The organism is Streptomyces sp. NBC_01546, from assembly GCF_045208355.1.
Classification (GTDB): Bacteria; Actinomycetota; Actinomycetes; order Streptomycetales; family Streptomycetaceae; genus Streptomyces.
In genome coordinates, this window is record NZ_CP109379.1 from 4696342 (window position 1) to 4752385 (window position 56044).

Here is a 56044-nt window from a genome sequence, read left to right on the forward strand (position 1 = left end):
TGAACGGCGCGTCCGCGAGGACCCCGAACAGCACGGTCGGGGCCAGCGTGCCCAGCCACTTGGCGACGGCGATGGTCAGGGACTGCCCGCGCGGCCCCTGCCGGGCGGCGAAGAGGCCGATGAACAGGCCGGACATCAGCAGGTTCTGCAGGAACGCCGAGTAGCGCGAGGCGTCGTGCGCCCCGAAGTGGGCGAGGAACAGCCCCTGCACGGCGAACCCGGTGGCGAACACCAGGACCGACCAGGCGGCGAACATCGGACGGGTGACGAACCGCGGCAGCTCGGCCCGCCCGAACCGCATATAGGTGAAGACGATCACCACGTCGGCCGCCGCCCAGACCACGTTCACCACGGCTTGGGCGGTCATCCCGGAGTCCGTGAACTCGCGGACCGCGTAGATCGACTCCCAGGCGAAGTTCAGCGCGAGCGCGGCGACGGGCATCGCGTACGTCCGGTCGCGCAGCCCGACGCGGATCGCCTCCAGGTACACGACGGTCCAGGCGATCCCGCTGACCAGCGTGAGTATGAGATCCATCCGCGCACCCTAGGCGGTGTCCCGGCGGGGGCACAGCCCCGGGTCCTGTCCGACCCCTTGCCTGACGGTCCGTCAGCTACGACGATGGCCCGGCACCGATATGACGAATCGGCAGACGAAGGCGAGGCGGGTCCGGCATGGCGCGCGTGTTTCCGGAGGGTCGGCTGGTCTACGGGATGCAGCTCCCGGTCCAGTCGCAGAGCACCATCTACGCCGAGCCCTGGGAGGCGTCGGCCACCGCCGCCGACCTCGCCGAGGTGGCGCGGGCCGCCGACCGGGCCGGCTTCGGGTACCTGGCCACCTGCGACCACGTGGCCATCCCGCGGCGGCTCGCCGGGCCCATGAGCACCGTCTGGTACGACCCGGTGGCCACCCTGTCCTTCCTCGCCGGCATCACCGAGCACGTGCGGCTGCTCAGCCACGTCGCGATCCTCGGCCTGCGCCACCCGCTGATCAGCGCCAAGCAGTACGCCACCCTCGACCACCTCTCGGGCGGCCGGCTGATCCTCGGCGTCGGCGCCGGGCACGTCCAGGAGGAGTTCGAGATCCTCGGGGTGGACTTCGCCCGCCGCGGGGCCGTCCTCGACGAGACCCTCGACGCGCTGCGGGCGGCGCTCGGCCCCGAGGAGTACCCGGAGTTCGAGGGCGAGCTGTTCTCCTTCAAGGATCTCGGCCAGCTGCCCCGGCCCGCCCAGGAGCGGATCCCCGTATGGGTCGGCGGCTCCTCGCCCGCCGCCGTCCGCCGGGCCGCGCTGCGCGGGGACGGCTGGCTCCCGCAGGGCGACCCGCGCGAGAAGCTCCCGGCGCAGATCGCCCGCATCAAGGAGCTGCGCGCCGCGGCCGGGGTGGCCGGCCCCGTCGAGTTCGGCGCGATCACCGAGGCCCTGTACGTCGGCGAGCCCGGCTGGGACACCGGCCGCCGCACCCTCACCGGCAAGGCGGAGGTGCTCGCCGCGTCCCTGCGGGAGTACAAGGCGCTCGGCGTGGACCAGATCCAGGTCCGCTTCCGCAATCGCGACCGCGCCGAGCTCGTGGACCAGATCACCGCTTTCGGGGCCGAGGTGGCCCCCCTCCTCAACGACTGGGAGTCGTGACCATGGGCAAGCTGGACGGGCGCGTCGTCATCATCACCGGCGCGGCACGGGGCCAGGGCGAGCAGGAGGCCCGCCTCTTCGCCGCCGAGGGCGCCAGGGTGCTCCTCGGCGACGTACTGGACGAGCAGGGCGCCGCGGTGGCCAAGGAGATCGGCGAGGACCGGGCCCGCTACGTGCGGCTGGACGTGAGCCGCGAGGAGGACTGGGCGGGCGCGGTCGCCGTCGCGAAGGAGGCCTTCGGTCCGGTCGACGGCCTGGTCAACAACGCGGGCATCCTGCGCTTCAACGAGCTGACCGCGACCCCGCTGGAGGAGTTCCAGCAGGTGGTCCAGGTCAACCAGGTGGGCGCCTTCCTCGGGATCAAGTCGGTGGCCCCCGAGATCGAGGCGGCCGGCGGCGGCACGATCGTCAACACCTCCTCGTACACCGGCCTGACGGGCATGGCGTACGTCGGCACGTACGCGGCCACCAAGGCGGCCATCCTCGGCCTGACCCGGGTGGCCGCGCTGGAGCTGGCGGGCAAGGGGATCCGGGTCAACGCGATGTGCCCGGGCGCCGTGGACACCCCGATGGCCAACCCGGGCCTGCTGGATCCGGCGGGGATGACGGACGAGGCGCGGGAGGCGATGGCGGATCTGTACAAGCGGGTCGTGCCGATGGGCCGGGTCGGGCAGCCGGAGGAGATAGCGAAGCTGGCCCTCTTCCTGACCAGCGAGGACTCCTCGTACATCACCGGCCAGCCGTTCGTCATCGACGGCGGCTGGATGGCCGGTGTGAGCATCCTCTAGTCGTATCTGATGGAGCGTCAGGTATTGACGCTCCCGCCCCAGCGGTGGAACAGTCGAGACATCAAATCTGACGCAACGTCAGAAATCAAAGGACGGTGAACCCCCTTGGAATTCGGGCTCTTTGTGCAGGGATACGTGGCCGAGTCACGGTCCAAGGTCGACCCCGAGGCAGAGCACAAGGCGCTGATCGAGGAGACCGAGTACGTCATCCAGGCAGACAAGTCGGGCTTCAAGTACGCCTGGGCCTCCGAACACCACTTCCTGGAGGAGTACTCGCACCTGTCGGCGAACGAGGTCTTCCTCGGGTACCTCGCGCACGCCACCGAGCGGATCCACCTCGGCTCCGGCATCTTCAACCCGCTCGCCCCGGTGAACCACCCGGTCAAGGTGGCCGAGAAGGTCGCCATGCTCGACCACCTCTCCAAGGGCCGCTTCGAGTTCGGCACCGGCCGCGGCGCGGGAAGCCACGAGATCCTCGGCTTCCTGCCCGGCATCGAGGACATGAACGGCACGAAGGAGATCTGGGAGGAGACCATCGCGGAGTTCCCCAAGATGTTCCTCCAGGAGGAGTACGAGGGGTTCCAGGGCAAGCACTGGTCGCTGCCCCCGCGGAAGATCTTCCCCAAGCCGTACGGCAAGGCGCACCCGGCCATGTGGTACGCCGCCGGCTCCCCCTCCTCGTACGCGATGGCGGCGAAGAAGGGCCTGGGCGTACTGGGCTTCAGCGTGCAGAAGGTCTCCGACATGGAGTGGGTCCTCGACCAGTACAAGACGGCCATCCAGGAGGCGAAGGCCATCGGCGCCTTCGTCAACGACAACGTCATGGTCACCTCGACCGCGATCTGCGCCGAGACCCACGACAAGGCGATCGAGATCGCCGTCAACGCCAACATGAACCGCTTCCAGTCGCTGGTGTTCCGCTACCACGACACGTTCCCGCGGCCGGAGGCCATCCCGCAGTGGCCCGAGCTGCTGCCGGAGTACAACGCGGAGATCATCGAGCTGCTGATCGCCGAGGAACTGATGATCTGCGGCGACCCGTCGGAGGTCCTCCAGCAGTGCAAGCGCTGGGAGCAGGCCGGCGCCGACCAGCTCTCCTTCGGCCTGCCGACCGGGGTGTCGTACGAGGACACGATGACCACCATCAAGCTCCTCGGCGAGCACGTGATCCCCGAGATCGACACGGACCCGGTCCACCGCACGACGCGCTTCCGCGAAGCGGCCTGATCCCGGGCCCCGAACGGGGACGGCGTCTTCCCGGACCGCCGTCCCGACCGGCCCCGGCCGGAGGTCGCCCCAGGGCCGCGGCCGGCCCAACGACCCCCGACCGGGGCCCGCCTCAAACGCCGCGCGGCTCGTTTTGCCTCCGGCGGCGCCTCAAACGCCGGCGGGTCTGGGTTGTGCCCGGCGGACGGCATCAGCCAAATCCAGCCCCGCCGGCGTTTGAGGCGCGGGGTCTGGGGCGGAGCCCCAGCACACGGCCCGCAACCCGAACACCGGCAGAAGGGACGTCATGCTCGACCACCTGATCAAGGGCGCCACCGTCGTGGACGGCACCGGCGCCCCCGCCCGCCCCGCAGACGTCGGCATACGCGACGGCCGGATCGTCGCCATCGCACCCCCCGGCACGGTCGAAGAAGACGCGCGGACCACCGAGGACGCCACCGGCCTCGTCCTGACCCCCGGCTTCATCGACCCCCACACGCACTACGACGCCCAGCTCTTCTGGGACCCGTACGCCACCCCCTCCATGAACCACGGCGTCACCACCGTCGCCGGCGGAAACTGCGGCTTCACCCTGGCCCCGCTCCACCCGGACCGCCCCGAAGACGCCGACTACACCCGCCGCATGATGAGCAAGGTCGAGGGCATGGCCCTCAAGGCCCTGGAGGACGGCGTCGACTGGACCTGGTCCACCTTCGGCGAGTACCTCGACGCCCTCGAGGGCCGGATCGCCGTCAACGCCGGCTTCATGGTCGGCCACTGCGCCCTGCGCCGCCATGTGATGGGCGAGGACGCCGTCGGCGGCCAGCCCACCCCCGAGCAGCTCCAGCAGATGCTCGACCTCTTCCACGACGCCATGAACGCGGGCGCCTGGGGGCTGTCCACCACGCAGTCCTCCACCCACTCCGACGGCGCCGGCGCCCCCGTCGCCTCCCGGCACGCCAAGCCCGCCGAACTCCTCGCCCTCTCCAAGGCCGTCGCCGAACACGAGGGCACCCAGCTCGAAGCCATCGTCGCGGGCTGCCTCGACCAGTTCTCCGACGCGGAGATCGACCTCTTCGTCGAGATGAGCGCCGCCGCCGGACGGCCCCTGAACTGGAACGTCCTCACCATCGACGCCTCCGTCCCGGAGCGCGTCCCGCGCCAGCTGATCCCGAGCGCGCGCGCCCGCGAGGCCGGCGGCCGCATCGTCGCGCTGACGATGCCGATCCTCACCCCCATGAACATGTCGCTCGGCACCTTCTGCGCGCTCAACCTCATCCCCGGCTGGGGCGAGGTCCTCGCCCTGCCCGTCGCCGAGCGGATCGAGAAGCTGCGCGACCCAGCCGTACGCGCCGAGATGCTGAAGCGGGCCGACTCCAAGGAGGCCGGGGTCTTCCGCCGCCTCGCCAACTTCGGCCGCTACGTCATCGGCGACACGTACAGCAAGGAGAACGAGGGCCTGTCGGGCCGCGTCGTGAACGACATCGCGGCCGAGCGCGGCCAGGACGCCTTCCAGTGCCTGGTGGAGATCTGCGCCAACGACGAACTGCGCACGGTGCTCTGGCCGATGCCCACCGACAACGACCCGGCGAGCTGGGCCCTGCGCGCCGAGACCTGGCAGCACGAGGACGTCATGCTGGGCGGCTCCGACGCGGGCGCGCACCTGGACCGCATGTGCGGGGCCCCGTACACGACCCGGTTCCTCGGCGACTGTCTGCGCGGCCGCAAGCTGGTCCCGCTGGAGCAGGCGGTACGGATGCTCACCGACGACCCGGCCCAACTGTTCGGGCTGCGCGAGCGCGGCCGGATCGCCGAGGGCTTCCACGCGGACCTGGTGCTCTTCGACCCGGAGCGCATCGAGGCCGGCCCGGCGACGCTGGTCCACGACCTGCCCGGGGACAGCCCGCGGCTGGACGCGCGGGCCGTCGGGATCGTCTCGGTACGGGTCAACGGCGTGGAGACCATCCGCGACGACGAAGTGACGGGCGCGATCCCGGGCATCGTGCTCCGGTCGGGCCGGGACACGAGGACGGTGAGCACGCGGTGACCAAGCTCTACATCGGCGGCGAGTGGGTGGAGCCGGAGGGCGGCCACTACGAGGTGGTCAACCCGGCGGACGAGTCGGTGGTCGGGCTCGCGCCCGAGGCCTCACCGGCGCAGGTCGCGGAGGCGGCGCGGGCCGCGGCCGAGGCCTTCGGCGCGTGGTCCCGTACGAGGCCGGAGGAGCGGGCCGCGATCCTGGACCGGGCCGCCGACATCATCCAGCGGGAGTACGAGCCGTGGACGGCCCTCGCCCAGGCCGAGACCGGCGCGCCGACCGGCATCGCCCGCGGCATGCAGGTGGGGGTGGGCGTGGCCCGGTTCCGCCGGTACGCGCGCGGAGCCCTCGAACCCGTGGAGAAGGGCCTCCCGCCGCAGGTCACGGAGGCCGGCCCGATGGGGAAGGCGGGCATCCTCGGTGCGCTGGAGGTGCGCCAGCCGGTCGGCGTGGTCACCTGCATCACCTCGTACAACAACCCGTGGGCGAACCCGGCCGGCAAGGTCGCCCCCGCCCTGGCGATGGGCAACACGGTGGTGGTCAAACCCGCCCCGCAGGACCCGCTGTCGGTGTTCAAGATGGCGGAGGCGCTCGCGGAGGCGGGAGTTCCGCCCGGTGTGGTGAACGTGGTCAACGGTCAGTCGGTGGCGGTCGGCGAGGCCGCCGTGGACTCCCCGGACGTGGACATGGTCTCCTTCACCGGCTCCACGGCGGTCGGGCAGCGCATCGCCGAGGTGTGCGGGCGGACCATGAAGCGGCAGCTGATGGAACTGGGCGGCAAGGGCGCGGCGATCGTCTTCGAGGACGCCGACCTGGACGCGGCGATGATGGGCATCGGCACCACCTTCTCCTTCTACTCCGGCCAGATCTGCACCGCCCCGACCCGGGTGATCGTGCACCGGTCCGTCCACGACGCGCTGGTGGAGAAGCTGACCGGCTACCTGGCCTTCATGGAGGTCGGCGAACCGGCGGCGCAGGGCACGGTGGTCGGCCCGGTCATCTCGGCGGCCCACCGCGACCGGGTGGAGTCCTACATCGAGCTGGGGAAGAAGGAAGGCGCCCGGATCGCGGTGGGCGGCGACCGCCCGGCGGTCCGGGCCGACGGCAAGGGCTTCTACGTGGCCCCGACCCTGCTGGTGGACTGCACCAACGACATGCGGGTGGTCCGCGAGGAGATCTTCGGCCCGGTCGTCGTGGTCGTCCCCTTCGACACGGAGGAGGAGGCCGTCGCCCTGGCCAACGACTCCGACTTCGGGCTGATCAGCTACGTCTGGTCGGGGGACCCGTCGCGCGCCTTCGGGGTGGCCCGCCGGCTCCGGTCGGGCGGGGTCGGCGTGAACACCATCGGCCGGAACATGGAGGCGCCGTTCGGCGGCTTCAAGCGGTCGGGCGTGGGGCGCGACGTCGGCTCGTACGCGCTCCATGCCTACAGCGAGATCCAGTCGATCGTCTGGACCACTTGACGATCCTCGCCCTCATGAATGAGGGCGATTCCCTTCAGCTCGCGTGAACGGGCGTCGGGGCTTCACGCATCCGCCTCCGGCCGACGGCCGGGACTCGCACCCTGGGGATGCTGCGCGTGCTGTTGATGTCCAAGCCGCCCGTCCGGCGGGCTCGGGCCTCGATCTCGACCGAGGCATTGTGGTCGGCGTCATCCTCGTGCCCGCAGTGGGCGCAGGCGAACAGCCGGCCGCATCCCTTACGGGATTCGGGATCCACCAGGCCGCAAGCGGCGCAGGTCTGGGAGGTGTGGAACGGCGGCACGGCGACGAGTACGGACCCGTATAGACGGGTCTTGTACTCGAGCTGTCGCCGCCGTTCGCCGGGAGTGTTGTCGAGAATGGACCGGTTAAGCCCGGCCTTCGCCCGGACGTTCCTTCCCGGTGCCTGGGCCGTGCCCTTCGCGGACTTGCTCATGTTCTTCACGCGCAGGTCCTCGATACCGATCAGGCCGTGGTTTTTGGCGAGGTCGGTGGTGAGTTTGTGTGTGAAGTCCCGGCGGCGGTTGGCGCGGCGGGTGGTGAGCTTTGCGATCTGGGCGATCGTCGTGAGCAGGCGGCGGCTGTACTTCCCGCCGTTGTGTTTCTTCGCGTAGGCGAGTTGGCGGGCCTTGCGCTGCTCCAGTGCCTTGAGACGCTTCTTCTCGTTGGCGGTGAGCGTCGGCGCCATGAGGCGCGGTGTGGTCTCGGTGGACGCAAACGCGGACGCGGCAACACCGAAGTCCACCCCACATGCAGGTTTCCCGTTCGGCGCGTCCGGTCGGCGGCCGGTGTGGACGCCGAAGGAGATGTGCCAGCCGTTGCCGTCCCGGGAGACGGTGGCGTTGCGGATCGTGCCGCCGATGGCGCGGGAGAGGCGGAACCGCAGCCAGCCGACTTTCGGCAGGCGCACCTCGGCCCACTTGCGGTTCAGCTTGCGGACCTCGACTGCCTGCCCGGGAAACGGGACCGACAGGCGATGCCCGCGCTTCTTCCGTGATGGAAACCGGGCCGGATGGTTAGGGTTCCAGAAGTTGTCGTACGCCTGGTCCAGCTGACGCAGAATCTGCTGCCCGGACTGCGCTGGCAGATCACCCATCCAGTCGAGTTCCGCACGAGCCGCCGTCAGGTGCTTGCACTGCTCGACCGACCGCAGCGTGTACCGGCGCTGCTCCCACAGATACACCCGCTGTTCCAGAGCCACATTCCACAGAGCGCGCGCCGTATGCCCCCACCCGGTCAAGACCCGGTCTTGGTCCTCGGTGGGGTACGCACGATAATTGCGCCCCGCGTCTGCCTTCACACCCTCATCGTGCCGACGTTTCATGGCCGACATGGTCTAGATCCAGAAATGCCAGGTATCACCCTTTTGTGATCCGCCCGCTTCCGGTTTCGTGACGGAGTGCTGGCGCAAAATGTTCAACGATGCGCGTCTCAAACGGATGGGGGGCACTCGCCGCGGGCCCGGTGACACCACCCCCGGATCATCAACAACAAGGGGGGAAGTCATGCCGGGCCCGAAGGTCGGAGGCCCCATTGCGGAGCCACGAAAACGGTAACGGGGGGAGAGAGCCCCTTTGCGGCCCCCGCCCCGCTAGCGGCCCTTCCCGAAGGTCTTCGGGTCGGCGGTCGCGAGGCGGTCCAGGGCGGCGGCCGCCTGGGCCTCGGGCGGACGGCCGTCGTCCCGCAGCGTCCAGTGGAAGTAGCGCCGCGATCCGCCCTCCGCTTCCGCTTCCGTTTCCGGCCGGATGCTGAAGCCCACGTCCACCGTGTCCGGCTCACGCCAACTGGTGCCGACCCAGCCCGGTTCGACGTCCCACCGGGTCAGCAGGTCCGGGCGCTCCCGAAGGCCTGCCTTGATCAGCCGGGCCGTGTTCCGGGCCGGCCAGCACCAGGAGCGGTCCCGCTCGGCGCGCCCGACCTCGGCGTCGTAGGCGGCCGCGGCGAAGCGGTACTCGGGCGGTGTCGGACCGACCGCCCCGCGCCAGTCGCCCCACACCACCTCGTCGCCGTCCCGGCGGATGGTCACGTACAGCGCCCCGCAACAGCCTTCGGTGCAGTACGCCTCGGCGAGCTGCACCTCCCGCGGCTCGGCCCCGGCGCGTAGTTCGCCGGTGTCGAGCAGCAACTCGGGGGAGCCGGCCGGGCCCTTCCCGAAGTGCTCGGTCACCAGGGGCCGGCCATCCACCAGGATCCGGGTCTCGACGGCGTTCGCTTCCGCCGGATCGCGTACGACCACCTCGAGGTGAAACCGCTTCGGCGCCGGCAGCCGGACGAACGGCTGCCGGCGCGTGCGCCTGATCCAGTCCGCCCGCCGGCGTGCCTCGGCATCCTGCTGTTCCCGTACGGAAACGGCGGTCCACACGTGCCCGGCCAGCAGCCGGTCCAAGGCGTCGAGGAGCGCCTCGCGCTGTCCCGGCCGCCAGTCCAGCAGCACGCCGGGGCCGGTGTGGAGGTCCAGGGCGAGGACGAGCAGGAGTACGTGGTGGTCGAGGGTCGGGGACAGCCGGTCCGCGTGCCCGACCAGCGCCTCGTACACGGCCACCGCCGGCCCGTAGTCGAGGATCTCGGCCCGGTAGTCGCGCTGGCTCGCCATCCGGTACAGCAGCCGGCCGGCCCGGTCGAGCAGCTCGCCGTCCTGCGGATACGCACGGAGCAGACCCTCGAGGTCCGCGGCCTCGGCGATCCGCCGGGCGAGCCAGAGCACCTCCGCGTCCGGCGGCAGCGCGACCAGAGCGGTTCGGGCGTCCTGCGCGTCGCGGGTGGAGAAGGCGGCGAGCAGCGGGGCCATTTCCGGGGCCCGGGAGCGGTGCGCCAGCAAGAGCTGCGCGGCCGCCTGCCGGTCGAGAGGGTCGAGCGCTGCGGCAGCCGCCTGGCCGAGGCCGCGCAGGAGTCCGAGGACCTTGAGGCAGGGCACGTCCTCGGGTTCGCCGAGGCGGATCAGCAGCGCCAGGCCGACGCTGACGGCCGCCGTGCTGGTGCCGGTACGGGTCAGCCGCCGGGCGGTGCGCCGGGCGGCGGCCTCGTCCGTCAGCGGCAGCCGTCCGACGTGCGCGCGGAGGGTGCGGTACGGCATCCGCAGCGCGTCGGCACGGAGGTGGACGGCTTCGGCGGCCCGTACGGGATCCGGGTCGGCCAGCAACGGGGCGAGGGCGGCAGCCACTTCGTCCCCCGCCTGGGCCCAGGACAGGCCGCTGCGTCGGCTGGGCTCCGGCGGCCCGTCGGGCAAGGGGTGGCCGCGGCGCGGGAACGGGCCGTCGGGGTCGATGCCCTGCCGGAACAGGGCGTAGTCGTACAGGGAGGTTCCGGGAGTGAGCGCCGTGCGCTCGTCGCGGGCGCTCACAGGGCGGGGTGGGACTCGATTCGGTAGGTCATGTGCGGAGCCTGCCAGGCCGGTTCAGGGCGCGTCCAACGAAAATACGGCTTCGCCCCGCACCCGGCCGTTGATCTGCAGCTGCACCAGGTGCTCGCCGGAGTGGTAGCGGCGGGTGGTGATCGGCTTGAAGGAGTGGCGTTTGGTGCCGGTGAGGGTTTCGCCCGGGGCCAGCGTGCGGGTGGTGAGTTTGAAGACCTTCGGGGTGCGGGAGCCGTTCGCCTTCGTGTGGTGGACGACGTAGTCCACGACCAGCTCGGCCGGGAGCCCGCCGGTGTTGGTGACCGCGTAGTCGAAGACGAGGTACTCGCCCACGGCGATCCGCGGGGCGGTGACCACCGGCCCCTTCACCGTGACCGGGACGTCGGGGGAGTGCCCGAGCAGGGTCAGCGCCTCGGGCCGGCCGGCCTTGATCAGGGTGCGCAGGCCGTGCCGTACGACGCGATCCGTCGTGCCCGCGGACGCGGCCGCGGTGAGCCAGCGGGCGGCGGTCTCCACCGCCAGTCCGGGGTGGTCCCGGCTGATGTCGTTGAGGTGGTTGGCGACGGACCGGCGCACGTACTCGGACTCGTCGCGGTACAGGGCGTCGAGCACGGGCAGCGCCGGTCGCGGGTCGGCCACGAAGGCGGGCAGCTGCGGAGCCCACGGCAGCCGCGGCCGGGTCCCCTCGCTGGCGAGGCGCCGTACGTGCGGGTCCGGGTCGTCCGTCCACTTCCGTACGACGGCCAGGGCGCGGGCGGGGTCGGCGCGCAGGAAGGGCCGTACGGCGGATTCGGCGGTCAGCCGGGGGGTGAGGTCGTGGAGCAGCGCGAGGCCGGGCTCGAACGCCTCCAGCCCGCGGACGGCGACGGCCTCGTTGACGGGGAAGGTCATCCAGCCCTCGAAGCCGGGGTCGGCGAGGGCGGTGCGTACGACGGCCTCGAAGGCGGCCCAGTCACCGGGGAGGTCGGCGAGGACGGCGTCGCGGACGGCGGCGACGCGTCCGCTGTAGGTCAGCCCGTCGAGGGCGTCGGCGCGGGCGCGCAGGGCGGGTGAGGTCCGGCGGCCGGCCGCGCGGGCGAGCAGTCGGGCCAGGTTTCTGACGGTTTCCGCGCTGAGGAGCTCGTCGGCCGTGGGCATGGGGTCAGTCTGGCGGATGCCGGGCCGGTCCGGGGGCTCCCGGGCGCGGCGGTCGCCGCCGCGCTCCGGGCCCGGTCATGCAGGTGCGCCCGCTCAGTCCACGTAGTAGTCGGTGAGGACGCAGCCCTTCACGAGGGCCGGTTCCTTCCGGTAGCCGCTCGGCGGGGTGAAGCCCTCGTGGCAGTTCAGCATCAGGAGCCCGGCCTGCGGGGTCAGCAGGGCGCTCATGGCGTCCGAGCTCTCGGATCCCATGGCGAAGTCCTGCCCGATGACGATGCCGCTGTTGGGGTTCCCGCCGCCCTCTGCGGCGATCTCGGCCTTGAAGGCGGTCTGGAAGGCCTTCGGGTCCTTGATCATGTAGATCGAGGTGCGGCCCCTGCTGCCGCAGGTTCCGCGCTCGATGACGGTGGCGGACTTGATGAACTGCTCGTCCGGGCCCGTGCTCGATCCGCTGCCGCCCAGGGGGACGGCCTTGATCGGGTCGCAGTCGGTGAATCCGTTGACGAAGCGGGCGGCCGCGGCCATGGTGGCCGCCTTGGGGAGCTTCTGGAACGCCGTCCCGTTCTTGGGGGCGTTGCCGTTGACGCCGCCGTTCTTCGTCGGGTTGTCCAGCGTGCCCTCGTTGGGGCCGCCGTCGCCGGTGCCGTTGTAGGCGTTGTCTCCGCCCGTCGCGACGGAATCCCCGCCGATGCCGCCGAGCGCCGGGTTGCCGCCGCCTCCGCAGCCGGTGAGGGAGAGGAGGGCCGCGGTGGCCGTGACGGTGATGATCAGTGGCTTGAAACGCATGCGCGCGGTGTCCCCCTGTAAATGACCTTGAACGGCGGCGACTCTAGGGCGGTGATCATGTCCGCGGCAAACCAGGTGGGGGAAAACTCGCACGGGAAAGTTTGGAAACGCCCAAAACGGACATGGCTGCGGTTTCCGCATGCCGAAAGCTTCTCTCGGGAGCCTGCTGAAGCATGGCCGGATGGCGAAGTGAACCTTGTATTAAGTGTTTGTGAACGGCCTCGGCCTCGGAATTCCAAGGCGTTCAGGGTGGTCGGATTCCGGACTTCGATCCTCCAGATGTGGAAAACGCACCATCTAACGTCCTGACTCATGACTCAGCTGGACGTTCGGCCTCGGGCCGGAGACACGGTAAGCGGCGTCGCCGAGGGCGACGTTCGCGGCAAGGGCCTCGGCAAGGGCTCCGTCGGCCTCGTGGGAAGCGCCGTCATCGGCATCTCCACCGTCGCCCCCGTCTACTGCCTGACCTCGACCCTCGGCTCCACGGCCGGTGAGGTCGGGATGCAGATGCCGGCGATCTTCCTCGCCGGGTTCCTCCCCATGCTCCTGGTCGCCTTCGCGTACCGCGAGCTCAACAAGGCCATGCCGGACTGCGGCACCTCCTTCACCTGGACGGTCAAGGCCTTCGGCCCGCGGATCGGCTGGATGTGCGGCTGGGGCCTGGTGATCGCCACGATCATCGTGCTCTCCAACCTGGCCGGCGTCGCCACCTCCTACTTCTGGCTGCTGGCCGGCGAGATCACGAGCAATCCGTCGATAGCCGCCCTGGACGACAACAAGCTCGTCCACATCGCCACCTGCCTCACCCTGATCGCCGTCGCGACCGCCATCAGCTACCGCGGCATGACGGCCACCAAGGGCGTCCAGTACGCACTGGTCGGCCTCCAGCTCCTCGTCCTCGCCGTCTTCGTCGCGATGGCCTTCCAGAAGGCCTCCGCCGGCACCTTCGACACCGGCCTGGACTTCTCCTGGTCCTGGATGAACCCCTTCGCGGTCGAGTCCATGGCGGCCTTCACCGCCGGACTCTCGCTCTCGATCTTCATGTACTGGGGCTGGGACGCCTGCCTGGCCACCAACGAGGAGACCACCGGCTCCACGAAGACCCCGGGCCGCGCCTCCCTCATCGCGATGGTCGTCCTGGTCGGCTCCTACCTGGCCACCGGCGTCGCCGCCCAGATGGCCGTCGGCGCCGGCGGTGAGGGTCTCGGCCTCGCCAACGAGGAGACCTCCGGCAACGTCTTCGCCGCCCTCGCCGGTCCGGTGATGGGCCCGGCGCTCGGCATCCTGCTCTTCGTCGCGGTCCTGGCCTCGGCCGCCGCCTCGCTGCAGACCACCTTCATCCCGGTGGCCCGTACGGTCCTGGCCATGTCGACGTACGAGGCCCTGCCGCCCGCGTACGCCAAGGTCCACGAGCGGTTCAAGACCCCGGGCCGCGCCACGGTCGTGGCGGGCATCGCCACCGGCGCCTTCTACACCGTGATGACCCTGGTCAGCGAGAACGTCCTGACCGACACGATCTTCGCGCTCGGCCTGATGATCTGCTTCTACTACTCGCTGACGGCCTTCGCCTGCGTCTGGTACTTCCGCGGCGACCTGCGCCGCTCCGCCCGCGACCTGTTCTTCAAGGGCGTCTTCCCGGTCCTGGGCGGGCTGCTGCTGGCCGCGGTCTTCTTCAAGACCCTGTACGACGCCTGGGACCCGTCCTACGGCTCCGGCTCCACCATCCCGGGCCTCGGCGTCGGCAACGTCTTCGTCATCGGCGTCGGCCTGCTGGCCCTCGGCCTGGTGATCATGTTCGTCACCGAGCGCCGCAGCCCGGCCTTCTTCCGCGGCGAGATCCTGACGAAGTCCACCCCGGCGCTGCTGGTCGAGGACTGACCCCGCCCCCCACCCCCTCCCGCTGAGTCAACCCCGGCCCCGGATCGATCCCCCGATCCGGGGCCGGGGTGCGTTCGGGCAAAGTGGTGGTGGGCGGTGACCCCGGGAGTGGCCGGGTCGTTGGGTGGGGCATGAATGCCATGAAGCGCACCCTTTCCGCCCTGGTCCTCTCCGGCGGGGCCGCCCTCGCACTCACCCCCGTCGCCGCCCAGGCCGCGGAGCCCGCACCCCAGGCGCCGCCGGTCGCCGGGCGCGTCCTCGACATCGTCGGCCACCCCGGTCAGGCCCTCGAGGACACGAAGACCGCGGTGGGCGTGACCGCCGCGGCCGCCGGAACCGCCACCCAGGCCACCGAGTCCTCCCTGGGGGGCGCGGGCAACGCCCTGTCCGGCGGTCTCCCCGACGCCCCGACGGTCAAGTGACCTCGGCCGGTGCGGTGACCAGGACCAGCGGGATCTCGCGGTCCGTCGCCTCCCGGTAGCCCGCGTACGCGCATCGCGGCCACCACGACCGGCCACAGGCGCTCCGCCTCGGCCGGGGTGGCCCGGCGGGCGGTCGCCGCGAAGGTCTCGGCGCCGACCTGGAGGGTGACGGCCGGTCGGCGGCAAGGTTGAGGTACCAGGCCGGGTGGCGGTCCGCACCGGCGTTGGACGCCGTCAGCACGTACGCCTCCCCGTCCGGGTCCCGCACTCCCCCAGCTACCGCTGGGAGGTGCCCCCAGCCAGTGCGGTGCGGCGCAGCACCCCCGAGCGGCGGCCCCGCGTGGTCAGCAGCAGGTCCGAGATCCCCGGGCGCGGCCGCCCGGCGGTCTCCTCGAAGCGGCGGATGTGGTCGGCGACCCAGGGGTTCGGGCTGTCGGCCACGGATTCGGCGGTCATGCCGGTCCCACCCCCGCGTGCACCGCGTGCCGGGTCGGGGCCGCGATCGCCTCGTCCACCACGGCCAGGGCGAAGGCCGCGTGGGTGATCCGGCTCGCGGCGTCCGCCGGGCCGAAGACGTACCCGCCGGCCTCCGGGCCGTCGCCGAAGTCACCGGCCGGGGACAGCACCGCCCAGTCCAGGGCCGCCGGCGCGGCAGCCCGCAGGGCTTCGGTCCCGGCCCCGTGGCCGACGTAGAACTCCCGCCACTCCTGCGGATACCCCGGCGTGTCCATCAGCGCCGCCCCCGACTCCGTCGGCAGTACGGAGGCCAGCCCGACCGACACCAGCCGCGGGACCCGGGCCGCGCGAGACCCGCCGCCATCGCCCGCGCCGTCGCCGGGAAGAACACACCGGGCGCCGCCTGCGCTTCGTACACCGTGACCACCGCCGCGTCGTGCCCGGCGGCCAGCCGCGCCACGTCGGCCGCCGAGGTCACGTCCCCGTCGGCCCGCCCCGCCTCCGTGACCGCGTACCCGCGCGCCCGCGCCTCGGCGACGACGGCCCGGCCGACACGGCCGCGGGCCGGATCGGCGACAAGTGGGCCACGCTGATCCTGCGCTGCCTGGAGGGCGGCCCGCGCCGGTTCTCGGAGCTCAAGGTGCCGCTGCGCGGCATCACCTCCAAGTCCCTGACGCAGTCGCTGCGCGGGCTGGAGCGCGACGGTTTCCTCACGCGCGTCGCGTACGAGACCCCCGACCGCCGGGTCGAGTACGCCCTCACCCCGCTCGGCCGCGGCCTCCTGGGGCCGCTGGACGCCGCCTGCGAGTGGACGCGGGAGCACTGGGACGAACTCATCGACGCCCAGGAGGCGGGGCTTTCGGGGGAGGGCGCTCGTTGAGCAGCGCATGATCCTCTGGTTGCTCAATCACCTCAGTACTTTCGTCATCGCCGTCCTCCTCGCCGGCGGTCTCACCGGCCTCGCCGTGGCCGGCAGCCTGGCCGCCCGCCGCCGCTTCCCGCACCTCGCGAAGGGCGACCACAACGAGATGGTCGGGGTCGCGCTCGGCATGTTCGGCGCGATCTACGGCATCATCCTCGCGTTCGTCGTCGTCACGCTCTGGACGCAGCTGGAGAACACCCAGAACATCGTCGCCACCGAGGCCACCGACCTGGCCCTGGTCGTGCGCAGCGCCGACACCTTCCCGCCGGCCGACCGTGCGCGGGTGCAGCAGGCGGTGGGCGCGTACGCGCACGCCGTCGTCGAGGTGCAGTGGCCGCTGATGCGCGAGGGACAGCCGAGTTACGAGGCGACCGCGCCGCAGACCCAGGCCCTGTACAAGGCCCTCCAGTCGTACGAGCCGGCCGGCACCCGTGCCGAGACCTTCTACGCCGAGGCGGTCACCCACCTCAACGACGTCGCCGCGCAGCGCCGGGCCCGCGTCTCGATGGCAGAAACCTCACTGCCGATCCTGCTGCAAGTGCTCGTGTACGGCGGCGCGCTGGTGATCCTGCCGCTCACGTTCCTGTTCGGACTGCGGAGCCTGAAGATGCAGCTGCTGTTCGTGTCGGCGGTCGCCGGGCTGATCGGCTTCAGCCTGCTGCTGGTCGTGGCCCTGGACCGGCCCTTCGCGGGAGACCTGAGCGTGAGCCCGCAGCCGTACAAGGAGGCGGCCCTGTCGCAGTTCTGGGCCGCGGGCTCCTGACGCCTCAGCCCCAGGTGCGGGAGCAGAGCACGAGGCGGTAGCCGTCCGGGTCCTGGACGGTGACGCCCCACTCGTCCCAGTACGGATTGTGGGCGGCGACCCGGGTCCCGCCGTGCTCGACGAGCCGCTGGACGAGGGCCTCGTCGGGGGCCTCGCCCAGGTAGACGACGAAGAGGTCGTCGACGGTGGGGGAGGGAGCGACCGGGTTCTCGTCGTCCCGCGTCAGCTCGAAGTGCCAGCCGCCCGCGGCGGGCCCGACCATCAGCAGATCATGCTCGCCGGGCGCGTGTTCGCCGGAGCTGCGCCACAGGACGTCGAGCCCGAGCCCGTCGACATAGAACCGCTCGGCGGCCTTCAGGTCGAGGGAGGGCCGGGCGACGCGGATGTGGGTCTGTGAAGTGATCATGTGCGGCAGGGTACGAGGCCCCACGCGGGCGGGGGCCGGAATATGCCTCGAGGCGGGGCAGTTGCACGCGAGGTACGCGCCGACCGAGACCGGAGTAGACAATGACGACCGACCTGGCCAGTGACACGGACCGCTCGTTCCTTTTCGTCCTCGGCAGTTCCCGGCCCGACGGCAACACCGAAACCCTGGCCCGAGCCGCCGCCGAGCAGCTGCCCGCCGGCATCCCGCAGCGCTGGGTGGATCTGGCGAAGCTGCCGCTGCCCGACTTCCAGGACGGCCGGCACGAGAGCGGGTCCTGGCCGGTCGGGGAGGCCGAGGAGGAGCTGCGGCGGGTCACGCTGGAGGCCACCGACATCGTCATCGCCTCACCCCTGTACTGGTACTCCCTCTCCGCGCACACCAAGCGCTACCTCGACTACTGGTCGGGCTGGCTGGGGGTGCCCGGAATGGACTTCAAGAAGCGGATGGCGGGCCGGACGCTGTGGGGGGTCACCGTCCTGGCCCACGAAGAGGAGGAGGTTGCCGACGGGCTGGTCACCAGCCTCAACCACTCGGCGGCCTACATGGGGATGCGCTTCGGCGGGGTGCTCCTCGGCAACGGCTCCCGCCCCGGCCAGGTGCGGAACGACGAGCGGGCGATGGTCCGCGCCAAGACCTTCTTCGAGCGCGAGACCCCGCTCGCCCGGTTCCCGTACGAGGCGTAGTTCAGCAGTCGGCGGTGACCCCGCCCAGGAAGACGCCCCAGGCGGCGGGGGCGACGGCCAGCTCGGGTCCGGCCGTCACCTTGGAGTCCCGGATATGCACGGCCTCCGTACAGGCGGCGACCTCGACGCAGTCGTCGCCCTGGCTGCTGCTGTACGTGGACTTGTGCCAGGAGAGGGCGACCTCGACGCAGCTGTCGCCCTGGCTGCTGCTGTAGCTGCTCTTGAACCACCGGAGCTGGGAGCTGTTCACAGGGATCCTCGCATTCGCATCAACAGGCCCATGCTCTCAGCAGGATTGAGGGCCTGGATGCGAAGTTTGGCATATTGCTGATGGAGATTGCTGACGGCTTTCGGGTCAGAAATGACCTGGCCCGTCTGCGGGCCCTCGGTGTAGCCCAGCCACTGGTGTTCTTGGGTTTCGAGGAGCTGGAAGGGGCCGTCGGTGCCCGCGTGTTCGGGACTGATCAACGGCATGATCTGAAGGTCCACATTGGGCAGCTTCCCCACCTCCAGCAGGTGGTCGATCAGCTCGCGCGTCACCTCTGGGCCGCCCGTCTGCCGCTCGATCACCGACTGGTCGATGATGAAGCTGAAGGCGACGTACGGCGTCTTCAGGAGCAGCGCCTGCCGGGCCATCCGGAAGGCGATGCGTGCCTCCGCCTCTTCCACTGTTGCCAGGGGCGGGACATCCCGGATCTGGGCCCGCGCGTAGGCCTCCGTCTGTAACAGCCCCGGTATCGACCGGCACTCGTACGTATTGAGGGCGATCGCGTCCTCTTCCAGCTCCGCCCACCGCCGGAACCACTTCGCCAGCCCCCGCCGCCGCGACAGCTTCTTCGCCGCGATGTGGATGACTCCGAAGCCGTCCAGCACCTCCTCCGCCTTGTCCACGAACTTCTTGGACGGGTGGCGGCGGCCCTGCTCGACCGAGGCCACGTACTGGACGGAGTACCCGACCAGCGGCCGGAGCTGCTCCTGGGTCAGGCCGGCCCGTTTGCGGAACGCCTTGATCGTCTCGCCGAAGTTCCGCAGGTCGTCGTCCGGCTCGACCTCGGCGTCGCCGCTCTCGTCGACACTCGTCACAGCGGTCACCTCCCCGAAGTCAGGTTCACGCACGGTGACTGCCACTGTCCAGAGAGTGGACTACTACAGTTGAAAAGTAGTAGTCGCCCTGCTGGGAACTTCCCTGGCCGCACGGGACGTTCGTTCCATGCACGCACCCTCCGGCCACGCCCGGGCCCTCGTACGCACGTTCACTCAGCGTTTCAGCTCCACCCGCCGCGGGGCCCGCCTCGCCCGGCAGCTCGCCCTCGTCGAGCTGCACGAGTGGGGCATCCCCGAGTCCACCGCGCTCTCCGCCGACGCGGGGCTCCTCGTCGCCGAGCTCGCCGCCAACGCCGTCACCCACGGGTGGGTCCCCGGGCGGGACTTCGAGCTCCGGATGACCCTGCTGGAGGGCGTGCTCCGGCTGGAGGTGTCCGACGCCCGCCGCGACCGGCGGCCCGCTGTGCAGCCGCACGCGTACCAGGCCGAAACGGGCTACGGCCTCCGCATCGTCGACGCGGTCGCCGCCGCCTGGGGAGCCACGGACCGCCTGGTCGGCAAGACCGTGTGGGCGGAGCTCCGTACCGGCAGCCTCAGCGGTCGCGGACGATGACGGCTGCCGGCCGGAAGGGATTCCCACTGGCCGGTCATCGGCCGCTCCGCCACGGCGGGCCGTGCTTGCGGAGGTGTTCCTCGTGGAGGTCCCGGTCCGAGCGGCGGCGCTGGCCGGCCGTGAACATCGTGCCGCCGATGAGGAGGAAGAGGCCGCCGGTGATGCCCAGGCCGAGCGGGTCGAGGGCGCGGCTGTCGGTGGTCTCCATCCAGGGGTCGAGGCTGCCGAGCCGGTCCTTGAAGAGGAAGACGCGCCCGCCCGGCTCCACGTCGGCGTAGCAGTTCTGTATCGCGTCGAGCTCGTGGGTCTCGCCCGAGGTGTCGACCACGCGGCAGTAGAACCGCGGGTCGCCCTTGGAGTTGGTGTGCTCGCGGGACTCCAGCACCACCGCGTCCACCCGCTCGCCGAGCAGTTTCAGGTACGACTCGTTCAGGTTGGACCCGGCGAAGAGGCCGAGCGCCATGGTGCCGAAGCCGACGATGGTCGCGGCCCCCGCCCGGTTCCAGTTCGAGCCGGCGACGCCCGCTCCGAGTCCGGCCGCCGCGAGGACGATGAGCACGCCGACGTACAACATGCCGTAGGGGAACTGTGAGATGAAGCCGCCCAGCGTGCCCGCCCCCGCGATGAGCGCGGCCCAGAACAGCGAGTTCCGGGCGCGCCGCGCCCCCGACGGGGCCGTCTTCCCCCTGGGGCCGGATTCCCGTGCCGTGTCCATGCCGATCTCCTCCGAGCCCCGCCGCGTACCGTCCGGCCGCCCACCCTATGCAGGGGCCGCGCGGGGCCTGTTCAGAGGTACTGGGCGAACTCGTCCAGGGTGCGCAGGATCTCCGCCTCCGGGGCCGAGGGGAGCTGGAGGACGACCTCCTCGATGCCGAGGTCGGCATAGTGGCCCATCTTCCCGGGCGTGGGCTGGACGGCGTACGGGACCACCTGGAGGGACTTCGGGTCGCGCCCGGCGGTCTCCCAGAACCGGCGCAGCACCGGCAGGGACTCGGTGAGGCCGCCGCCGCCGATCGGGAGCCAGCCGTCGGCGTGGTCGGCGATGGCGGTGAAGAGCTTCGGGCCGGCCTGGCCGCCGATCAGGGTGCGGGGGCCGTACAGCGGGACGCCCGGGCCGAGTTCGCGCGGGGTCTGGACCGGCTTCGGGTGGGCGTCGCTGGCCTGCACCGAGGAGAACTCGCCGACGTACGCGGTCGGTTCGGGGGCCCACAGGGCGCGCATCAGAGCCATCCGGTCGCGGACCAGTTCACGGCGGGTGCGCCACTCGACGCCGTGGTCGGCGGCCTCCTCGACGTTCCAGCCGTAGCCGATGCCGAGGGTGAAGCGGCCGCCGGAGAGGTGGTCGAGGGTGGCGATCTGCTTGGCGAGGTCGATCGGGTCGTGCTGCGCCACCAGGGTGATGCCGGTGCCGAGGTGGAGCCGCTCGGTCACGGCGGCGGCCTGGCCGAGGGCCACGAACGGGTCGAGGGTGCGCCCGTACATCTCGGGGAGGTCGCCGCCCATGGGGGCGGCGGTGTCGCGGCTGACCGGGATGTGGGTGTGCTCCGGGAGGTAGAGGCCGGAGAACCCCCGCTCCTCGAGGCTGCGCGCGAGGCGGACGGGCGAGACGGTGCGGTCGGTGAGGAAGATGGTCGTGGCGATCCGCATGGCTTCTGACACCTCCGAGACGTGGGACCCGCAACGGTACGGGCTGGGGGCACGAATGTTGAGGGGGCGTCAGGTAGGTGTCGGGCGGCGGTCAGCCGCGCGGGTAGCGGGCCAGCCAGCCCGGGGAGGCGGCCGTGGGGCCGTGAAGGGCCGGGCCCTGGGTCATCTCCAGGGCGAAGTCGTCGGCGAGCTCCAGCAGCGTGGCGCGGCCCTCGAGCTCGGCGAGCCAGGCGGCCGGGAGGGCGGTCTCGCCGTGGAGGGCGCCGAGGAGGGCCCCGCACAGGGCGCCGGAGGCGGCGGAGTCCCCGCCGTGGTTGACGGCGAGGCGCAGGCCGTGCGGGATGTCCTCGGCGACCAGGGCGCAGTAGACGGCGACGGCGAGGGCGGCTTCGGCGTCGCCGGTGGAGAGGGCTTCGACGGTCGCGGGGCCGGGTGCGCCCTGGGTGACGGCCGACAGGGCGTGCTGGAGGGCGTCGGTGACGGGCTGGTGGCCGGGCCGGGCGCCGAGCAGGCCGAGGGCGCGCTGGACGGCGGAGTCCAGGGATTCGCCGCGGGTCAGGCCGTGGACGACGAGCGCGAAGGCCCCGGCCGAGAGGTACGCGGCGGGGTGGCCGTGGCTCTGCGCGGCGCATTCGACGGACAGCTGGAGGACCAGGGCGGGCTCCCAGCCGACGAGCAGCCCGAAGGGGGCCGAGCGGGCGGCGGCGGCCGCGTTGCGGGCGGTGGGGTTCTTCGGCTGGGCGAGGGTGCCGAGGATCTCGTCGGCGAAGCCGGTCAGGCAGGCGCGGTCCGGGTCGCGGCGGACGTAGAGCCACTCCTGCCGTGCGAGCCAGCCGTTGTCCTTGCGGCGCTCGTCGGGGCCCCAGTCGTGCTGGGTGGCGGCCCAGCGGAGGTAGGCGCGGTGGACGTCGGTGGGCGGGTGCCAGGCGCCGGTGTCCCGGCGTACGTGGGCCCGTATGAGGCCGTCCACGGTGAAGAGGGTGAGCTGGGTGACGGCGGTGACAGGGGTGGCGGCGGGCGCGGTCAGCCCCTCCGGGCCGTGGGCCTCGCGGATGGCGTCGAGGGAGAGCCCGCCGCCCGGTGCGCCGAAGGCGTCGCCGATGGCGGAGCCGAGGAGGGTGCCGCGGACGCGGCTGCGGAAGTCCTGCTGCTCGAAGCGGCCCCACAGGCCGCCGGCCAGGGACGCGGTGCGCCCGGCAGCGGCGGCCGGGCCGCGGGGGTGCGTCAGGCCGTGCGTCAGGCCGCGGCCGTCCGTCGCGCCGCGGCCGTCCGTGGAAACGCCGCGACCGTCCGTCGAAACGGCGTGGCCGGAAGCCTCACCTGGTCCCTCCACCGTGCCCTGAATGATCACCGCGCCCGCGCCGTCCGTGGCGTCCACCGCCCTCACCGTCCCCCTGGCCGTGCCTGCCCGCCGCACCTGCGACAGCACTGGCGGGCACTGTAGTGGACAGCTTCGTTCGAATCCGGAAGCAGTCCGTCAAGCGGTCCGTAAGCATGCGGAGAACGGCCGGAAAGCGAACGCTTTCGGCCGCCACCCCGGCTGATGGCACGTTTTGCCACTCGCCGTCGAGACGGCCGGTTTCAGCCATGCCTCGTTCATCCGGCGTTCTCCGCGGCCGCCCAGCCTCACAGGCATGAAGAAGGCACTCCTCGCCGCGACCGTCGTCGCCTCCGCACTCACCGCTTCCCTGATCGCGGCCCCGCTCGCCTCCGCCACCGGCTGGGACCGCCACGACCGCTCCGTCATCCCGTTCACCGAGGCCACCGTCACCGCCGGAGCCGATGGTTCCTTCACCCTCAAGTGGAAGGCCCAGGGCACCAAGCGGGTCGAGATCAAGGCGAACGGCAAGGTCGTCGCGAAGGGCGGCGCCCAGGGCCAGGCCGTCGTCACGGGGCTGCCCGCCGCCGACCGCCAGTGGTTCGACTTCAAGGCGCAGCACGGCCAGGGCCTGCACCTCGCCGACCGCCTGATCAAGCTGGACGGCACCGTCAACTTCCGCGACGCCGGCGGCTACCGCACCACCACCGGCCAGTGGGTCAAGATGGGCGAGGTCTACCGCTCCGACGCCCTCAACAAGCTGACCGAGAACGACCTGGCCAAGCTCCAGCGCCTGCGCGTCAAGACGGTCTTCGACCTGCGCATGCAGGACGAGCGCACCAAGGACGCCGACAAGGTCCCCGCGGGCGCCACGTACGTCGTCGCCGACGTCTTCGCGGGCTCCGGCTCCTTCCAGACCATGCCCAGGACCCCCGACGAGGCCGTCAAGGCCATGGTCGACGCGGAGCGGGCCATGGTCTCCGGCGAGGGCGGCAAGAAGGCGTACACGCAGGTCTTTGAAGGCGTGGAGAGCGACCGCAGCCGCTCCGTCCTCTTTCACTGCACCGCCGGCAAGGACCGCACCGGCTGGGCCAACGCCTCCCTGCTGACCGCCCTCGGCGTCCCCCGCGAGACCGTCGAGGCCGACTACCTGGCCAGCAACGACTACCGCAAGGCCGCCAACGACGCGATCCTCTCCCACCTGCCGGCCCAGCAGGCCGCCGTCTACAAGCCGATGCTCGACGTGCGCTCCGAGTACCTCAACGCGGGCTACGACGAGGTCTCGGCGAAGTACGGCTCCTTCGACCGCTACCTCAAGGACGGGCTCGGCATCGACGCCCGCGAGCTGAAGCAGCTCAAGAAGGACCTCCTCGTCGGCTGACCGTTCCTATGCGAGTTGGCCAGCGTTGGCCGAATCGCCATGAACCGGGTCAGACGCTGGGCGTCTGGCCCGGGATGTCTCCCGAACGGTCTTGGAGACGGGGAACAGCACAAGCTGACCGCTTCGGCTCCCGCAGGTCTTGCCACCCTGGCGGGGTGCGCCTGTGGTCCTTGGCGGACTTGTGGTCCCGCGTGCCCTCGGGCGGGGGACGGTCTGGCCGGTAGCTCTCCGCGCCACGATCCTCTGGTCGTGTGCGGTCACACCTGGCCGACGCCGTAGCCCGTGTCCGAGGGCGCGCCTGCCGATCGCCACCGAGGCCGCGTGGTGGCCGGTGACGACGGTGGTCTTCGATTGTTGCTGGAGCAGGGTCTTCCAGTGCTGGCCGCCCCAGCGGGAGGTGTAGGCGGGGTCGACCGCGACGACGACAAGCCCGGCGTGGTGGGCCATGCCGCGCAGTCGTTCCCGGAACCTCGCGGTCGGCAGTCCGGCGACGGTGCGACGGAACGTCTTGCCGCGTTTGCCGCGTCCCATGGTTTCGCGGCCGCTGGCGCGGGCGTCGGCGAAGCCCAGGTTCTCGATCGCCAGACCGGCGCAGCCATTTGTCTGGGCGAGCTTGATCAGTTCGGTGATTGCGGCCCGCAGGAGGCCGTCGCGTTGCGATGTGGGTCCGGTGAGGTCGGTGGGGACGGTGACCGGCTCGCCTACCGGATTGCCGTGTGCGTCCACGACGCACGCGGCGAGGTGGTCGGCGTTGAGGTCGACGGCCAGCAGCCGGACCCCTGCGGCAGCCAGCTCCACGGGGGTAGGCAGCACGGATTTCGGGGCGGACCAGGAGGCATCGAGGTACCAGCGGCCGCGAACGGGGTCGCGTGTGATGTCGTAGCGGACGGCTTGGTTGGCGGTGATCCGGTCCAGCCACTCCTCCCGGCGGTGGGTGAACGCTACCTTCACGGCGAGCCGGTACCGGCCGCGTGGGGCGTTCGCAAGGTGCCGCAAAGGCTCGGGCAGGACGATCGTGATGGTGCCATCGGCCGGGTCCACGCTGATCGTGTAGTTCCCGTACGGCGCCCCCGACTCCCCATCGGCGGTCAGGAACATGCGGGCCGCTTCCCACCGCTCCCGCCACTCGCCTTCGGTGAGCTGGGCGTCAGCGAGGTTGTGTCGGGTCTTGGCCAGCCGCCTGCCGCCGACGACGATTGCCGGACGCCCGGCCTCGATACGCGCCTCCACCTCGGCCAGACGCGCCGTGATCACCCGCAACCGGTACTGCTTCTGCGCACGCTCAGCCCGGTCCCGGTATCCGCGAACACCACCCACGCGTTGCCCGCACGGCACCGCCACACGCTTACAGATCTTCGCGATGGCACGGCGCAGGAACGCCCGCTCATCGAACAGGCACCGCAGGCCGAGCTGGAACTGGTCCTCACTGGTCCGGGTGATCGCACCCGCCCAACGCGAAGACGACACCTTCGTCAGCGCCCGCTTACGTTCCGCCCGCCGATTGTTCTTGACCGCCACCCTGCCGATACGGATACGCTCGGCCAGATCCACACGGGCGTGATGACCAAGGTGCTCACCCAGGAGCCTCAGGACCCGCTCATCCGCCGAACTCAGACGCAGCCGATCACGGATACGCGCACCGGCAGGGGCCTCGACCGTGAACGAAGGTGCCAGTGTACGCAGTTCACGCCTCTTCCTTCGTGCGGCGCGTGCCACAAGCCGCCTCCCCCTACTTGCCGCAGCGGACATACCGACCTCCACAGGCAACCAGTCCAGCAGGGCCACGAGCCCAGCAACGCCATACCCGTTCACCCAAATGAGGGACCCGGCGGCCAGCAATGGCCGCAGCAAAATCAACAGTTGTCAACCCGGCCGCACAGTCCAGGAGTGCAGGAGCCCGGCCGGATCACTCCCCGGCCGGGCTCCACCCGTTCCTCAGGGCCTCAGTCCTCAGCCCTCAGCCCTCAGTCCAGTACGGGCAGCAGCTCCGGCAGGTGACCGTCCGAGGCGCGGGCCGCGTCCTGGCGCTCCCGCGGCACCTCCCCGTACAGCGTCGTGCGGGCCTTCGCGGGCCGCCCCGCGGCCTCGGCGACGGCGATCAGGTCCCGGACCGACTTGTACGAGCCGTAACTCGATCCCGCCATCCGCGAGATCGTCTCCTCCATCAGGGTCCCGCCGAGGTCGTTGGCCCCGGACCGCAGCATCTCGGCCGCGCCCTCGGTGCCCAGCTTCACCCAGCTGGTCTGGATGTTGGGGATGTACGGGTGGAGCAGGATCCGCGCCATCGCCGTCACCGCCCGGTTGTCGCGGACTGTGGGGCCGGGCCGGGCGATGCCCGCCAGGTACACGGGCGCGTTCGTGTGGATGAACGGGAGCGTCACGAACTCCGTGAAACCGGCGACGTTGTTCGACAGCGCGGTCCGCTGGATCCGGGCCAGCGTGCGGAAGTGCCCCAGCCAGTGCCGAGGCTGGTCCACGTGCCCGTACATCATCGTGGACGAGGACCGGATCCCGAGCTCGTGCGCGGTGCTGATGACCTCGATCCAGTCCGCCGTCGGGAGCTTGCCCTTGGTCAGGACCCACCGGACCTCGTCGTCCAGGATCTCCGCCGCCGTGCCCGGGATGGAGTCCAGCCCGGCCTCCTTGGCCGCCGTCAGCCAGTCCCGTACGGACATCCCCGTCCGCGTGGCCCCGTTGACGACCTCCATCGGCGAGAAGGCGTGCACGTGCATGCCGGGGACGCGCTGCTTCACCGCGCGCGCGATGTCGAAGTACGCCGTCCCCGGCAGGTCCGGGTGGATGCCGCCCTGCATGCAGACCTCGACCGCGCCCACGTCCCAGGCCTGGGCGGCCCGGTCGGCGACCTGGTCCAGGGACAGCGTGTACGCGTCGGCGTCCGTGCGGCGCTGCGCGAAGGCGCAGAAGCGGCAGCCCGTGTAACAGACGTTGGTGAAGTTGATGTTGCGCGTGACGATGTAGGTGACCTCGTCCCCGACCACCGACTTCCGCAGGTCGTCGGCGATCCGGCACAGCGCGTCCAGCGCCGGGCCGTCCGCGTGCAGCAGGGCGAGGGCCTGGTCGTCGGTGAGCCCGGTCGGGTCGTCGGCGGCCTGCGCGAGCGCGGCCCGTACGTCGGTGTCGATCCGCTCGGGCACCATGCCGGGCGCGGCCGCCTCGCGCAGCGACTCCCAGTCGCCGTAGACCTCGTCGAAATCGTCGCGGCGGTCGCCGGTGCGGCCCTCCGTGTCGATGGTGGTGTGCAGATCGGTGCGCCCGTACGCGGTGAAGCCCTCGTCCGGCTCCTGCCACGGCCGGCCCTCGACCCGCGCGGACTCGTCGGCCAGCCCGGTGTCCGGGTCGGCCAGCGCGCGGACGTGCGGCAGCAGCCGGGGGTCCAGCCAGGGCTCGCCGCGCTGCACGAACTCCGGGTAGACGCAGAGCCGTTCGCGCAGCTCGAAGCCGGCCGCCCGGGACTGCTCGGCCAGCAGGTCGATCTGGGGCCACGGGCGTTCGGGATTGACGTGGTCGGGGGTCAGCGGCGAGACGCCGCCCCAGTCGTCGATCCCGGCGCCGATCAGGCGGGCGTACTCCCCGTCGACCAGGTTGGGCGGCGCCTGCAGGCAGGCGGACGGGCCCATGATGTGCCGGGCGACGGCGATCGTGGCGACGAGGTCGTCGAGTTCGGCGTCCGGCATCCCGCGCATCGCCGTGTCCGGCTTGGCGCGGAAGTTCTGGATGATCAGCTCCTGGATGCCGTGGTAGGCGCGGGAGACACGGCGCAGCGCGAACAGGGACTCCGCGCGCTCCTCGTACGTCTCGCCGATGCCGATCAGCAGCCCGCTCGTGAAGGGGACGGAGGAACGCCCGGCGTCCTCCAGGACGCGCAGCCGGACCGCTGGCTCCTTGTCGGGGGAGCCGTGGTGCGGGCCGCCCGGCTCGGACCACAGGCGGGTGGCCGTGGTCTCCAGCATCATGCCCATGGACGGGGCGACGGGCTTGAGCCGCTGGAAGTCGGCCCAGGACATCACGCCCGGGTTGAGGTGGGGGAGGAGGCCGGTCTCCTCCAGGATCCGGATCGAGATGGCCCGTACGTAGGAGATGGTGTCGTTGTAACCCTCCGCCTCGAGCCACTCGCGCGCCTCGGGCCAGCGGTCCTCGGGCTTGTCGCCGAGGGTGATGAGCGCTTCCTTGCAGCCGAGCTCGGCGCCGCGGCGGGCGATGTCGAGGACCTCGTCCGGGGACATGTACATCCCGTGTCCGGCGCGGCGGAGTTTGCCGGGGACGGTGGCGAAGGTGCAGTAGTGGCACTTGTCGCGGCACAGGCGGGTGAGGGGGATGAACACGCTCTTCGAGTACGTGATGACACCGGGCCGCCCGGCGGCGGCGAGGCCGGAGTCCCTTACGCGTGCGGCGGAGGCGGCGAGGTCGTCGAGCGCCTCGCCGCGCGCCTGGAGGAGTACGGCCGCCTCGGTCGCGTCGAGCGCGACGCCGTCGCGGGCCCGCCGGAGCGCGCGGCGCATCGCGTTTTCGGTCGGAGCGTCACTCGGAGTGGTCATGGGCCGAGCATACGATCCGGTCGCACGGGCACGGGAAGGTCATCGGGATGCTCATCGGGATCGTCATCGCATCAGCTCACCGGCGTTGACCAGCAGCGACTGGCCGGTTATCGCCCGCGCCCGGTCGGAGGCGAGGAAGGCGGCGGCGTCGGCGACGTCCCCGTCGGTGGCGAGCTCGGGCAGCGCCATGCGCTCGGTGAGGCGGGCGTGGACCTCGGCCTCGGGTACGTTCTCGGTGTGGGCGGTGAAGGTGACGAAGGCCTGCACGGGCGGGCCCCACATCCAGCCCGGGAGCACGGTGTTGACCCGGATCCGGTGCGGGCCGAGCTCGCGGGCCATGGAGTACATGGCGGAGGTCAGGGCCCCTTTGGAGGCGGCGTAGGCGGCCTGCTGGACCTCGTTGGGCGCGGCGACGGCGGACTGCGTGCCGATGATGACGACGGAGCCGCCGTTCTCCTTGAGCGCGGGCAGGCAGGCCCGGGTCATCCTGAGCGTCCCCAGCAGGTTCACGTCGATGATCTGCTGCCAGGTCCCGAAGTCGGCGTCTTCCAGACCGCCGAAGTACGAGTCCCAGGCGGCGACGTGCACGACGGCGTCGATCCGGCCGAACCGCTCCCGCGCGAGCGCGGCGAGGGCCTCGCACTGGCGCTCGTCGCCGATGTCGGTGGGCAGGTAGGCGGTGTGCGCCCCGTCGGGGTCGATCTCGGCGGCGGACTTGGCCAGATTCGCCTCGGTCCGCGCCCCGAGCACGGCGTTCCCCCCGTCCCGCACCACGGTGGCGGCCACCTGATGCCCGAGCCCGGCCCCGACCCCGGAGACGATGACGGTCTTCCCTCGCAGCAGCATGACGCCCTCCAGACGCAGACTATCTGACGGCCCGTCAGGCTAGGCGAGCGCGCCGGGCTTGGGAAGGGGCGGGGCGGGAGCCGGGCGGGGTGCGAGGTGCTCGCCTCGCGGCGTGGGGGGTGCGGGCCTACCCTGGTGCTGCTGCCTTGATCCTTGTGCTCCTACGTGCATTCGTACCGCTCCCCCGTACGACAGGAGGCATGCCGTGAGGCCGACGTACATACGGTTGCGCCGGGCCTGCGTGGCCGCTGCCGCCGCAGGTCTGCTCGTCACCCCGGGCGTCGCGGGCCCCGCGTACGGGGCTCCCACCCCGGGGCCGTCCGTCTCCGCCGCCCCCTCCCCGGACGGTGACGCGTACTTCCCGGAGCTCACCCCGGCCGTCGCGGCGAAGCTGGACGCCGCCGTACAGCGGGTCCTGCGCGAGGCGCAGGTGCCGGGCGTGATCGTGGGCCTCTGGGCTCCCGGCAAGGGGAGCTACGTACGGACCTTCGGCGTGGCCGACAAGGCCACGGGCTCGCCCATGGAGACCGGCTTCAACATCCGGATCGGCAGCGAGACCAAGACGTTCACGGTCACCGCGCTCCTCGAACTCGTCGACCAGGGCAAGCTGGGCCTCGACGACACCATCGGCAAGTACATCAGCGGAGTCCCGAACGGGGACCGCATCACCCTGCGCGAACTGGCGGGCATGCGCAGCGGACTGTTCAACTACAGCCTGGACGAGGACTTCAACAAGGCGCTCGCCGCCGGTCCGACACGGCCCTTCACGCCACAGCAGCTGCTCGACTACTCCTTCAAGCATCCGGTGCAGTTCGAGCCGGACGCCGACTGGCAGTACAGCAACACCAACCTGATCCTGCTCGGCCTCGTGGTGGAGAAGGTCGGCGGCAAGCCCATCCAGGAGTTCATCCGCCAGGAGGTGCTGGAGCCGGCCGGGCTGCGGCAGACGGTCTTCCCCACCGACGCGCACTTCCCCGACCCGCACCCCCAGGGGTACACCAACGACACGACCGGGAAGGTCGTGATCGCGACCGACTGGAACCCGTCCTGGGCCTGGGCCGCGGGAGCGATGATCTCCGACCTCATGGACCTGCGCAGCTGGGCGCGCACCGTTGCCACCGGCACGCTGCTGACGCCAAAGACCCAGGCCGAGCGGCTGAAGACCACCTCGATCAACGGCATTCCGGGCGCCGGGTACGGGCTGGGCATCTTCAACGTCCAGGGCTGGATCGGCCACAACGGCTCGCTGCCCGGGTACGAAACCCTGACCGTCTACCTGCCGGAGGCCCAGGCGACGATGGTCGTGCTGCTCAACACCGACATCCTGCACGAAGGCCAGGAGCCCAGCACCCTCTTCGGCGAGGCCATCACCAGGATCGTGACCCCCGACCACGTGTACCCGGGCCACAAGCCGACCGCCCCCAAGCCGACTGCCTCCAAGCCGGCCGCCTCCCCGACCGGCTGACGCCCGGCTGCCGCTAACCCGCGGCCCGGGCCAGGCGCGCCAGCCCCTCCGTGATCTCCTCCGGGGTGTGCGTCGTGAAGGACAGGCGCAGCGTGCGGGGGTCCGGGGGGCCCGTGAAGAAGGGGGATCCAGGGACGAAGGCCACGTCGTGGCCGAGGGCCGCCTTGAAGAGGGCCGCCGCGTCGTGGGTCTCCGGGAGGCGGGCCCAGACGAACATGCCGCCCTCCGGGCGGTTCCAGACCGAGCCCGGCGGGAGGGTGTCGGCCAGGCCCGCCAGCAGGGCGTCTCGGCGGTCCCGGTAGGCCGCGCGGACCGTGGCCACGTGGGCGTCCAGGTCCACCGCGGACAGGTAGTGCGCGGCGGCCAGCTGGTCCACCGTCGACGTGTGGAGGTCCGCCGCCTGCTTCGTGACCACCGCGGCCCGGCGCAGCGACTCCGGCGCCCGCAGCCAGCCCAGCCGCAACCCCGGCGCCATGATCTTCGAGAAGCTGCCGAGCAGGGCGGTACGGTCCTCCGCTCCCGGGTGCGCCGCCAGCCACGGCACGTCCGTGCCCTCGTAGCGCAGGTCCCCGTACGGGTCGTCCTCGACCAGCCACAGCCCCAGCCGCGCTGCGATCTGTGCCACCGCCGCCCGGCGGGCGCCCGGCAGGGTGCGTCCCGTCGGGTTCTGGAAGGTGGGGATGGTGTAGAGCAGCTTGGGGCGCTCCCGGGCGACGATCTCCTCCAGGGCTTCGGGAATGATCCCCTCCGCGTCGCAGGGCACCGCCACCACCCGCGCCCCGGCGAGCCCGAAGCACTGGAGTGCCGCCAGGTAGGTGGGGTTCTCGACGAGCACCACGTCCCCGGGCTCGACCAGCACGGCGGTGATGAGCGTGAGGGCCTGCTGCGAGCCCGAGGTGACGAGGACGTCGTCGGCGCCGGTCGGCAGGCCCCGCGCCGCCGCCCGCCGCGCGACGGCCTCGCGCAGCTCCGGCGCGCCCTCGGTGGTCGAGTACTGGAGCGCCCGCCGCGCCGACACGGCGAAGGCGGCGTCGTAGGCGGCCCGCAGGCCCTCGGTGTCGAACAGTTCGGGCGCGGGGAGGCCGCCGGCGAAGGAGATCACCCCGGGGCGTTCGGTGAGCGCGAGTATCTCGCGTACGGGAGAACCCCCCACCGAGGCGGCGCGCGAGGCGAACGCGGGCGGCGACGTGAGAGCGGAGGCGGCGGCAGCAGGCACGGGTGGCTCCTCTGGGAGTGGGGTGCGGGCATCGTAGCCGTCGAAAGATGCAGGCACCACGTATGTGTCACATGCTGAACGGCCCCGGAGGGCTCGTGATCTGACGCCACATCAGCTAGACCGGTCCCATGACGACAGAAGAGCGGGACACCCGCGCCGAGGACTACGCCGAGCTCGCGGCCGTCGGCCCGTACGGCGTCCGCCCCGGCCATGCGCTGATCACCATGGTGGAGCCGCACCCGGGCCACGAGTACGCCTACAACCGCTGGTACGAGGACGACCACTACTACGCCGGCGCCATGGCCATGCCCTGGATGTACGCCGGCCGCCGCTGGGTGGCCACCCGCGAGCTCCAGGAGCTGCGCTACCCCGAGAAGTCGGCCGTGGCCCAGCCCGTCACCGCCGGCTGCTACATATCGACGTACTGGGTCACCGAGGGCCGCTACGACGAGCACATGAAGTGGACCGTCGGCATCAACAAGCGGCTCAATCGCGACGGCCGGGTCTACCAGGACCGCACCCACGTGTTCACGGCCTTCCAGGACCACGAGGCGACCGTCTACCGCGACGGAGCCGCCGGTCCGCGGGACTTCCACGCCCTCGACCACCCGTACGCCGGTCTCGTCGTGCAGGTCGTCGACGCCGACGGGCCCGAGCAGCGGGCCGAGCTGCTGGAGTGGCTGCGCGCACGCGCCCTGCCGAAGCGGCTGCACGGCTCCCCGGCCGCGATGGTGACGGTCTTCCGCCCCACGCCGCTGCCCGGCGACCGGATGACGTACGTCAAGCAGGTCGAGGGGGTCGACACCCGCCTGACGCTCCTGTGGTTCCTGGAGCAGGACCCCCGGACCTGCTGGGACCGCTTCCAGGGGCTGGACGCGGAGGTCGCGGAGGCGGGGCTGGGCCGGGTGGAGCTGGTGGCGCCGTTCATCCCCACAGTGCCGGGGACCGACCGGTACGTCGACCGGCTGAGGTAGCCGGAACACGGACATGGCCGAGCCCCCTCGGCCAGGACGGCGGGCCGGTCGAGAGGGCTCCAGTCAGTGGTGCGGGTACTGCCTGTGGTGCGGGTTCTGCGTGTACTGCCTGTGCTGCGGTTAACGCACTCGGGTCGGTTGGGGAGCATGCCGTGACGTTCAGGCGAGGCGTCCCAGCCGGCCCTCGTTGACGCCGTCGACGAACGAGGTCCAGGAGCCGGGCGCGAAGGTGAGGGACGGGCCGTCCTGCACCTTCGAGTCGCGGACCGCGATGGCTTCCACAACGGGGGACTTGACCTCGACGCAGGCGCCGTTGGCGGAGTAGGAGGACTTGGTCCAGCTGTGCGTGGCGCCCTGACGAATAGCCATGTTTCTCTCCGGTTCAGCGAGTAGTTCCGTTTGCCGTGTCGGCCGGCCGGTTCTCCGGCCCGACGTGATCGACGCTACCCGCAGCTCCTGACGGGTGAAGGAGGCATTCACCCGACCGAGTGGCATATTCCATTCAGGCCTTCTGTGGCCGGGGAGTGACGGTGTACGGTACCGGCCCTCCCCGTCGCCCCAGGGGTTTCCTGCTGTTTTATCGCGTCTCGCCGACCTTGCCCGCGTATTGGTCGATGATCCCGGAGATGAACTGCCGGGTCTGGTCGACGTTGAGGGCCTGGGCGCGCAGGTGCTCGTACATCACGCTGTACTTCTGCACGTCGTTGGCCTTCTCCAGGTACAGGTCGCTGGTCACGCCCTCGATGTAGACCACCGTCGAGTCGGACGCGTCAGGGAACTCCAGAATCGCGTACTGGCCGTTGACGCCCGGATGCGCGCCGAGCGAGAACGGCATCACCTGCACCGTGATGTGCGGCTGCTCCGACTGCTCTATCAGGAACTCCAGCTGCCGGATCATCAACTCGGCGTCGCCCACGCACCGGAGCAGCGCGGCCTCGTCGATGACCGCCCACAGGCGCAGCGGCCCGAGTTCCGGATTGTTGTTCTCCGTCTCGGAGAGCCGCTTCTGCCGGTGCATCCGGACCTGGACGCGCTTCTCCACGTCGGCCGGAGCGGTCTCCGGCCACGCGCCGCGGACCAGGGCGTGGGCGTACTCCGTCGTCTGGAGCAGCCCCGGGATCACCAGGGGCTCGTACGTGCGCAGGCTCGCGGCGTCCGTCTCCAGGCCGATGTAGACGCTGTACGGGATGTCGCCGAAGGCGTGCCACCAGCCCTGCTGGCGGGAGTCCTTCGCCATCTGCATGAGCGAGTCCACGAGCCGGGGGTCCTCCACCTCGTACACCTCGCACAGGTCGCGTACGTCGCGCTGGCTGATGGACCGGCGGCCGTTCTCCAGCCGGCTGATCTTGGACTGGGAGACGAGGAGGCGCTCGGCGACCTGTTCGGCCGTCATGCCCTTGTCCTCGCGGAGCTTGCGCAACTCCATGCCCAGTCGGCGGCGTCGGACGGTGGGATTGACATTGGACGCCACGTGAACGGCACCTCCGCCTTCTTCTGTCGTGCAGCTGTCTGTCTCTCTGCGTGTCTGATGTTGAGCAGACTGCCACCGAAGGGTGCGGCGGCGCTGGGGAACGGCCGGGAAAAACAGACGCGCGGGGCGTCGGGACCGGTGGACCGGCCTCGTCACCCCGCGCGCTGGCGGCCTCCGAACCGGGTCTTGGCCGACGTCGGTTACGGCGATGGAACGGGTGGAACGGGTCGAACAGGTCGAACGGGTGGATCAGTGCGCGGCCGCGCGGGCCATCGCACCCGTCCGGCGCGGCTGCAGCGGAACGCTGCTCGCCGTGGCCCGGGCGGGCGGTACCGGGGCGCGGTCACGGCGTGGCTGTGCGGCCACACCGTTCTGGACGTCCATCACGGCGTGCGCCACGAGTCCGCCCATGGGGTCGTGCCGGATCAGGTCCCGCAGCCGGGACCTGGACGACCGCCCCTCGTTGCCGGGGTACAGGTGCTTGCCGAGTCCGACCGCGTGGGCCAGTGCGGCGAGCGCCGCGGTCCGCGGGTCCGGCGGTACGCCGGTGCGGATCGCAGTGTCCAGCCGGGCACGGATCTCCCGGCTGATAGCCGTGTCCGTCGCCTGGTAGCGAGTCGTCGGCAGCACCCCGCACATCTGGCCCGCGACGGCATGGACCATGCCGCAGCGCTCCAGGTGAGCGAGGTAAATCTGGCGGAGTCCCAGTCGGGGTCCGCCAATCCAGTGGACGGCCCGTACCGGACTGCCGCGCCTGCGCAGCAGTTCCAGTGCGGAGTCCAGAGTCGGATCTCCTGTCGGCCGTGGCATCACCACGGCGATACGATCCCCGTCAGGGGCTATCCGTCCTGCCAGAGCCAGCTCCACTAGCTGTGCCCCGGCCAGGCCGAGGTCGAGCGACTGCGGCTGCGCCGTGGTACCCGTGGCCGGGTCCAAGGCGAGCAGCAGAAGCTCCTCCGGAATTGTTCTGCGGCTCCTGCCCATCCATGCCTCCCCGCGTGGATGAGTGACAGGGTGACGCCTCTCACATTCATCTGTCGAGAGCGCGTGGCCGCTTTGTGGGGGAACCCGCAGCTATGTCGTTCTCGTCTATCACGTGGGCGATGCCCCCTAGACGGGACACTGTTAGACATTCGGACAGCCGGACGTGGCGACGATGGAGGAGGAACTGGTGGCGGGCGAGTCCCCCGACAAGTCGGTTGATGAAGGAACGCCGGGGGCGGCGTCGACCTCCGCGGAGCGTGATCCGAGGCTGTCGGTGTTCCGGCCGAGGGATCCTGAGGGTGCGGATGTTTCTGCGGACGTGGACGCGGACGCGGAGCCGGACGGTTCCGGGGGGCGTGACGCGCTCCGGGACGCGGTAGCGGCGTGGGTCGCCACGGCCGAGGAGCCGGCGGCCGCCGCCGGCGCTGGCGCTGGCGAGGAGTCGGCCGAGCCCGCCGAGCCCGCCGAGGATTCCGCTCCGGCGGAGCCGAAGGCTGCCCCGGCCGAGGAGGCCGCGGTGGCGCCCGCGGCTGATTCCGCTTCGGCGCAGGAGCCATCGGTCGACAGTGAGCGCACCGCCGTCTTCCGCGCTGTGAAGCCGGCCGCCGCCGAGCGGCCTTCCGACTCCGCTTCGGCGGGCAAGCCGGTCGCTGACGAGCGCACGGCCGTGTTCCGTGCGGTGAAGCCGGCGGCCCCGAAGGATGCCCCGGCCGAGAAGCCGGCGGAGCCGAAGGGCGCCCCGGCCGAGAAGGCGGCTGCCGCGCCCGCAGCTGATTCCGTTTCGGCGGACGAGCCGGTCGCCGACGAGCGCACGGCCGCGTTCCGTGCGGTGAAGCCGGCGGAGCGGAAGGATGCCTCGGCCGAGAAGGCCGCAGCTGATTCCGTTTCGGCGGACAAGCCGGTCGCTGACGAGCGCACGGCGGCCTTCCGTGCGGTGAAGCCGGCGGAGCCGAAGGATGCCCCGGCCGAGAAGGCCGCAGCTGATTCCGTTTCGGCGGGCAAGCCGGTCGCTGACGAGCGCACGGCCGTGTTCCGTGCGGTGAAGCCGACGGAGCCGAAGGATGCCCCGGCGGGTCCGGCGGCTGATTCCGCTTCGGCGGACGAGCCCGCCGACAGCGAGCGCACCGCCGTCTTCCGCGCCGTGAAGCCGGCTGCGCCGGAGGACGCCCCCGTCAAGGAGCCCGCCCCGCGCGAGCGGACCGGCGTGTTCCGGATTCCGGCGGTGGATTCCGATGCGGACGCCGCCGACAGCGAGCGCACCGCCGTGTTCCGTGCCGTGAAGCCGCCGACGGCCGCCGAGCGGCCCGCGGATTCCGCTTCGGCGCAGGCCGCGCAGCCCGCGCCGCCCGCACCGCCGAAGGCCAGCACCTTCGTGCCGCTGCGCACGGACACCCCCGAGCAGCAGCCGAAGCCCGCGGCCCAGGTGACGGCCCCGGCCGCGACCTCCGGCCCGGCCCCCGCCTCGCTGGACCGGTCGGAGCGGACCACCCAGCAGCCGCTGCCGCCCAAGCCGCCGCTCGACATGCTGGCGGACCTCACGAACAACCCGCCCCCGCCGCCGAGCCCGCTCCGCACCGCCGTCCGGCGGTTCAAGATCTACTTCCCGCTCGCCGTGCTCCTGGCGATCATCCTCGCCGTCGTGCAGCTGGTGCGCCCCCTGCCCGAGCCGAAGCTCGTGATGACGGCGCAGTCCTCGTACACCTTCGGCGGCGACAAGCCCCAGCTGCCCTGGCCCACCGAGGGCCAGGCCTACATGGCCGCCGCCGGCCTCAGCACGCTCGGCCAGTCCGGCGAGCAGAAGCCGGTGCCCATCGCCAGCGTCACCAAGTCGATGACGGCGTACATCATCCTGCGCGACCACCCCATAAAGAAGGGTGAGCAGGGCCAGATGATCGACGTCGACAAGACGGCCGAGACCGAGGGCAAGAAGAACAACTCGACCGACAACGAGTCCACCCTCGACACGGTCAAGGAGGGCGAGAAGATCTCGGAGTACGACGCGATCGCCGCCCTCATGATCCCGTCGGCCAACAACATCGCGCGGCTGCTGGCGCGCTGGGACTCCGGTTCCCAGGAGGCGTTCGTCAAGAAGATGAACGACACCGCCAAGGAACTCGGCATGACCAACACCACCTACACCGACCCCTCGGGCCTGGACGCGACCACGGTCAGCACCGCCGAGGACCAGGTGAAGCTGGGCCTCAAGCTCGTCGAGATCGAGACGCTGCTCGACATCACCAAGAAGCCCAAGTGGATCGACCCGTCGGGCAAGGAGTGGCGGAACTGGAACGGCCTGACCGGACCCACCGGCGCGCTCGGCATCAAGACCGGTACGACGACCAAGGCAGGCGGAAACCTCCTCTTCGCCGCCCAGAAGAAGGTCGGCAAGACCAACCAGCTGATCGTCGGAGCCGTCCTCGGCCAGCACAAGGCGCCGATCATCGACACCGTGCTCGCCGCGAGCAAGCAGCTGATGCTCGAGACCCAGAAGGCCCTCGAAGGCGCGACCGTCCTGAAGAAGGGTGACGTCGTGGGCTACGTCGACGACGGTCTCGGCGGCCGGACGCCCGTCGTGGCCACCGCCGACGTGCAGGCGGTCGGCTGGGCCTCGCTGGCCGTCGACGTCAAGCTCGCGGACGGCGGCGCGAAGATCCCGCAGACCGCGAAGGCCGGAACCGAGATCGGCGTGCTGACCGTCGGCGAGGGCGCCAGCCAGGTCAAGGTGCCGGTGGCCCTGCAGAGTGAGCTCGCCGCACCCGGCATCGGCAGCAAGCTGACGCGCGTCGGCTGACCGTCGGTGAGAGCGTGAATCCGGCGTCCCGGGCAACCCCGGGGCGCCGGGACGCGTCTTGGGTCCAGGGACGTGGACGTGTGTGCGGGTGTGGACTCATGTGTTGGGGAGTACGTCAGTGACCACCGCTGAGCAGCGGCAGCAGCAGGAGGGCCGGCGCGGCGAGGGCCACGGCGGTGGCGCGGCGGTGCCCGCGCCCCCCGCCCCCGCTCCCGGTGGCATAGGAACCCGGGCTCTGGACCGGATCCGCCGCCACCCGGTCGCCGTGTCGACGCTGCTCGCCGGGGTCCTGCACGTCGTCTGGTTCTTCAGCTTCGCCAACAGCGGCGGCGACCTCGCCGCGCAGGACGCCTGGGCCGAGTTCGTCGGCCGCCATCCCGACTCGGCGTACAACCTCGCCTGGTACGGCGGCATGCACCCCGTCTCGTACAGCGTGGTCTCGCCGTACCTCATGCACATGCTCGGCGTCCGGACCACGATGATGATCGCGGGCACCGTCTCGGCCGGGCTGCTCGCCCTGGTCCTGACCCGCTGCCGCGGCGCCGTGCGCGAGCCCCTGTGGCCCGCCCTGGCCGGGGTGTACGGGCTGCTCTGCAACGCCCTGTCGGGCCGCGTCACCTTCGGCCTCGGCGTGATGTTCGCGCTGGGCGCCGTCGCCGCCGTCTTCTGCTGGCCGCGCAAATGGGCGGAGCGGCGCTGGGCCAAGGCGGCCGTGGCGGCTCCGCTGGCCGGGCTCGCGACCGCCTCCAGCCCGGTCGCCGGGCTCTTCCTCGGGGTGATCGCGGCCGCGCTGTTCCTGAGCCGGCGGCGGCCGGGTGCGTACGCGCTGGGCCTGGCCCCGGTGGTCGTGGTCGGGCTGTCGGCCTGGCTGTTCCCCTTCTCCGGGACGCAGCCGATGAAGTTCGGCTCGGCCTGGCTGCCCTTCGTGTTCGCGCTTGCGGTGCTGTTCCTCGTACCCGAGCGGTGGAAGACGGTCCGGATCGCCTCGGCCGTCTACGCCTTCGGGGTCTTCCTGACCTGGGCGATCGACTCCCAGATCGGCTCGAACGTCACCCGGCTGATCATGCTCTTCGGCGGGGCGGTGCTGCTCGCGGCCCTCCCGTACGAGTTCCCGCGCTCGCGGCGGTGGTACGCGCTGCTGCTCGCCTTCGCCGGGCTGAACATCTGGATCACCACCAACAGCATCACGGACATCGTCCGCACCACCCCGGTGGCCGCCTGGAACCGTGAGCTGGCCCCGCTCGTCGACCAGCTGCAGAAGGCGGGCGCCGAACGCGGCCGGGTCGAGGTGGTCCCGGCCAGCAGTCACCGCGAATCCTCCGCCTTCCCCTCGTACGTGAACCTCGCGCGTGGCTGGAACCGGCAGGCCGACCTGGAGCGGAACCCGCTCTTCTACGACGACACGCTGACCGCCGACAGCTACCGGGCCTGGCTGGAGCGCTGGGCGGTGCACTACGTGGTGCTGCCCGCCGACAAACCGGACTCGGGCGGGGAGGACGAGGCGAAGTTGGTGCGCGAGGGACTCCCGTACCTCCAGCAGGTGTGGGGCGACACGAACTGGCAGCTGTTCAAGGTCCACCAGCCGACGGACCTGGTGTCCGGGCCGGCGACGGTGGTGCGGGCCGGCGCCGACCGGCTCGTGATCGACGTGAAGCAGGCCGGGCGGGTGCTGGTGCGGATCCCGCACTCGCCGTGGCTGGGGCTGGTGGACACGGCGGGCAGGCCCGTGGCGCCGCCGGAGGAGACCTTCGCGTCGAAGGCGAAGGCGGCCGCTGTGAAGGAGTACGCGAACACGGCCGGATGCCTGTTCAAGGCCGCTCCGGACGAGGCGGGCGACGTGTGGACGGAGCTGCTGGCGCCGGCCCCGGGGGAGTACCGGGTGGCGGCGAAGTACCAGCTGCCGCGGGGCACGCCCTGCCCGGAGGAGCTGGTCCACGGCACGCTGGGGCCGCCGGAGCGGCCGGCGCCGCCCCGGCCTTGATCCACAATTCTTTTACGTCCGGTCCGGGTGCGTTGGTCCGTATATCTGCATACGATCCCAGTAGTCCGATTGGGTGCTTCCCGAGGGAGTTGACGACGGGATGAGCAAAGAGCAGAAGCAGAACTTCCGAGCGGCGTTCCAGGCTCAGGAACCGGACCGGCCGCCGCGTCCGGCGGGCCACGGCTTCGACGGTATGTTGCGGACCAAGGTCAAGGGCGGGGCGCACACGAAGGCGGCCCTGAAGCGGGCCGGGACTCCGCAGGGCGACCGCATCGGCGAGCGCAGCAGAGGGCTGAGCTGAACTGATCTGACCCTTTCGCGACGCCCTTCCGGCTCCGGCCGGAAGGGCTTTTCCGATGCCTCGCGACTGCGGTCACGACTGCCGTCACGACTGCCGTCACGACTGCCGTCACGACTTCGCGGGGGAGCATCCGGACAACCGTTACATTGCCGACGGATGGCCCACACATGCCCCTCGTAACGTCATTCGTATGACCCGTACCCTCGCCCCCGCCCGCCGCGTACTGGCGGTGACCGTCCTCGCCGCCACCGTCACCGGCACCCTCGCCGCCTGCGGCTCCGGCTCCGGCCCCGAGCTGCCCCCGGACCCCAAGGTCGGCAGCACGGCGGCCCCGGCCGCCGACACCGGCGGCCGCGCACCGGCCCTGCCCCGGTCCCGGCCGACCGGCATGAAGATCGACGCGGCGGGCGTGGACGCGAAGAAGATGGTCGACCTCAAGGTGGACGCCGCCTCCGGCGAGCTGGGTGTGCCCAACGCCGACACCGACGCGAACAGTCCCGGCTGGTGGACCGAGGGCGTCACTCCGGGCGAGAAGGGCGTCTCCGTCCTCGTCGCGCACTTCGACACCAAGTACGGCCCGGCGCTGATGAAGGACGTCAAGAAGATCAAACTCGGCGATCTCGTCGAGGTGCCGCGCGAGGACGGGAAGACGGCCAAGTTCAAGATCCGCGAGATCGAGGACGTGAACAAGGAGGACTTCCCGACCGACAAGGTCTACGGGGACACCGGCCGTCCCGAGCTGCGCCTGCTGACCTGCGGCGGCGAGCTGAAGGACGGCCACCGCACCAACAACGTGATCTTCTACGCCGATCTGGTGGCGTAATCCGGCGCCCGCCGCGAGCCCGCCCGGGCGGGCGCATTACCGTGACCTGACGGGGGGACGGTCACGGACCGTCCGTGTCTCCACACCAGTCAGGCACCAGTCAGGGACGGACGGGTCCGCAGGATCATGAACGAGACCAGCGCACCATGAGCCTTCGGCTGCCCGCCTGGACCTCGACCCTGACCTGGAAGGCCGCGGTCTTCATCACCCTCATGTGCTGCGGGCTCGCGGCACTGCTCGGCGGCCTCGTCCACAACGCCATGACCCACCAGACGGTCGGCACGGCGCGCGAGAAGGCTCTCGCCAAACTGGACCGGACCATCGTGGCGTACGAGATCGGCGCGCGGATGGCGCGCGGCGAGGGCATCGACCCCGTAGGCCTGCCCCCGGAGCTGCGCGCAATGGCGCTCAGCGGCAAGCGCGCCACGGTCATCGGCGAACACCGCGGCCGCGCCGCGATGTGGGCGGCGGCGCCGGCCGACCACGACACCGCGATAGCCGTCTCCGTCGACTTCACCGCCGCCGAGCGGACGATCGCCGAGCTGGACCGGGCCATCCTCGGCTCCTCGGTGCTCGCCATCGGCGGCACCCTCCTCATGGGCGCGCTCGGCGTCACCCGGATCACCCGGCGGCTGCACCTGACGGCCCAGGTGGCCCGCCGGATCAGCGCGGGCGACCTGGACGCGCGGGTCGACGACCGTGCGCGCAACAAGGACGAGGTGGCGGCGGTCTCCCGGGCCCTGGACACGATGGCCTCCTCGCTCCAGCGCAAGCTGGAGGCGGAGCAGCGGTTCACGGCGGACGTAGCCCACGAGCTCCGCACCCCGCTGACCGGCCTGAACGCGGCCGCCGAGCTCCTGCCGCCGGGCCGGCCGGCCGAACTCGTACGAGACCGCGTCCAGGCAATGCGCGCGCTGACCGAGGACCTCCTGGAGATCTCCCGGCTGGACACGGGCAGCGAGCGCGTGGAGCTGGACGCGTACGACCTGGCCGGGCTGGCGGCCCGCACGATCCGCGCCTCGGGCACCGACACGCGGCTGGAGGTGGTCTCGTCCCTGCGGGTGGAGACCGACCGGCGCCGCCTGGAGCGGATCCTCGGCAACCTCGTCGCCAACGCCCACAAGCACGGCGCGGCCCCGGTCACCGTCAGGGTGGACGGCCGGACCCTGACCGTGACCGACGCGGGCCCCGGCTATCCGGAGTACCTGCTCACCGCCGGCCCGCAGCGGTTCCGTACGGAGGGCATGAACAAGGGCCACGGCCTGGGCCTGACCATCGCCGCCGGCCAGGCCCGAGCCCTCGGCGCCACCCTCGCCTTCCGCAATCCGCAGGAGGGCGGCGCCGAGGCCCGCATCACGCTCCCAGAGCCCGCAGCACCGGCAGCAACTGCGCCTCTTCGCCGTCGAGATGTGCCTCCAGCTCCCGGCTCAGCCGCTCCACCCGCTCGCTGAACCCGGCTCCGGGCCCGTCCAGCGCGCGTACCAGCTCCTCCTGGAGCCGCGCGATGACACGGTGCTCGGCATCGACCCTGCGGAAGAACTCCCGCATGTGGGGGTGCTGTTGCTCCAGGTACGGGAACAGTCCGGCGTCCTCGCTGCGGTGGTGGAACTCCAGCGTCTGGCAGAACGCGAGGCAGTGCTGGCGCAGTTGCAGCCCGAGCGAGCCGGGCCCGCCGCCGCGCGCCTGCTCCCGTACGAGGGCCAGCTGGGCCCGTAGCCACCCGTGCACCTCGAGCAGCTTCCCGGCGATCCCGCCCTCGCCGGCGGGCGCCTCGTGCGTGCGCTGGAGCGCCACGACGGGGATCACCCGCCGGGTCCGCTCCTGGTACTCCCCGTACCCGGGCGCCTCGCCCACGACGCGCGCGAACAGCTCGTCCCGCCGCGCCCCTTCGGCGGGTACGGCGACGGCCTCGTACTTCTCGGTCCCGGTCTCGACCTCTACGAGGGGACGCGCGAGCAGGTTGTGATACCAGGCGGGATGCCGGTCGGCCCCGGCCGCGGACGCGACGACGAGCAGCTGCCCGCCGCCGTCCGCGCCGTCCGCACCCTCACCGTCCTCCCGTACGAACCCGAGGGGGACGGTGTGCGGCTTCCCGGACCTGGCCCCGGTGGTGGTGAGCAGGATCAGCTCGGAGCCTTCGAAGGGCCCGCCGACCCGGCCGGCGTTCGCCCTGAACTCTTCTATGACGGCTTGATTGAAAGATGCGGCGCTGAATGACGACATGGAGTGTCGATTCCTCACGGTGTGTATGCGTGCGATGGCAGCGAAACAACCGAGGGAGATCACCCGTAGCCGGTGGCGTACATGCCCATGGGCCCGGTCCTTCAAGAACAGGTGCCTGCCCGACCACCGCCCGGCCCACATCTCAGTAGGCGGCGTCACGCGACACGGGCGCCATACAACCACAACGAAACGAGGACCCCCAGCCGATTGCGGCGGGGGGTCCTCGTGGTTGTGCCCTCGGCAGGATTCGAACCTGCGACACCGGCTTTAGGAGAGCCGTGCTCTATCCCCTGAGCTACGAAGGCGGGGGTCAGTCGATGACCGCTGACAGCCTAGCGGATCGTGTTGCACGGATGCGCCCCCAATAGTTCAGGTCAGCAGCCGCCGCCGACGGCGGGCGGGGCGCCGATCCGCAGGGTGGCCGGGGTGGCGCAGCAGCCGCCGCCCGTCCGGTCCGGTGCGGGCTCGTCGTAGAGGCCCGCGCCGCCGCACACGCCGGTTTCGGGGAGGGTGAGTTCGACGCGCTCGGCGGTTTCGCGGTCTCCGGCGAGGGCTGCGGCGCGTCGGCGGCCATGAGATCGACGCGAAGAAGCAGGCGAAGTAGAAGAGGGGCCGGGTGTCGGCCGGCTCAGTCGCGGTCGATGTGCACGCTGGTCGACTTCACCCGGGCGGTGGCCCGCATGCCGACCTCCAGCCCCAGTTCCTCGACGGCCTCCCGGGTCAGCAGGGACACCACGCGGTGCGGTCCGGCCTGCACCTCGACCTGGGCCGCGACGTCGCCGAGCTTGATCCCGGTCACGATCCCGGGGAAGGCGTTGCGGGCCGAGGTGTACGGGGCGTCCGCGTCCTCGGCGGAAGAGGCCTCCTGGGCGGCCTCCACGCAGAACGCCGCCAGGTCGGGGCCGTCGACGATGCGGCGCTTGCCGTCCCGGCGGGTGGGAAAGCGGTCGGCGTCCGCCCACCGCCGGGCGGTGTCGACGCTCACGCCCAGCAGTCGCGCGGCCTGTCCGATGGTGTAGGACTCCATGCGCCCCACCCTAGACGCGCGTCGGCGCCGCACGACCGCCGGTACGCCGGCCACGCGGGCGGCCCCCGGCCCGGACGTGCCGGGCCGGGCCGGGGGGCCGGACTTCCGCCCGTGAACCTCAGGGCCGGATGATCCGCACCTGGAAGCTGCCGTTGCGCAGTTCGCCCACCACCGAGACGCTGATGCCCGCCTTCTCGTCGGTGAACGTCTCGCCCGGCCGGAACGGCGCGTCCGACAGCTCCGCGTGCACGTTGGGCCGCCGGGTGCAGCCGCCGCTCGTGCTCGTGCTGTCCGACACCGTCACCGGACCGCGCCCGGTGTCCACGTCGGAGTCCACCTTGTAGATGAGGACGCCGGGTTTGCAGACGGACTCGTCGTTCCCGGCCTGCGTGCGCACCTCCACCGCGTACCCGGCGCTCTCGGACACCGGGACGAAGGCCAGCTTCGTCCCGCCCGAGACCGCCAGCGGCGACAGGACGTGGTCGCTGGCGCCCGACTTCGACGCGCAGCTGATCTGCGTGCTGTCCAGCCAGCCCAGCTTCCACTTGTGCCAGCCCAGCAGGTCGTTGTTGGAGCCCCAGTCCTCGCTCATGATGTCCCAGTGCCCGACGGTGCTCCCACCGTCGGCGGTGTACAGGTCGGGCAGCCCGAAGATGTGCCCGTTCTCGTGCGGGAGGACCCGGTAGCCGGTCTCCCGGTAGGTGCCGGAGCCGTCGTCCTGACGGCTGTAGACGAAGGACGTGTTGGCGAGCGGCACCCCGTCGGCGACCGGCGCCTCGCCGTTGCCCGAGAAGGTCACCGACAGGACGGTGTCCAGGGCGGACGGCCCGGCGTTCGGGGTGATCAGGATGTTGATCAGGTCGTACTTGCTGAAGTCCACCTCGGAGTCGGCGACCTTCGCGATGTGCTCGACGAGCTGCCGGTAGCCCGGTTCGTACGCGGACCCGCGCTCGATCCCGTACGCCGCGAAGGGCATCGGCATCCGCAGCCAGGTCCTTATCGGGGCCTCGGCCCGGTAGCTGAGCCGGCCGTAGGAGCTGGTCCGGAACCAGTTGGAGGTCTGGGGGAAGAACTCCGCCAGCCGGTCCAGGGCCGTGCCCTCGCCCTTGGCGTCAGGGAAGTCGATCATCAGGTTCAGCGCCTTGACCTCGCCGGTCGAGCGCGCGTACCCGGGCGGCGTCGGCAGCCCCTCGGACATCTGCACGCCCATCGTGCCGGCGATCCGGCAGGGCGCGAGGGCCGACTCGGCGGTCGTGGCCACGGCTCCGGCCGCCGACTGGCCGCGGCTGGATATCCCCGTGCTCGCTGTCGCCGTGACGCCGAGGGCCAGCGCGGTCAGGGCGATGTACGCGCTGGTTCGGCGTGGTCTGCGTATCCGCCGGCCGGTCTGCGACATGAAGATCGCCTTCGGGTCCGCGGCAGCCGGCCCTCTCCGGACTGCGCTCTGTTCGTCACCCTCCGACGGCTGCGGCGCGCCCGCGCGCCGGGAGAGGCCGAACGTGGATCGGTGCGTGACTCAGGTCACACGGAGGAGTGAAATAACCGGGGAGCCGATCCCCGTTTGTACGTGAGTCCCACGAAGTGGGGACAGGCTCCCCGTTTGGGCGGGGGCCGTACGTGATCACACGCCAGGAAGGCCCCGGAATGAAGCGCCCCAGCACCACCGCCCCGGCGGCCCTGCCCGTCCCGGGAGCGGCCGTGGGCCTGGCGGTGCCCGAGGTCCAGTGCGTGGCCGACGGCGCGGGCCCCGTCCCGCGCCCGCGCGCCGACGCCGTCCGCAACCGCGAACGGATCCTGGCGGCGGCCCGCGAGGCCTTCGTCGAGTTCGGAGCCGCGGCCCCCTTCGACGAGGTCGCCCGCCGGGCGGGCATCGGAAACGCCACCCTCTACCGGCACTTCCCCGACCGCCCCACCCTCGTCCACCACGTCGTGCTCTACGTGATGGAGCGGGTCAGCGCCCAGGCCGAGGCGGCGCTCGCCGAAGAGCCCGACGCCTTCGCCGCGCTGTGCCGGTTCACGCACGCCGCCGCGGACGAGCGGATCGGCGCCCTGTGCACCATGCTCGACGGCGACTTCGACTTCGAACACCCCGAACTCATCGCGGTGCGCAGCGCCTTGGAGGCCGGTGTCGAGGCCCTGCTGACGACCGGCCAGGACGCCGGACTGGTCCGCACGGACATCGGCGTCGGCGACCTGGTGGTCGCCCTCTCCCAGCTCAGCCGCCCCCTCCCCGGCACCGCCTGCCTCGACACGGACCGCTTCGTCCACCGTCATCTCCAGCTCTTCCTCGACGGGTTGCGGGCCCCGGCCCGCTCCGAACTGCCCGGTTCGGCCGCCACGTTCGACGACCTGAGGCAGAAAACCATGTGACACACCCAGAGCTTCCTTACTAGGTTTTTCCGGTCTATTCAGTCATTCCGCACAGTGAAACGGGTACACCCATGCCAAAAACAGCCGCGACACCGCCGCTGGCCGCAGATCCCAGCCGCTGGAAGGCGCTCGTCTTCATAGCCCTGGCGCAGCTGATGGTCGTCCTCGACGCGACCATCGTGAACATCGCCCTCCCCTCCGCCCAGACCGACCTCGGCATCTCGGACGGCAACCGCCAGTGGGTCATCACCGCGTACGCGCTGGCCTTCGGAGGACTGCTCCTCTTCGGCGGCCGCATCGCCGACAAGTGGGGCCGTAGGAACGCCTTCATCGTCGGTCTCATCGGCTTCGCCCTGGCCTCCGCGCTCGGCGGCGCCGCGAACGGCGAGGCCATGATGCTGGGCGCCCGCGCCCTCCAGGGTGCCTTCGGCGCCCTCCTCGCCCCGGCGGCCCTCTCCCTGCTCGCGGTGATGTTCACCGACGCCAAGGAGCGCGCCAAGGCCTTCGGCATCTACGGTGCCATCGCGGGCGGCGGCGGCGCCGTCGGCCTGATCCTCGGCGGCGTCCTCACCGAGTACCTCAACTGGCGCTGGACCTTCTTCGTCAACATCCCCTTCGCGATCATCGCGGCCGTGGGTGCCTGGATGGTCATCCGCGACGCCGCCGGCTCCCGCAACCGCGCACCGCTCGACATCCCCGGCGTGGTGCTGTCCACCCTCGGTCTCGTCTCGCTGGTGTACGGCTTCACCCGCGCCGAGTCGGCCGGCTGGTCGGACGCCGTGACCGTGGGCATGTTCATCGCCTCGGCGGCGCTGCTGTCCGCGTTCGTCTTCGTCGAGTCCAAGGTGAAGTCCCCGCTGCTGCCGCTGCGCGTCCTGCTGGAGCGCAACCGCGGCGGTGTCTACCTCTCGCTCGGTCTGGCCGTCATCTCGATGTTCGGCCTGTTCCTCTTCCTCACCTACTACCTGCAGGTCGTGAAGGGCTACTCGCCCGTCATGACCGGCTTCGCCTTCCTGCCGATGATCGCGGGCATGATCACGGGCTCCACGCAGATCGGCGCCCGGCTGATGACCCGGGTCGCGCCGCGCCTGCTGATGGGCCCCGGCTTCCTGCTCGCCGCCACCGGCATGCTGCTGCTGACCCAGCTCGAGGTCGGGTCCTCGTACCCGGCGCTGATCCTGCCGGCGCAGCTGCTCCTCGGCCTCGGCATGGGCACGGCGTTCATGCCGGCCATGTCCCTGGCCACGCACGGGGTGAACCCGGCCGACGCCGGTGTCGCCTCCGCCATGGTCAACACCTCGCAGCAGGTCGGCGGCGCCATCGGCACCGCGCTCCTGAACACCATCGCCGCCTCGGCGACCACCGCGTACCTGACCGACCACGCGGCCGAGGCCGCGGCGGGCGGCGCGGCGGGCAAGCTGATCCAGGCGCAGGCCATGGTCGAGGGCTACTCCTCCGCCATCTGGTGGGCGGTCGGCATCCTGGTCGCCAGCTCGGCCATCGCGCTGACGCTGATCAACACCGGCCGTCCCGGCGCGGGCGGCCCGGTGGCCTCCGGTTCCGGCGCGGAGGACGCCGAGATCAAGATTCCGGTGATCGCCCACTGACGGGGGCGACGGCGACGGGAGTGCCCGTCCGGGAATGACTGAACACCCCGCTTGGTTCAAATTTGAACCAAGCGGGGTTAGTCTTTTCGTGTCGGCCCCGCACCACGGCCCCGACCCCCCCGTCCCGAGGAGCGCCCCGATGAGCTCTGCCCCGACCCGCATGCCCGCGCTCTACCTCAGCCACGGAGCGCCGCCGCTCGCGGACGACCCGGTCTGGCCGGGCGAGCTGGCCGCCTGGTCCGCGGAGCTGCCCCGCCCCACCGCGATCCTGATGGTCTCGGCCCACTGGGAGGAGGCACCGCTCGCCCTCGGTGCCACGCAGCCGGTCCCGCTCGTCTACGACTTCTGGGGCTTCCCCGAGCACTACTACCAGGTCCGCTACGAGGCCCCGGGCGCTCCGCGGCTCGCCGCGTCGGTCCGCAAGCTGCTCCAGGCCCCCGGCACCCCGGTCCAGGACATACCCGACCGCGGCCTGGACCACGGCGCGTACGTCCCCCTGGTGGAGATGTTCCCGGAGGCCGACATACCGGTCCTCCAGATCTCCATGCCGACACTGGACCCGCGCCGCCTGATGGACATCGGCCGCAAGCTGGCGCCCCTGCGCGACGAGGGGGTCCTGATCGTCGGCAGCGGCTTCTTCACGCACAACCTGGCCGCGCTGCGGCACACGGGCGTCCCCGCCTGGTCCGCCGAGTTCGACGCGTGGGGCCACGAGGCGCTGGCCGCGGGCGACCTGGACTCCCTGCTCGACTTCGAGGCCAAGTCCCCGTCGGGCCGCCTCGCGCACCCCCGTACGGAACACTTCGCCCCGCTCTTCGTCACGCTCGGCGCGGCGGAGGCCTCCGGCGACCTCGCCGCCCGCCGGGACACGGTGGACGGCTTCTGGATGGGCCTCTCGAAGCGCTCCCTCCAGTTCGGCTAGGCCGTGCGCAGTGCGCCCGTGATCGCCTCGTCGATGGTGAACCCCTTGGCGGGCCCTTCGGGGACGATCACCTCCGTCCCGTAGGGCATCCGCACCTCGGAGGCATACCGTGCCTCACCCGGCACGGGGCCGGTCAGCACGCTGACGGTGCCGTGCCCGTCGTAGTCGTCGATCATCACGTACACCGGGATTCCGGCCCGCGCGTACGCCCGCCGCTTGCGTTCGCGGTCGCGCTCGAGGGATTCCTTGCCGGGTGACACCACTTCCGCGATCAGCTGGACCGCGGAGGCATCGATTCCGAGACCGTCCTCGGTGACGTGCTCCTCGGCGTCTTCCAAGGCGATGAACACGTCCGGGATCCAGACCTTGCGCTTGTGGATGACGTTCATGTCCTGGCGGGCGACGAACTCGCCCTGCGCGAGGAAGACGACCAGCGCGTCCCGCAGGCGATTGGCGATCCGGCCGTGTGAGTAGCGACCCGTGGGTGACACCTCGATGAACCCCTCGACGATCTCGGCGTGGTAGCCCTCGGGGAGTTCCATGGCTTTCCATGCCTGCCACAGGACGTCGTCCAGGTCCGACGGGGGAGTCGCGACCTTCGGCATTACGGCCTCCAGCGTCTCGTGGGCGAGAGCGGTCATGTGCAGCACCTCCTCTAAGTGTGGGCGTCGCCGGCCGGGCGGCACAAGCGACCCTCTGACGCTAGGGAGGTGCTGTCTCATGCCGAAGGGATATGCCGATGCCTCACTCGGGCGGGTGGCCCGGGCCCGTTCCCAGGGGCTTCTCGTACCAGCGCACGTCCCAGTAGCGGCCGAACTTCCAGCCCGCCTCCGTGAACTCCCCGACCCGGCGGAAGCCGAAGCGTTCGTGGAGGCGGACCGAGGCATCGTTCGGGAGGGCGACGCCGGCGAACACGCGGTGGACCGGCTCCTCGGCCAGCGCCGTGAAGAGGGCGTCGTAGAGCACCGTGCCCACGCCGCGGCCCACCGCGTGCGGGGCGAGGTAGACGCTGGCCTCCACCGACGTCGCGTAGGCCGGTTTCGGGCGGAAAGGGCTGCTTGTCGCGTATCCAGCGATTCGATCGCCGGTCCAGGCAACCAGAAGCCGGTGCGGGCCGTCTTCAGGGTGGGAGTGCAGCCATGGGCGGCGCTGTTCCGGGGTGAAGACGGCCGTGTCGAAGGTGACGGCGGTCTCGCGGACGTAGTGGTTGTACACATCCGTGAGCGCTGCCAGGTCGGCCTCCGTTCCGGGCCTGACCTGCACCTCTTCGTGTTCTTGCGGCACACTGCCCCCTCTCGTGGCGGGGCAGGATACTGCAAGATCTCGGAAAAGAGGGGGCAACGTGGGAATTCTGTCCCGATTCCAGTCGTTGTTTCCTTCGGAAGCGGGCACTCGGGAGAGTGTCCGGGGACGCACCACCCCGCCAGGGTGGCCGTCCGGCAGCCGCACCGCGACCGAACTCATCGCAAGGGAGCACGCATGGCAACCCGCGCCGTCGCCCGTCGTCAGTCCACGAGCAGCGCCCGCGCTGTGGGCGGGGAGATCGCAGACCGCGACCTGGTCGGCATGTACCTGGACGAGATCGCGCGCACCCCGCTGCTCGACGCCGCCAAGGAAGTGGAGCTGTCCCAGATCATCGAGGCGGGCGTGTACGCCCAGCAGCTCCTCGACGGAGTCATAGAGCGCGAGGGCACGACACCTTCCCGCGAGGAGCTCGAGGCGCTGGCCGCCGAGGGCGAGCGCGCCAAGGAAGTCTTCATCCGCTCCAACCTGCGCCTCGTGGTGGCCGTCGCCCGCCGCTACCCGCGCAGCGGCCTGCCGCTCCTCGACCTCATCCAGGAGGGCAACGCCGGCCTGGTCCGCGCGGTCGAGAAGTTCGACTACGCCAAGGGCTTCAAGTTCTCCACGTACGCCACGTGGTGGATCCGCCAGGCCATCACCCGCTCCATCGCCGACCAGTCCCGCACCATCCGCCTCCCCGTCCACTTGGTCGAGGAGCTCGGCCGGATCCGCCGCGTCCAGCGTGAGTTCAACCGCGAGCACGGCCGGGACCCGGAGCACGCCGAAGTCGCCGCCGAGCTGGACTCGACGGAGAAGCGCGTGGGCGACGTACTGGACTGGGCGCGCGACCCGGTCAGCCTCAACATGTCCGTGGACGACGACGGCGACACGCAGTTCGGCGACCTCCTCGAGGACACCTCCGCCATCTCGCCGGAGCAGTCCGTGCTCTCGCTGCTGCGCAGCGAGGAGCTGGAGGACCTGCTCGGCAAGCTCGACCAGCGCACCGCGTCGATCATCAAGATGCGGTACGGCATCGACGACGGCCGCGAGCGCACCCTGACGGAGGTCGGCAAGCAGCACGGCCTGACCCGCGAGCGGATCCGCCAGATCGAGAAGCACGCCCTCCTGGAGCTGAAGCGGATGGCGCGCGACACCGGCTTCGACGCCGTGGCCTGACCGGCCCGCGTCGCAGCCCCCCGGACGAGCCCCGGTGCCTATCCCCCCCAGGTGCCGGGGCTCCCTACGCCCCGGCCAGCCGCGCGGCCAGTGCGTGCGCCGCCGTGGACAGCGCGGCCGGGGCCTGCACCGTGAACGGCAGTCCGGTCATGGCCAGCCGCGCCACCAGCCACTCCGGAGCGTCCCCGCTCTCGAAGCGGACCCGCGTGCCGTCGTCGCCCGCGCCCGGAGCGGCCGCCTCCCGCAGCCACTCCGGCAGCTCCGCGCGGCCCGCCGCGAAGGTGACCTCCACGGCGTACGTCTGCCGGCCCCGCAGCCCCCTGCGCACGAACTCCCGCGCATCCATCGGCAGCTCCCGCGGCGCGAACCGGGCCCCGGTCGCGAAGGCCTCGCCCACCCGGTCCACCCGGAAGGTCCGCCAGTCCCCGCGCTCCAGGTCGTAGGCGACCAGGTACCACCGGCTCCCCGCACTCACCAGCCGGTACGGCTCCACCAGCCGCCGGGACCGGGCGCCGTCCCGCGCCTCGTACGCGAACCGCAGCCGCTCCGGCCCCGCCACCGCCGAAGCCATCGTCGTCAGCGTCCCCGGGGCCACGCTCGGCCCGTCGCCCCGGGTCAGCGCGACCGTGGCCGACTGCAGCGCGCCCACCCGGTGACGCAGCCGCGACGGAAGCACCTGCTCCAGCTTGGCCAGGGCCCGTACGGAGGCCTCCTCCACCCCCTCGATCGCGTGCCCGGCGCCCGCCCGCAGCCCCACCGCGATCGCCACCGCCTCCTCGTCGTCGAGGAGCAGCGGCGGCATCGCCGCCCCCGCCACCAGCCGGTAGCCGCCCTCCGCCCCCAGCGTGGCCTCGACCGGGTAGCCCAGGTCCCGCAGCCGCTCGATGTCGCGCCGGATCGTGCGGGGGCTCACCCGCAGCCGCGCGGCGAGCTCGCTCCCGGGCCATTCGCGCGGGGTCTGCAGGATGGACAGCAAGGAGAGCAGCCGCGCCGGGGTGTCGGTCATGCATTCCAGGTTGCCAGCGAAATAGGACACCGACTGACCTACATGCCGTCTAGGTTTCTCTCCATGAGCACCGAGACGTCCAAGACATCGCCCGAAAGAGAGAACGGGCCCGTACAAGAAGAGCGGAACGCACTCGCAGAAGCACGTGGCGACGGTGAAGCGTCGCACGAAGCCCCCGGGCACGCTCCCGGGCACGCCCCCGGCGAAGGACCGGCCGACCGCCGCCGCTGGCTGGCGCTCGCCATCGTGATGACCGCGGCCTTCATGGACCTGGTCGACGTCACGATCGTCAACATCGCGATACCCAGCATGCGCCAGAACTTCGGCGCCTCCACCAGCGCCGTCCAGTGGATAACCGCCGGCTACGCCCTCGCGTTCGCCGCGGGCCTGATCACCGGCGGCCGCCTCGGCGACATCTTCGGCCGCAAGCGCCTCTTCCTCATCGGCATCGCGGGCTTCACGGCCGCCTCGCTGCTCTGCGGCATCGCCGCGAACCCCTCGATGCTCGTCGCCTCCCGCATCCTCCAGGGCGGCATGGCGGCCATGATGGTGCCGCAGGTGCTGGCGATCATCCACGCCACCTTCCCGCCGCACGAGCGCGGCAAGGCCTTCGGCATGTTCGGTGCGGTCGTGGGTCTCGGTGCCGTCTCGGGCCCGATGCTCGGCGCGCTGCTCACCGAGTGGAACCTGTTCGGCCTCGAATGGCGCCCGATCTTCCTGATCAACCTGCCGGTCGGCATCGCCGGCGTGCTCATGGGCCGCAAGTTCATCACCGAGTCCAAGGCCCCGCAGGCCCTGCGCCTCGACCTGGTCGGTGTCGTTCTCGCGACCCTCGGCCTGGTCATGCTGATCTTCCCGCTCACCCACGGCCGGGAGAACGACTGGCCGCTGTGGGGCTTCGTGGCCATGGGCGCCGCGCCGGCCGTCTTCGCCGGGTTCATCGCGTACGAGAAGTACAAGATCAAGAAGGATGGCTCCCCGCTCGTCGAGCTCTCCCTCTTCAAGATCAAGAGCTTCGCCGGCGGTGTCGCCGTCCAGCTGACCTTCGGCATCGCGACCGGCATCTTCTTCCTGGTCTGGACGCTGTACATGCAGATGGGCCTCGGCTGGAGCGCGCTGCGCGCCGGCGCCACCGGCATCCCGTTCTCCCTCGGCGTCTCGGCTGCCGCGGGCCTCTCGGTCCAGAAGCTCGTCCCGCGCTTCGGCCGCAAGGTGCTCCAGGCGGGCGCACTGACCATGGCCGCGGGTCTGCTCCTCTACATCTGGGAGTCGCAGCGCTACGGGATGGAGATCGCCTCCTGGCAGATGGCGGCGCCGCTGGTGATCATGGGCATCGGCATGGGGCTCATCGTGGCCCCGATCACCGACACCGTGCTGTCCGAGGTGCCCCGCGAGCACGCCGGATCGGCCTCGGGCCTGATCAACACCACCCAGCAGATGGGCAATGCGCTCGGCCTCGGCCTGACCTCCGTCGTCTTCTTCGGGCTCATCGACGACGACATGGTCCTCGGGGCGCCGTACACCGAGGCCTTCCGCGGTGCGCTGTGGTGGGTCGTGGCCGTCATGGTCCTGATCTTCGCGGTGATGTTCGCGCTGCCGCGCAAGTCGATCCCGATGGAGCAGCGCGAGGGCGGCTCGGAGCACCCGGCCACGGTCCAGGAGAAGGTCCCGGCCGTCTGAGGTCTTCCGGCCCCACTTCACGGACATGCCCGCCTTTGTTGGCGGGCATGTCCGTTTCTCTTTGCTTCACGGCGGGGCGGGCGCCGTCCAGCTCCCCGGCAGCGCCATGCCGACCCCCTCGGACCTGCGCGCCGAAGCGGTCCGGAGCACCCAGGACCTGCCCTTGGACCTCCCCCTGTCGGCACCCGCCACGGCCTGAACCGTCGCCGCCCGAACCGGCGTCGGCGTCACCTCACCCGCGCGCGGAGCTCCATGGCTCCGCGCGCGGCCGCTTCGCTCTCGTACACCTCGCACATGTGCCGCCCGTCCGGCGTCGCCGTGTGCTCGACCTCCCACAGGCTGACCTCGGCCCCGTCGAGCAGGACGAACGCGTGCTCGTACAGGCTGAAGCCGGCGTCCCGCCCGCCCGACGGGCACTGCCGCCCGCCGAAGGACTGCGTGATCTGGTGCGCGTACGCCGACCGCAGCCGCGCCGCCACCTGTTCGCCGGGCCGGTCCGCGTTCTCCGCGCGGCGCAGCACCCGCCGGGCGTGGTCGGCGGACTGCTCCACCGCGTACTCCCGGTGCGGTCGCGTCGACGCCGAGGCCGCGAACAGCGCGCTCAGCACCGCCACATCGTCGTCGGGCTCCTCGTCACCCGGCAGCAGCAGCGGGTCCAGAGCCGCCTCGGACGGGGATTCACCGAACAGCCGGGCCACCGCCAGGCAGGTCTCCGCCTTGCTCGCGAAGAGCTCGTGCCGGACCGTCCGGTCGCCCTCCTGCCGGTACACCAGTTCCCACAGCGACACCGAACCGCCGTCGGCCAGCAGATAGGTGTGCCGGTGGGTCTCCCGCCAGCATCCCGTCGCCGGGCTGTGGTGGGTGGTGTAGAGCGAAGAGCTGTGTGCGAGCGCCGTGCCGAGGCGCTCGACGAGCCTGTCGGGCAGGTCGAAGGAGTTCAGGGCGCGGCCGAGGAGCCGGCCGAGGTGCGCCTCGGTTGTCTCGTACGGATCGCTCAAGGTGGGTCTCCAGGCCGTCGCAGCTTGTCACTTCGCGGAAGCTCAACGTAACCCCTCGCTCTGACATCACGTCCGGGGTTCGGTAAAACGTCCGGGAAGCAACAGGGGTTCCCGCCACACCTTCAGGTCAACTTCCGTACGGAAGGGCATGGTTACGCCCGCTCTGTGATGAAGCGCGGGACTATGGGCCACATGGCAACGAACACAGTGGGCGTCCCCCGCCGGCAGGGGCGGCCCGGCACCCGACACGAGGGCGAACAGGACGCCGCGGCAGCCGCCGGACGGGGGCCGGCCTGGCTGCTGGTCCTCACCGGGGCGGCCGGGGTGCTGGCCTCCTGGGTCATCACCCTGGACAAGTTCCTCCTGCTGGAGGAC

53 protein-coding genes, 1 tRNA gene and 1 pseudogene (2 of these 55 running past the window's edge) are annotated in these 56044 nt (G+C 71.3%); 25 read left to right on the forward strand and 30 right to left on the reverse strand.

The genetic code is table 11. From position 1 onward, the window contains the following. Positions 1–535 carry the 5' portion of a hypothetical protein gene (locus OHA89_RS21565; protein WP_266609386.1) on the reverse strand. It extends 119 nt beyond the left edge of the window, so 535 of the gene's 654 nt are visible here — the first part of the coding sequence; its start codon is at positions 533–535; the stop codon falls past the left edge of the window. 137 nt (positions 536–672) lie between these two features. Here OHA89_RS21565 and OHA89_RS21570 point away from each other — a divergent pair, with 137 nt between their 5' ends. The 5 genes from OHA89_RS21570 to OHA89_RS21590 all read left to right on the forward strand — a co-directional run bounded on the left by OHA89_RS21570 (position 673) and on the right by OHA89_RS21590 (position 7124). Beyond that, complete coding sequence (locus OHA89_RS21570) at positions 673–1629, forward strand: LLM class F420-dependent oxidoreductase (RefSeq protein ID WP_406366867.1); 957 nt, start codon at positions 673–675, stop codon at positions 1627–1629. Between the two features lie 2 nt (positions 1630–1631). Then, on the forward strand, positions 1632–2417 hold the full coding sequence (locus OHA89_RS21575) for an SDR family NAD(P)-dependent oxidoreductase (protein WP_215146581.1): 786 nt from the start codon (positions 1632–1634) through the stop codon (positions 2415–2417). A gap of 105 nt (positions 2418–2522) precedes the next feature. Continuing rightward, positions 2523–3644 (forward strand): LLM class flavin-dependent oxidoreductase, encoded by a 1122-nt coding sequence (locus OHA89_RS21580; RefSeq protein WP_215146582.1) that lies wholly within the window; start codon positions 2523–2525, stop codon positions 3642–3644. Positions 3645–3930: 286 nt separating this feature from the next. Next, a complete protein-coding gene (locus OHA89_RS21585) occupies positions 3931–5670 on the forward strand; it encodes an amidohydrolase family protein (RefSeq protein WP_266944355.1) in 1740 nt (579 codons plus the stop codon). Further along, a complete protein-coding gene (locus OHA89_RS21590; RefSeq protein WP_266609390.1) occupies positions 5667–7124 on the forward strand; it encodes an aldehyde dehydrogenase family protein in 1458 nt (485 codons plus the stop codon). The genes OHA89_RS21585 and OHA89_RS21590 overlap by 4 nt, the downstream gene beginning before the upstream one ends. Positions 7125–7158: 34 nt before the next feature. On the opposite strand, the gene OHA89_RS21595 is transcribed toward OHA89_RS21590, so the two are convergent. The 4 genes from OHA89_RS21595 to OHA89_RS21610 all read right to left on the reverse strand — a co-directional run bounded on the left by OHA89_RS21595 (position 7159) and on the right by OHA89_RS21610 (position 12417). Continuing rightward, positions 7159–8466: a transposase gene (locus OHA89_RS21595; RefSeq protein ID WP_266944358.1), complete on the reverse strand. Its 1308-nt coding sequence runs from the start codon at positions 8464–8466 to the stop codon at positions 7159–7161. 267 nt (positions 8467–8733) lie between these two features. Then, positions 8734–10482: a hypothetical protein gene (locus OHA89_RS21600; protein ID WP_406366869.1), complete on the reverse strand. Its 1749-nt coding sequence runs from the start codon at positions 10480–10482 to the stop codon at positions 8734–8736. A gap of 54 nt (positions 10483–10536) precedes the next feature. Further along, complete coding sequence (locus OHA89_RS21605; RefSeq protein ID WP_406366871.1) at positions 10537–11631, reverse strand: DNA alkylation repair protein; 1095 nt, start codon at positions 11629–11631, stop codon at positions 10537–10539. A 93-nt stretch (positions 11632–11724) separates the two neighbouring features. Then, on the reverse strand, positions 11725–12417 hold the full coding sequence (locus OHA89_RS21610; RefSeq protein WP_266609394.1) for a hypothetical protein: 693 nt from the start codon (positions 12415–12417) through the stop codon (positions 11725–11727). Positions 12418–12729: 312 nt separating this feature from the next. Between OHA89_RS21610 and OHA89_RS21615 the strand changes: the two genes are divergently transcribed. After that, entirely contained in the window at positions 12730–14295 is a 1566-nt protein-coding gene (locus tag OHA89_RS21615; protein ID WP_266609395.1) for an APC family permease, read from the forward strand. A 140-nt stretch (positions 14296–14435) separates the two neighbouring features. Continuing rightward, on the forward strand, positions 14436–14717 hold the full coding sequence (locus OHA89_RS21620; protein ID WP_266609396.1) for a hypothetical protein: 282 nt from the start codon (positions 14436–14438) through the stop codon (positions 14715–14717). On the opposite strand, the gene OHA89_RS21625 is transcribed toward OHA89_RS21620, so the two are convergent. The 3 genes from OHA89_RS21625 to OHA89_RS21635 are packed head-to-tail and all read right to left on the reverse strand — an operon-like array spanning position 14710 to position 15499. Next, positions 14710–14985, reverse strand: coding sequence for a nitroreductase/quinone reductase family protein (locus OHA89_RS21625; RefSeq protein ID WP_406366874.1), 276 nt, complete (start codon positions 14983–14985; stop codon positions 14710–14712). The two genes, OHA89_RS21620 and OHA89_RS21625, sit on opposite strands and share 8 nt — an antisense overlap. Positions 14986–14993: 8 nt before the next feature. Continuing rightward, positions 14994–15173, reverse strand: a complete 180-nt coding sequence (locus tag OHA89_RS21630; RefSeq protein WP_257555814.1) for a nitroreductase family deazaflavin-dependent oxidoreductase — start codon at positions 15171–15173, stop codon at positions 14994–14996. Continuing rightward, positions 15170–15499 (reverse strand): hypothetical protein, encoded by a 330-nt coding sequence (locus OHA89_RS21635; RefSeq protein WP_266609397.1) that lies wholly within the window; start codon positions 15497–15499, stop codon positions 15170–15172. Before OHA89_RS21635 ends, OHA89_RS21630 begins: the two co-directional genes overlap by 4 nt. A 110-nt stretch (positions 15500–15609) precedes the next feature. Between OHA89_RS21635 and OHA89_RS21640 the strand changes: the two genes are divergently transcribed. Both OHA89_RS21640 and OHA89_RS21645 read left to right on the forward strand, forming a co-directional pair. After that, entirely contained in the window at positions 15610–16053 is a 444-nt protein-coding gene (locus OHA89_RS21640; protein ID WP_406366877.1) for a winged helix-turn-helix transcriptional regulator, read from the forward strand. Positions 16054–16060: 7 nt separating this feature from the next. Then, entirely contained in the window at positions 16061–16858 is a 798-nt protein-coding gene (locus tag OHA89_RS21645; RefSeq protein ID WP_406366878.1) for a DUF4239 domain-containing protein, read from the forward strand. A 4-nt stretch (positions 16859–16862) separates the two neighbouring features. On the opposite strand, the gene OHA89_RS21650 is transcribed toward OHA89_RS21645, so the two are convergent. Then, entirely contained in the window at positions 16863–17264 is a 402-nt protein-coding gene (locus OHA89_RS21650; protein ID WP_266609398.1) for a VOC family protein, read from the reverse strand. 101 nt (positions 17265–17365) lie between these two features. On the opposite strand from OHA89_RS21650, the gene OHA89_RS21655 reads away from it, so the two are divergent. Beyond that, the gene (locus OHA89_RS21655; protein WP_266609399.1) at positions 17366–17968 is read left to right on the forward strand and encodes a flavodoxin family protein; all 603 of its coding nucleotides are present in this window, start codon (positions 17366–17368) and stop codon (positions 17966–17968) included. Between the two features lies 1 nt (position 17969). Here the strand turns inward: OHA89_RS21655 and OHA89_RS21660 are convergent, their stop codons facing one another. Beyond that, positions 17970–18218 (reverse strand): DUF397 domain-containing protein, encoded by a 249-nt coding sequence (locus tag OHA89_RS21660; RefSeq protein ID WP_266609400.1) that lies wholly within the window; start codon positions 18216–18218, stop codon positions 17970–17972. After that, complete coding sequence (locus tag OHA89_RS21665; RefSeq protein ID WP_266609401.1) at positions 18215–19051, reverse strand: helix-turn-helix transcriptional regulator; 837 nt, start codon at positions 19049–19051, stop codon at positions 18215–18217. Before OHA89_RS21665 ends, OHA89_RS21660 begins: the two co-directional genes overlap by 4 nt. A 127-nt stretch (positions 19052–19178) precedes the next feature. Here OHA89_RS21665 and OHA89_RS21670 point away from each other — a divergent pair, with 127 nt between their 5' ends. After that, on the forward strand, positions 19179–19625 hold the full coding sequence (locus OHA89_RS21670) for an ATP-binding protein (protein ID WP_266609402.1): 447 nt from the start codon (positions 19179–19181) through the stop codon (positions 19623–19625). Positions 19626–19659: 34 nt separating this feature from the next. Here the strand turns inward: OHA89_RS21670 and OHA89_RS21675 are convergent, their stop codons facing one another. The 3 genes from OHA89_RS21675 to OHA89_RS21685 all read right to left on the reverse strand — a co-directional run bounded on the left by OHA89_RS21675 (position 19660) and on the right by OHA89_RS21685 (position 22440). Beyond that, a complete protein-coding gene (locus tag OHA89_RS21675; protein WP_266609403.1) occupies positions 19660–20340 on the reverse strand; it encodes a hypothetical protein in 681 nt (226 codons plus the stop codon). Positions 20341–20411: 71 nt separating this feature from the next. Beyond that, positions 20412–21272, reverse strand: coding sequence for an LLM class F420-dependent oxidoreductase (locus OHA89_RS21680; RefSeq protein ID WP_266609404.1), 861 nt, complete (start codon positions 21270–21272; stop codon positions 20412–20414). A 91-nt stretch (positions 21273–21363) separates the two neighbouring features. Then, positions 21364–22440 carry an ADP-ribosylglycohydrolase family protein gene (locus tag OHA89_RS21685; protein WP_406368546.1) on the reverse strand — a complete coding sequence of 359 codons (1077 nt, stop codon included), beginning with the start codon at positions 22438–22440 and terminating at the stop codon, positions 21364–21366. A 466-nt stretch (positions 22441–22906) separates the two neighbouring features. On the opposite strand from OHA89_RS21685, the gene OHA89_RS21690 reads away from it, so the two are divergent. Beyond that, positions 22907–23971 (forward strand): tyrosine-protein phosphatase, encoded by a 1065-nt coding sequence (locus OHA89_RS21690; RefSeq protein WP_266609405.1) that lies wholly within the window; start codon positions 22907–22909, stop codon positions 23969–23971. Positions 23972–23977: 6 nt separating this feature from the next. On the opposite strand, the gene OHA89_RS21695 is transcribed toward OHA89_RS21690, so the two are convergent. The 3 genes from OHA89_RS21695 to OHA89_RS21705 form a co-directional block, all read right to left on the reverse strand. Next, entirely contained in the window at positions 23978–25522 is a 1545-nt protein-coding gene (locus OHA89_RS21695) for a hypothetical protein (RefSeq protein WP_266609406.1), read from the reverse strand. Positions 25523–25935: 413 nt separating this feature from the next. Then, on the reverse strand, positions 25936–28527 hold the full coding sequence (locus OHA89_RS21700; protein WP_257555832.1) for a bifunctional FO biosynthesis protein CofGH: 2592 nt from the start codon (positions 28525–28527) through the stop codon (positions 25936–25938). A 63-nt stretch (positions 28528–28590) separates the two neighbouring features. After that, on the reverse strand, positions 28591–29373 hold the full coding sequence (locus tag OHA89_RS21705; RefSeq protein ID WP_257555833.1) for an SDR family oxidoreductase: 783 nt from the start codon (positions 29371–29373) through the stop codon (positions 28591–28593). Positions 29374–29578: 205 nt separating this feature from the next. Between OHA89_RS21705 and OHA89_RS21710 the strand changes: the two genes are divergently transcribed. Continuing rightward, entirely contained in the window at positions 29579–30838 is a 1260-nt protein-coding gene (locus tag OHA89_RS21710) for a serine hydrolase (protein ID WP_266609407.1), read from the forward strand. A gap of 13 nt (positions 30839–30851) precedes the next feature. Here the strand turns inward: OHA89_RS21710 and OHA89_RS21715 are convergent, their stop codons facing one another. Next, positions 30852–32054 (reverse strand): PLP-dependent aminotransferase family protein, encoded by a 1203-nt coding sequence (locus OHA89_RS21715; protein WP_266609408.1) that lies wholly within the window; start codon positions 32052–32054, stop codon positions 30852–30854. A gap of 128 nt (positions 32055–32182) precedes the next feature. Here OHA89_RS21715 and OHA89_RS21720 point away from each other — a divergent pair, with 128 nt between their 5' ends. Continuing rightward, positions 32183–33028 carry a hypothetical protein gene (locus OHA89_RS21720; RefSeq protein WP_406366879.1) on the forward strand — a complete coding sequence of 282 codons (846 nt, stop codon included), beginning with the start codon at positions 32183–32185 and terminating at the stop codon, positions 33026–33028. Positions 33029–33187: 159 nt separating this feature from the next. Here the strand turns inward: OHA89_RS21720 and OHA89_RS21725 are convergent, their stop codons facing one another. From OHA89_RS21725 to OHA89_RS21735, 3 genes are all read right to left on the reverse strand, one after another. After that, entirely contained in the window at positions 33188–33397 is a 210-nt protein-coding gene (locus OHA89_RS21725) for a DUF397 domain-containing protein (protein WP_257555839.1), read from the reverse strand. A 208-nt stretch (positions 33398–33605) separates the two neighbouring features. After that, complete coding sequence (locus tag OHA89_RS21730) at positions 33606–34499, reverse strand: helix-turn-helix transcriptional regulator (RefSeq protein WP_215149195.1); 894 nt, start codon at positions 34497–34499, stop codon at positions 33606–33608. Positions 34500–34748: 249 nt separating this feature from the next. Further along, the gene (locus OHA89_RS21735) at positions 34749–35483 is read right to left on the reverse strand and encodes a GPP34 family phosphoprotein (RefSeq protein ID WP_215149194.1); all 735 of its coding nucleotides are present in this window, start codon (positions 35481–35483) and stop codon (positions 34749–34751) included. A gap of 172 nt (positions 35484–35655) precedes the next feature. Between OHA89_RS21735 and OHA89_RS21740 the strand changes: the two genes are divergently transcribed. The 5 genes from OHA89_RS21740 to OHA89_RS21760 all read left to right on the forward strand — a co-directional run bounded on the left by OHA89_RS21740 (position 35656) and on the right by OHA89_RS21760 (position 42830). Next, positions 35656–38274 carry a hypothetical protein gene (locus tag OHA89_RS21740; RefSeq protein ID WP_406368548.1) on the forward strand — a complete coding sequence of 873 codons (2619 nt, stop codon included), beginning with the start codon at positions 35656–35658 and terminating at the stop codon, positions 38272–38274. 118 nt (positions 38275–38392) lie between these two features. Continuing rightward, positions 38393–40255, forward strand: coding sequence for an MFS transporter (locus OHA89_RS21745; RefSeq protein WP_406366880.1), 1863 nt, complete (start codon positions 38393–38395; stop codon positions 40253–40255). A 100-nt stretch (positions 40256–40355) separates the two neighbouring features. Then, a complete protein-coding gene (locus tag OHA89_RS21750) occupies positions 40356–40556 on the forward strand; it encodes a hypothetical protein (protein ID WP_251065441.1) in 201 nt (66 codons plus the stop codon). 190 nt (positions 40557–40746) lie between these two features. Continuing rightward, positions 40747–41379: a sortase domain-bontaining protein gene (locus OHA89_RS21755; protein WP_406366881.1), complete on the forward strand. Its 633-nt coding sequence runs from the start codon at positions 40747–40749 to the stop codon at positions 41377–41379. Positions 41380–41525: 146 nt separating this feature from the next. Beyond that, on the forward strand, positions 41526–42830 hold the full coding sequence (locus OHA89_RS21760) for an ATP-binding protein (protein ID WP_406366882.1): 1305 nt from the start codon (positions 41526–41528) through the stop codon (positions 42828–42830). On the opposite strand, the gene OHA89_RS21765 is transcribed toward OHA89_RS21760, so the two are convergent. From OHA89_RS21765 to OHA89_RS21785, 5 genes and pseudogenes are all read right to left on the reverse strand, one after another. Continuing rightward, positions 42733–43602, reverse strand: a complete 870-nt coding sequence (locus tag OHA89_RS21765) for a nitroreductase/quinone reductase family protein (protein WP_406366883.1) — start codon at positions 43600–43602, stop codon at positions 42733–42735. The genes OHA89_RS21760 and OHA89_RS21765 overlap by 98 nt on opposite strands. Positions 43603–43834: 232 nt before the next feature. Continuing rightward, positions 43835–43907, reverse strand: a tRNA-Arg gene (locus OHA89_RS21770). Between the two features lie 69 nt (positions 43908–43976). Beyond that, positions 43977–44171 (reverse strand): annotated as a pseudogene (locus OHA89_RS21775) (flavoprotein); the annotation flags it as partial. Positions 44172–44230: 59 nt separating this feature from the next. Next, positions 44231–44629: a molybdopterin-binding protein gene (locus OHA89_RS21780; protein ID WP_215149186.1), complete on the reverse strand. Its 399-nt coding sequence runs from the start codon at positions 44627–44629 to the stop codon at positions 44231–44233. A 118-nt stretch (positions 44630–44747) separates the two neighbouring features. Beyond that, entirely contained in the window at positions 44748–46025 is a 1278-nt protein-coding gene (locus tag OHA89_RS21785; protein WP_257555843.1) for a M6 family metalloprotease domain-containing protein, read from the reverse strand. A gap of 248 nt (positions 46026–46273) precedes the next feature. Here OHA89_RS21785 and OHA89_RS21790 point away from each other — a divergent pair, with 248 nt between their 5' ends. The 3 genes from OHA89_RS21790 (at position 46274) to OHA89_RS21800 (ending at position 49528) form a co-directional block, all read left to right on the forward strand. Further along, positions 46274–46999, forward strand: a complete 726-nt coding sequence (locus OHA89_RS21790; protein WP_266609413.1) for a TetR/AcrR family transcriptional regulator — start codon at positions 46274–46276, stop codon at positions 46997–46999. A gap of 71 nt (positions 47000–47070) precedes the next feature. Beyond that, the gene (locus tag OHA89_RS21795; RefSeq protein ID WP_215149183.1) at positions 47071–48606 is read left to right on the forward strand and encodes an MFS transporter; all 1536 of its coding nucleotides are present in this window, start codon (positions 47071–47073) and stop codon (positions 48604–48606) included. Positions 48607–48745: 139 nt separating this feature from the next. Further along, entirely contained in the window at positions 48746–49528 is a 783-nt protein-coding gene (locus OHA89_RS21800; RefSeq protein ID WP_266609414.1) for a dioxygenase, read from the forward strand. Here OHA89_RS21800 and OHA89_RS21805 read toward each other — a convergent pair. Then, a complete protein-coding gene (locus tag OHA89_RS21805) occupies positions 49525–50169 on the reverse strand; it encodes a Uma2 family endonuclease (RefSeq protein WP_266609415.1) in 645 nt (214 codons plus the stop codon). The two genes, OHA89_RS21800 and OHA89_RS21805, sit on opposite strands and share 4 nt — an antisense overlap. 103 nt (positions 50170–50272) lie before the next feature. Next, positions 50273–50812, reverse strand: a complete 540-nt coding sequence (locus OHA89_RS21810) for a GNAT family N-acetyltransferase (RefSeq protein ID WP_266609416.1) — start codon at positions 50810–50812, stop codon at positions 50273–50275. Between the two features lie 195 nt (positions 50813–51007). On the opposite strand from OHA89_RS21810, the gene OHA89_RS21815 reads away from it, so the two are divergent. Continuing rightward, complete coding sequence (locus tag OHA89_RS21815) at positions 51008–51985, forward strand: RNA polymerase sigma factor RpoD/SigA (protein ID WP_215149180.1); 978 nt, start codon at positions 51008–51010, stop codon at positions 51983–51985. A 64-nt stretch (positions 51986–52049) separates the two neighbouring features. Here the strand turns inward: OHA89_RS21815 and OHA89_RS21820 are convergent, their stop codons facing one another. Then, positions 52050–52991 carry a helix-turn-helix transcriptional regulator gene (locus OHA89_RS21820; protein WP_406366884.1) on the reverse strand — a complete coding sequence of 314 codons (942 nt, stop codon included), beginning with the start codon at positions 52989–52991 and terminating at the stop codon, positions 52050–52052. A gap of 63 nt (positions 52992–53054) precedes the next feature. On the opposite strand from OHA89_RS21820, the gene OHA89_RS21825 reads away from it, so the two are divergent. After that, entirely contained in the window at positions 53055–54671 is a 1617-nt protein-coding gene (locus OHA89_RS21825; RefSeq protein WP_406366885.1) for an MFS transporter, read from the forward strand. A 227-nt stretch (positions 54672–54898) separates the two neighbouring features. On the opposite strand, the gene OHA89_RS21830 is transcribed toward OHA89_RS21825, so the two are convergent. Beyond that, positions 54899–55669: a DUF6227 family protein gene (locus OHA89_RS21830; RefSeq protein ID WP_266609418.1), complete on the reverse strand. Its 771-nt coding sequence runs from the start codon at positions 55667–55669 to the stop codon at positions 54899–54901. A 192-nt stretch (positions 55670–55861) separates the two neighbouring features. On the opposite strand from OHA89_RS21830, the gene OHA89_RS21835 reads away from it, so the two are divergent. Beyond that, on the forward strand, positions 55862–56044 hold the 5' end (the start) of the coding sequence (locus OHA89_RS21835; protein WP_406366887.1) for a vitamin K epoxide reductase family protein. It continues 468 nt past the right edge of the window; 183 of the gene's 651 nt are visible here — the first part of the coding sequence; it begins with the start codon at positions 55862–55864; the stop codon falls past the right edge of the window.

What these genes read in the sequence shown, in the direction of transcription:
- OHA89_RS21690 (WP_266609405.1), top strand. Translation starts at nt 22,907, where the DNA reads ATGAAGAAGGCACTCCTCGCCGCGACCGTCGTCGCCTCCGCACTCACC.
- OHA89_RS21740 (WP_406368548.1), top strand. Translation starts at nt 35,656, where the DNA reads ATGGAGGAGGAACTGGTGGCGGGCGAGTCCCCCGACAAGTCGGTTGAT.
- OHA89_RS21630 (WP_257555814.1), bottom strand. Translation starts at nt 15,173, where the DNA reads ATGACCGCCGAATCCGTGGCCGACAGCCCGAACCCCTGGGTCGCCGAC.
- OHA89_RS21815 (WP_215149180.1), top strand. Translation starts at nt 51,008, where the DNA reads ATGGCAACCCGCGCCGTCGCCCGTCGTCAGTCCACGAGCAGCGCCCGC.
- OHA89_RS21805 (WP_266609415.1), bottom strand. Translation starts at nt 50,169, where the DNA reads ATGACCGCTCTCGCCCACGAGACGCTGGAGGCCGTAATGCCGAAGGTC.
- OHA89_RS21720 (WP_406366879.1), top strand. Translation starts at nt 32,183, where the DNA reads ATGACGACAGAAGAGCGGGACACCCGCGCCGAGGACTACGCCGAGCTC.
- OHA89_RS21615 (WP_266609395.1), top strand. Translation starts at nt 12,730, where the DNA reads ATGACTCAGCTGGACGTTCGGCCTCGGGCCGGAGACACGGTAAGCGGC.
- OHA89_RS21570 (WP_406366867.1), top strand. Translation starts at nt 673, where the DNA reads ATGGCGCGCGTGTTTCCGGAGGGTCGGCTGGTCTACGGGATGCAGCTC.
- OHA89_RS21620 (WP_266609396.1), top strand. Translation starts at nt 14,436, where the DNA reads ATGAAGCGCACCCTTTCCGCCCTGGTCCTCTCCGGCGGGGCCGCCCTC.
- OHA89_RS21700 (WP_257555832.1), bottom strand. Translation starts at nt 28,527, where the DNA reads ATGACCACTCCGAGTGACGCTCCGACCGAAAACGCGATGCGCCGCGCG.
- OHA89_RS21825 (WP_406366885.1), top strand. Translation starts at nt 53,055, where the DNA reads ATGAGCACCGAGACGTCCAAGACATCGCCCGAAAGAGAGAACGGGCCC.
- OHA89_RS21645 (WP_406366878.1), top strand. Translation starts at nt 16,061, where the DNA reads ATGATCCTCTGGTTGCTCAATCACCTCAGTACTTTCGTCATCGCCGTC.
- OHA89_RS21820 (WP_406366884.1), bottom strand. Translation starts at nt 52,991, where the DNA reads ATGACCGACACCCCGGCGCGGCTGCTCTCCTTGCTGTCCATCCTGCAG.
- OHA89_RS21705 (WP_257555833.1), bottom strand. Translation starts at nt 29,373, where the DNA reads ATGCTGCTGCGAGGGAAGACCGTCATCGTCTCCGGGGTCGGGGCCGGG.
- OHA89_RS21585 (WP_266944355.1), top strand. Translation starts at nt 3,931, where the DNA reads ATGCTCGACCACCTGATCAAGGGCGCCACCGTCGTGGACGGCACCGGC.
- OHA89_RS21755 (WP_406366881.1), top strand. Translation starts at nt 40,747, where the DNA reads ATGACCCGTACCCTCGCCCCCGCCCGCCGCGTACTGGCGGTGACCGTC.
- OHA89_RS21575 (WP_215146581.1), top strand. Translation starts at nt 1,632, where the DNA reads ATGGGCAAGCTGGACGGGCGCGTCGTCATCATCACCGGCGCGGCACGG.
- OHA89_RS21735 (WP_215149194.1), bottom strand. Translation starts at nt 35,483, where the DNA reads ATGGGCAGGAGCCGCAGAACAATTCCGGAGGAGCTTCTGCTGCTCGCC.
- OHA89_RS21780 (WP_215149186.1), bottom strand. Translation starts at nt 44,629, where the DNA reads ATGGAGTCCTACACCATCGGACAGGCCGCGCGACTGCTGGGCGTGAGC.
- OHA89_RS21760 (WP_406366882.1), top strand. Translation starts at nt 41,526, where the DNA reads ATGAGCCTTCGGCTGCCCGCCTGGACCTCGACCCTGACCTGGAAGGCC.
- OHA89_RS21670 (WP_266609402.1), top strand. Translation starts at nt 19,179, where the DNA reads ATGCACGCACCCTCCGGCCACGCCCGGGCCCTCGTACGCACGTTCACT.
- OHA89_RS21680 (WP_266609404.1), bottom strand. Translation starts at nt 21,272, where the DNA reads ATGCGGATCGCCACGACCATCTTCCTCACCGACCGCACCGTCTCGCCC.
- OHA89_RS21790 (WP_266609413.1), top strand. Translation starts at nt 46,274, where the DNA reads ATGAAGCGCCCCAGCACCACCGCCCCGGCGGCCCTGCCCGTCCCGGGA.
- OHA89_RS21610 (WP_266609394.1), bottom strand. Translation starts at nt 12,417, where the DNA reads ATGCGTTTCAAGCCACTGATCATCACCGTCACGGCCACCGCGGCCCTC.
- OHA89_RS21765 (WP_406366883.1), bottom strand. Translation starts at nt 43,602, where the DNA reads ATGTCGTCATTCAGCGCCGCATCTTTCAATCAAGCCGTCATAGAAGAG.
- OHA89_RS21800 (WP_266609414.1), top strand. Translation starts at nt 48,746, where the DNA reads ATGAGCTCTGCCCCGACCCGCATGCCCGCGCTCTACCTCAGCCACGGA.
- OHA89_RS21675 (WP_266609403.1), bottom strand. Translation starts at nt 20,340, where the DNA reads ATGGACACGGCACGGGAATCCGGCCCCAGGGGGAAGACGGCCCCGTCG.
- OHA89_RS21795 (WP_215149183.1), top strand. Translation starts at nt 47,071, where the DNA reads ATGCCAAAAACAGCCGCGACACCGCCGCTGGCCGCAGATCCCAGCCGC.
- OHA89_RS21655 (WP_266609399.1), top strand. Translation starts at nt 17,366, where the DNA reads ATGACGACCGACCTGGCCAGTGACACGGACCGCTCGTTCCTTTTCGTC.
- OHA89_RS21750 (WP_251065441.1), top strand. Translation starts at nt 40,356, where the DNA reads ATGAGCAAAGAGCAGAAGCAGAACTTCCGAGCGGCGTTCCAGGCTCAG.
- OHA89_RS21725 (WP_257555839.1), bottom strand. Translation starts at nt 33,397, where the DNA reads ATGGCTATTCGTCAGGGCGCCACGCACAGCTGGACCAAGTCCTCCTAC.
- OHA89_RS21595 (WP_266944358.1), bottom strand. Translation starts at nt 8,466, where the DNA reads ATGAAACGTCGGCACGATGAGGGTGTGAAGGCAGACGCGGGGCGCAAT.
- OHA89_RS21605 (WP_406366871.1), bottom strand. Translation starts at nt 11,631, where the DNA reads ATGCCCACGGCCGACGAGCTCCTCAGCGCGGAAACCGTCAGAAACCTG.
- OHA89_RS21650 (WP_266609398.1), bottom strand. Translation starts at nt 17,264, where the DNA reads ATGATCACTTCACAGACCCACATCCGCGTCGCCCGGCCCTCCCTCGAC.
- OHA89_RS21785 (WP_257555843.1), bottom strand. Translation starts at nt 46,025, where the DNA reads ATGTCGCAGACCGGCCGGCGGATACGCAGACCACGCCGAACCAGCGCG.